The organism is Streptomyces sp. 8K308, from assembly GCF_004348315.1.
Taxonomy (GTDB): domain Bacteria; phylum Actinomycetota; class Actinomycetes; order Streptomycetales; family Streptomycetaceae; genus Streptomyces.
Genome location: NZ_SMKC01000016.1, coordinates 1 through 45,166, shown reverse-complemented (window position 1 = coordinate 45,166; position 45,166 = coordinate 1). Strand labels below are relative to the sequence as shown.

Genomic DNA, 45,166 nt, shown 5'->3' with positions numbered 1-45,166 from the left:
CACCCCGGACGCCGCCCCCTACGGCATCGCGGCCGGCCCCGACGGCGCGCTGTGGTTCACCGAGCTCAACGCCGACCGCGTCGGCCGCGTCACGGCGGACGGCGCGGTGACCGAGTTCCCGCTGCCCGTCACCGGCGCCTACCCCTCGATGATCACGGCGGGCTCGGACGGCGCGCTGTGGTTCACCCTGAACCAGGCCAACGCGATCGGCCGGATCACCGTCGCCGGCGAGGTCACGGCGCACCCGCTGCCGACCGAGGCCGCCGGCCCGGTGGGCATCACGGCGGGCCCCGACGGCGCGCTCTGGTTAGTCGAGATCGCCGCGGGACAGGTCGGCCGCGTCACGGTGGACGGCGCGGTGACGGAGTTCCCGTTGCCCGACCGCGCCTGCCGCCCGCAGGCCATCGCCCCGGGCGCCGACCGCCTCTGGATCACCGAGTGGGGCACCGGCCGACTGGCCGCCGTCACGCCTGACGGTGCCGTCGAGGAGCACGAGCTGCCCGCCCCGCCGGCTCCGGAGCCGCACGGCCTGACCGTGGCCCCGGACGGTACGGTCTACGCGGCGCTTGAGATCGGCGCCATCGCCCGGCTGCGGCAGGAGGACCGGTGAACGACGAGGCGACCCGGCGCAGTTACGACACGGTGGCCGAGGAGTACGCCGCCCGGCTGCACGACGAGCTCGCCGCCAAGCCCCTGGACCGGGCGCTGCTGGCCACGCTGCTTGAGCAGACGGCGGCCGGCGCGGCCGTCGCCGACCTGGGCTGCGGCCCGGGCCATGTGGCGGCCTGGCTCGCCGAGCACGGCGCGAAGGCGGTCGGGATCGACCTGTCAGCCGGCATGGTGGCGGTGGCCGGGGCCCGCTATCCGCAGGTCGAGTTCCGCCAGGGCGACCTGCGGGGACTGCCGGCGGCCGACGGAGAGTTCGGGGCCGTGGTCGCCCTCTACTCGATCATCCACCTGGCCTCGGAGGACCTCCCACGAGCCCTGGCCGAGATCCGGCGGGTGCTGCGCCCCTCCTCCGGACTGCTGCTCCTCTCCTTCCACGTCGGCGACGAGATCCGGCACCTGGACGAGTGGTGGGGCCACGAGGTGGACGTGGACTTCCACTTCCTCGACCCGGACCGGATCACCTCGCTGGTCGAGGCGGCCGGTCTCACCGTGGAGGCCCGTCTCGAACGTGCCCCGTACCCGCACGAGGCGGAGACCCGACGGGCCTACCTCTTCGCTCGTCGCCTGTGACCGGTCAGGCCCTGACCGTGATCGCGCGGCGGGGGAGCGGGCTCGAATAGACGACGCTGGTGGTGACGGAGCCGAGCCCGGCGATGCGGCCCATCGTCGCCTCCAGGTCGCGCATGGAACGGGCGACGACCTTGAGCACGAAGCAGTCCTCGCCGGTCACGTGGTGGGCCTCCAGGATCTCGGGCGTGACCGCGACCAGATCGTGGAAGGGCTTGTAGTTGGGCGTCGGATAGCGGAGGCGGACGAGGGCCAGGATGCCGTACCCGAGCCGCTCCGGGTCCACCACGGCCGAGTATCCCTGGATCACTCCGCTCTCCTCCAGGCGCCGCACCCGCTCGGTCACGGCGCTGGCGGACATGGACACGGTCCGGGCCAACTCGGCGTAGCTGGCCCGGCCGTCGCGCTGGAGGGCCTCCAGGATGCGCATATCGGTCTCGTCGAAAGAATCATCGGTCACAGACGATTCCTACCACGGAATCCCCGGGATGTGCCGCAGAATCCCGGGGATTGACTGTTCCGCCGTCTGGCTGCGGCTCGTAGCGTCCTTCCCATGACCACTCAGACCCCAGCGAGCCCCGCGCTGCGCACGCCGCCGGCGGCCCCCGCCGAAGCCGCGGCCTTCTTCGCCGCCCGCCTCGCCTTCCAGGCCGACGTCTCCGACGTCCACGCCTCGCTCGACTCGGGCGCACCCGGCTTCGTCCTCCTCGACTCGCGTGGCGACGCCGGCTGGCGGCAGGGCCACGTGCCGGGCGCGATCCACCTGCCCACCGCCGACATCCCGGCCAGGGCCGGGAGCCTGCTCGACCCGGCGGTCCCGGTCGTCACCTACTGCTGGGGCCCCGGCTGCGACGGCGCCACCCGCGCGGCGCTCGCGCTCGCCCAACTCGGCTACCGCGTCAAGGAGATGATCGGCGGCATCGAGTACTGGATCCGCGAGGGCTTCCCGGTCGAGACCGTGGCCGGCACTGAGCGGCGCGCCGCGGATCCGTTGACCGTCCCGGTCGGCTCCGTCAGCTGCGCCTGCTGACGCCCGCGTCGGCGTCCCGCCACCAGACGAAGACCTCGGTGCTCGGCTGGCGTTCGGAGAACCGCCCCGAGGGCGAGGCCTCGCTCAGGAGTCGGCGCAGGTCGGCCTCGAAGCCGTCTCGGCCCGTGCCGAACAGGTGCGGAGCCGAGAACGACATCGAGAAGACCGCGGCGACGACGTCGTCGACCGTGCGCTCCAGCGCCTGACCGCCGGGCACGACATGGCGATCGGGCCCCGAGAACCCCGCCCGCCGGAAGACCTCGGCCTCCCCGCCGGGCGTTCCGTTCGTCAGCACCCCGCGCCCGGCACGCCTGACCGGACCCAGGTACCGCCTGACCAGCGCGTCGATCGCCGGATAGGGCGCGACCGGGTGGGGGAGTCCGTCGGCCGAGCGGGTCTCCGTCTTGAGGTCCGAGACGTGCGCCAGCGCCCCGCCGGGCCCGAGCATGTCCCGGACGGTGGCCGCCACCGGGTCGCGGTCCATCCAGTGGAAGGACTGGGCGAAGGTCGCGACGGTGAAGGTGCCGAGCCCGGCGGGCAGTTCCTCGGCCCGGGCCCGCACCCACCGCGCCTTCCCGGCCACCCCCGCCTCAGCGGCGCCGCGCTCGGCCTCGGCGATCATCCCGCCGTCCGGATCCACTCCGACGACCTCGGCGAACAGGTGCGCCAGGCTCAGGGCGACGGTGCCTGGCCCGCACCCCACGTCGATGAGCCGCCCTCGCCCGTCAAGACCCAGGGCGTCCGCGAGCGCGTCGGCCAGGCCGGGCGCGTAAGGCAGCCTCCCCTGGCGGTAGTAGGCGGCCGAGCCCGCGAACAACGTCTCGTCCCACTCCCAGCCGGCCACCATGCCGCCACCGTCCTCACGTAGATCATCCGCCTGACCGGCGGCCGATGATCCCACGCCCGCTCGCCCGGCGCAGCCTCCCCGGTATCGCCGCCACCTCGGCCTCGTCCTGGACGGTGCGGGCCGTGAACGGCTGAGCCGGCTGGGTCGACTGAGCCGTGTTCGGGCGGGGCACGATGACCGCGTGCTGATTCCCAGAGCGGTCGCGGTGGTCGTCGACGGTCGGCGAGCGTTGGTCATCAAGCGTTTCCTCAGGCGGGAGTCGTCCGAGTCCTGCGCGATGTGCGCGAACCCGGGCCGGGCGGGAGCGGTGTGTCCTGGACACCACTACGCGGTCCTTCCGGGCGGGCACGTCGAGGAGGGGGAGAGCGCCGAGACGGCGGCCCTGCGCGAACTGCGTGAGGAGACCACGCTCGCGGCGAGGATCGATCGGCTGCTGTGGACGGGTCGGCACAACGGCCGGCCGGCCTCGTACTTCCTGATGACGGACGTCACCGGCGCGCCGGTCCTGTCCGGACCCGAGGCCGAGGCGCACGGCCCGAACGACAGCTACGAACTCAGGTGGGCCGCCGCCGACGAGTTCGAGCCCCTGAACCTTCATCCGGCCGACATCCGCGAACCTCTCGCCGCACTGCTGCGACGCCGCCGGTCGGGTTAGGGCGCTCCGGCGGGCCACGCCGCCGAGCTTCGGAACGGAAAGAGACCTGCTGGTACGGCGCGAGATCTCGCCGTTCACCCGCCGGTTGCTTCGAGACCCCTCCCGAACCCCCGGCTGTAGCCTCCCCCGGTTCACAGGAGCCCCCGACGGGCTCGGAGCGACATCAGGCAGGCGGTGACGGCCGTGGGCGGATTCAGCGGCAGGGGGCGACGAGCGTACGCCGGGGCGGTGCTGGTGGCCGGGCTCGCGGTCACGGTGGGATGTGATCCGGGGTACGAGGGGGAGCTACGGCGGAGTGCGTCGGTGATCGAGGCGCTGGAGGAGGTGCGGTACGCCGGCGATCCGCCCCCGTTCGTCACGGTGGTGGATCCGGAGCAGGCCGACGAACTGCTGGCCGTGGACGAGCGCCGCTTCTGGATGGTCGCCAACCTCAACACGCCGCTGCTGGCCGCTTCGTCCCGGTCGGAGCTCCGCTTCGGGATCGATCGCGCCGACGTCGAGACCGCGGTGACCGTCATGGCCGGTGACGAGGACGGCATGCGCGAGTACGGCGTCTGGACCGGCGACTTCGACGCGACGGCGATCACCGCCGAGCTCGCGGCCGATGGCTTCACCGAGCACCAGGCGGACGGCGGCGCGCTCTGGGCGAACGCGTCGGGCGACGAGTTCCTGCGGGTGTCGGACGAGGAACTCGTCTGGGGCGGGCAGGGCTTCGACCCGGCCATGCTGACGGAGGGCCGGCCGCTGAGCGAGGAGCCGCGCTACCGCGAGCTGAGCGCGTGCGTCGATGGCGCCTACCGGGTGGACTTCACCCACCGCGACTCGGACGAGGAGGGGGTGACGGCCTACGCCGTGGGACAGGTCGCGGAGTTCACCGACGACGCCTCGGATGTGGCGACCTCCGAGGTGCTGTGCCTGGGGACGCGCGACGCGGCGGAGGCCGAGCGGGCCACCGACGCGCTGGAGCAGACGGTGGCGGACAACGAGGACCGTTACGGCGGCAGCGAGGTCACCCTGCTGGAGGGCGAGCCGAGCGTGGTCCGGGTGACCGTTCCGCACCTCCACGAGGGACAGGAACCGGGCTGGCTGATCCGGGAGGACGCGGGCCTGATCACCCGAGGTCTCGGCTAGGGCGCCGTGCGCGGGTCGCAGCCGCCATCGGTCAGGGCAGGGACGCGGCGCCTTCGGCCGGCGGGTCGACCGGTCGTCCTTCGCGCCACAACTCGTCGGCGTGCGAGGCGAAGCGGTCGAACATCCCGTCGTCCTGGAGGCGGCGCAGGTGCAGCATGGGGGAGTCGTGACCGACCAGCCTGGCCAGGTGTGGCGTGACCAGCATCTGGTCGTCGAACCGGAAGACGGAGAGCGAGACGTGTGACTCCGCGTCGCTGAACCGTGCCTCGACCCGCTCGGTGCCGCCGAGCCGGGCCAGGTGTTCCAGGGTGATCCGGATCCGGGTGGAGACCGTCAGCGCCGTGGCCTCGACGGCCTCGCGCCGCCGCGTCACCTCGGAGTCCGGATCCCCGAGGAGGAACCGGACGGTGGCTCCGGCACGCGCCTTCTTCCGCAGTGCGGTGGCCAGGTTGGGGTGATCGAGCCAGAGGAAGTAGTTGGTGTACCCGGCGAAGGTCAACTGCTCCCGGGCATCCGTGATCAGGCTCCGCCAGACGGAGGAGGGGCAGACCGAGCGGTACGGGTACACCGCGACGACCTCACGGTCCGCCCCCGTCTTGACGACCGCCCTGGCGGCGGCGGGCCACAACACGTGCTCCTCAACTCCCAGCACCTCGGCTACGGTCACGCGGGTCCGAGGGCGCGGCACGCGCCCCTCGTACAACCACCTGTCCACGGTACGGTCCTCGACCCCACACGCCAGGGCCAGTTGATGTGCCGTTCGTCCGGACTCCGAGATCGCGCGCCGCAGCAGCTCGTTCATGGTCAGCCTCCCTGCCATTGGCGACACTGCAAGAGGCTATGTGGCAATGGCGATTATGGCGCCGTCTCGCCGGTGTCGCTGCCCGAAATGGTGAACCACTCTCGGTGATCGGTCGACTACGACGGTTGCGGGAGGTCTTCGGTGCGGGACGAGTCGGACGCCATGTACGTGCCCGAGGTGGGGGAGCCCGCCTGGGATGCCAGGACGGGGCGTGGTGGCATCGTGATGGGCCGGGTCGGCCCGTGCGTGCAGCTCCGGCCGGTCGGAGGCGGCCGGGAGTGGGACGTGCGGCCTGATGACCTGCGGTCGATCGGACTCGCCGAGTTGTTGCGCGCGCCGGTTCGGGAGGCGAACCGCCGCAGTCGCGGCGAGGCGCTGTAGCCCGCTCATGCCAGCGCGAGCGATCCCGCTTTACCGCTTATTGACGCGCCCTTGGCCCGTTGCCATACTCGCGGTTCAGCAAGCGCTTTCCCGGCCGGTGTGCCGTATCGCGCGCCGGTCTCGCCAGCCAATTCCGTGGCGCCGCTCGATCTCCCTGGGTTCTTCTCGCTCCCCGGTCGAGGACAGGCCGGGTCGTGAATCGATTCAGGTTTTTGACGAGGTGGCGCGCGGTGCCTCCATCCCCCACCTCAGGAGTGAACGATGGGACGCAGAGCCGCAACCCCCATCAGGAAGCGCAAGGTCACCCTTCTCCTCTCGGCCGTCGTGGCCCTCGTCACGGCCGGCGCCACGATGAGCGGTCCGGCGGTCGCCGACGAGATCGGCGCCGCGGCCTGCGGCGACGGCTCGTACCAGGCCCAGGCCGTGCGGAACGGGAACACCTGGACGGCGCCCGGCTATACCGGCACCGACATGCTCTCCGCGATGCGGGCCGCCGTGAACAGCCTGACGCCCGGCCGGACCTCCAAGCAGCGCGTGGTGGTGCGCGGTTCCGGTTCGGTGCCGGCCAACCAGTCGCTCGACCTGCCCAGTTACACCGTCCTCGACGTCTGCGGGACGATCAACTACACCGGCAGCATGGCCGCCAACCAGGCGCCCATCCGCACCCAGAACACCACCGACGTCGAGGTCCAGAACGTCTCCATCACCGGCGCGCCGTACTTCGGCATCTTCGTGCGCAACGGCACCAACATCACGCTGGGCCAGATCAACATGCAACTCTCCGGCGGCCTCGGCATCCGGATCGACAACCACGCCAACCGCAACGTCCGCACCCGCAACGTGCGGATCGACAACGTCTTCGTCTCCGGCGCCGGCAGCCACGCGGTGGAGACCTACGGGGTCGACGGGATCACCATCGGCACGGTCACGGCCCGCAACGTCGGCGAGTCGGGGCTGCTGCTCAACGACACGATCAACGCCAACATCACCCGGGTCGACGCCGAGAACGCCGGCACCGGCACCGGCTACGCGGCCTTCCGGATGGCCAACCGCAACGGTCGGATCGGCAGCAGCTACCCGGTGAACATCCGGGTCGGCGAGGTGATCGCCCGGGGCGGCGGTCGCGGCATCTTCTGCGTCTCGGAGAGCGGCGGCGCGGTCATCGACCGGGTGACGATCTCCAACACCGGGAACAACGCCATCCTGATCGAGAACTGCTACGGCGTGAACATCGCCGCCCAGGGCGGCACGATCAGCGGCGGCGGCGGGGTGCGGATCGCGGCCCGCAGCGAGTTCCCGAACACCAGCGACATCACGCTGCAGAACCTCACGCTCACCAACAACTCGCTGACCGAGAACCCCTGCGGCGTCCGGATCACCTACCGCAACCTCACGCTGAACAACAGCAGCCGCAACACCTGCAGTTGAGCAGGTGGCCCGGCTCCGTCCCGGCGGCGCGGCGGAGCGTCGCCGCCGGGACGGCAAGCGATTTCTGTCAGAACCGTTGACGTGGCCGCGGACCGGACCTACGTTCGTCCGCGGCACACGTCATACGCCGTATGCCATACATGAGACCTCATATACGAGATACGAGATACCAGTCGCGTGAACGCTCCGCTGTCCGGCGCCGCGCCGGTCCCGATACCGTCCCGCACCCAGTTCGTCCTCGAGCACCTGACCAGGGCGATCCTGACCGGTGTCCTCGAACCCGGCTCGCCGCTGGTCGAGAACGAACTCGCCGCGCGGTTCGGGGTCTCCAAGACGCCGGTCAGGGAGGCGCTGAAGACGCTGGCCGGGCGCGGGCTCGTGGTGATGAGCGAGTACCGGGGCGCCTCGGTGCGGACCGTGGACGCCGTCATGGCCCGCTCGGTCTACGACGTCCGGCTGCTGCTCGAGCCCGAGGCGCTCAGCCGCACCGTGGCCTCCGGCGCCGACCTGGCGGTGGCGCACGCCGCGCTCGACCGCGCGGACGCCTCGGCCGACACGGCGGAGCGTTCCCTGGCCAACCGGGACTTCCACCGGGCGCTCTACGTGCCCTGCGGCAACCCGCTGCTGGTCAGGATGCTGGACGACCTGCGCGACCAGGCGGCGCTCGTCTCCTCCTTCGCCTGGCAGACGCGGCCCACCTGGGACCGGGAGGCCGACGAGCACCGGGCGATCCTGGCCCGAGCCGAGGAGGGCGACGCGCCGGGCGCCGCCGAGCTGCTGCGCGAACACATCGTGGCCTTCGTCCGCCGCGCCTTCCCCGGGGAGGCGCCGGCGGCGGACGGCCGACCGCAGGAACCTGAGCACGACCGACAGGAAGAGGCGTGATGTACGACTTCGCGGCGCAGCGGGCCGCACTCGCGGATGTGGTGGCCATCACCGTCAGCCCCTTCGACGCCGAGGGCCGGTTCGACGGGGACGTCTACCGGACCCTCGTGCGCCGTCTGGTGGACGGCGGGGTGCGCACCCTCACCGCCAACGGCAACACCAGCGAGTTCTACTCCCTGACGCTCGAGGAGCGGCGCGTCGAGACGGAGCTGACGGTCGCCGAGGCCGGCTCCGCGGCGCAGGTCGTCGTCGGCGTCGGCCACGACGCGGTGACGGCCGCGGCGGCGGCCCGGCACGCGGCCGAGTCCGGCGCCTCGATGGTGATGGTGCACCAGCCGGTGCACCCGTACGTCTCGCAGGACGGCTGGGTCGAGTACCACCGGATCATCGCCGAGGCGGTGCCCGAGCTCGGCGTCGTCCCCTACATCCGCAACCCGGCGATCGAGGGCGCCTCGCTGGCGCGGCTCGGCGAGGCGTGCCCGAACGTCATCGGCGTGAAGTACGCGGTGCCCGACCCGGTGCGGTTCTCGACGGTCGCACGGGACGCCGGCCTCGACCGCTTCGTGTGGGTCGCCGGCCTCGCCGAGCTGTACGCGCCGTCGTACTTCGCGTGCGGCGCGACCGGCTTCACCTCCGGCCTGGTCGGGGTCGCGCCGGCGGTCTCCCTCGAGATGCTGCGCGCGCTGCGCGCCGGAGACTACCCGGCGGCGATGAAGGTGTGGGATCGCATCCGCGCCTTCGAGGAGCTGCGCGCGGCCCGCCAGTCGGCGAACAACGTGACGGTCGTCAAGGAGGCCCTGGCGGCGCTCGGCCTGTGCCGGCGCGACATTCGCCCGCCGAGCGCGGTCCTGCCGGAGGCGGAACGGGCGGCGGTCGCGGCGATAGTCGAGGGGTGGGAGGTCGCGTGACCACCGACGACGACGCGCCGCGCGGCCGGCGACCGGAGGAACTGCGCAGCCACCAGTGGTTCGGAACGGAAGGGCTTCGGACGTTCAGCCACCGGGCGCGGACCCGGCAGCTCGGGTACCTGCCGGAGGAGCACCTCGGCAAGCCGGTGATCGCGATCCTCAACACCTGGTCGGATATCAACCCCTGCCACCAGCACCTGCGGGAGCGCGCGCAGGCCGTGAAGCGCGGGGTGTGGCAGGCCGGCGGCTATCCGCTGGAGTTCCCGGTGGCGACGCTGTCGGAGACGTTCCAGAAGCCGACGCCGATGCTCTACCGCAACCTCCTGGCCATGGAGACCGAGGAGCTGCTGCGCTCCTACCCCGTGGACGGCGTCGTGCTGATGGGCGGCTGCGACAAGACGACGCCCGCGCTGATGATGGGCGCGGCGAGCGCTGACCTGCCGACCGTGTTCGTGCCGGCCGGGCCGATGCTGCGCGGCCACTGGCGTCGCGAGACGCTCGGCTCGGGCACGGACATGTGGAAGTACTGGGACGAGAAGCGCGCCGGCCGCATCGGTGACCGCGAGATGGCGGAGCTGGAGAACGGGCTCGCCCGCTCGCCCGGCACCTGCATGACCATGGGCACCGCCTCCACCATGACCTCGGCCGTCGAGGCGCTCGGCCTGACCATCCCGGGCGCGGCCGCCATCCCGGCCGTGGACTCCGGGCACGAGCGGATGGCGGCGGGGGCCGGGCTGCGGATCGTGGAGCTGGTGAACGAGGGCGCCACCCTCTCCCGCTTCCTGACCCGCGAGGCCTACGAGGACGCCATCACCACCGTGCTGTCGCTCGGCGGCTCGACCAACGCCGTGATCCACCTGATCGCGATGGCCGGCCGCTCCCAGGTGCCCATCGACCTCGACGACTTCGACCGCATCGCGCGCAAGGTGCCGGTGCTCGCCGACGTCCGTCCCGGCGGCCGGTTCCTGATGGAGGACTTCTACTACGCGGGCGGCCTGCCGGGGCTGCTGGCCAGGCTCGGCGAGGCCGGTCTGCTGCACCTTGACCGGCCCACGATCACGCACGCCACCATGCGCGAGCAGCTGGCGGGCGCGCTGGTCCACGACGACGAGGTGATCCGCCCGCTGGACAACCCGGCGGCCGAGCAGGGCGGCCTGGCCGTGCTGCGCGGCAACCTGGCCCCCGACGGCGCCGTGATCAAGCACATCTCGGCCGAGCCGCAGCTGCTCCGGCACACCGGCCCCGCCGTCGTCTTCGACGACTACCGCACGATGCAGCGCACCATCAACGACCCCGAGCTGAACATCACCAGGGACCACGTGCTGGTGCTGCGCGGCTCGGGCCCGCTCGGCGGCCCCGGCATGCCCGAGTACGGCATGCTGCCGATCCCCGACTACCTGCTGAAGGAGGGCGTCACCGACATGGTGCGGCTCTCCGACGCCCGGATGAGCGGCACCAGCTACGGCGCGTGCGTGCTGCACATCGCGCCCGAGTCGCACGTCGGCGGCCCGCTCGCGCTGGTGCGGAACGGCGACCTGATCACGCTGGACGTCGAGGCCCGGGTGCTGCGCCTCGAGGTGGACGACGAGGAGCTGGCCCGCCGCCGCGCCGAGTGGACCCCGCCGCCTCAGCGCTACGGCCGCGGCTACGGGGCCATCTACCAGGAGCACATCACCCAGGCCGACACCGGCTGCGACTTCACGTTCCTGTCCCGACCCGGGGAGGTGCCCGAGCCCTACGCCGGCTGAAGGCCGGGGAAGGCCACGACAGCTAGAAGGCTTCGAGAGGTATCGATGGCAATCGCGCACCAAGAACGGCCGGTAAGGCCCAAGCGCCGCCGCCGCACCGGAAGCACGTCTCGCTCTCTGCCCTACCTGCTGATCGCTCCCGCCGGGCTGCTGATGCTGGGCTTCATCGCCTACCCGATGCTCAGCGTCCTGTACTACAGCCTGCGGGACTACAACGTCACCAAGCCCTGGCGCAACGGATTCGCCGGCCTCGACAACTTCCGGGAGATCTTCACCGACGACCCGTTCTTCTGGGACACCCTGGCGTTCAGCGCCCGTTGGGTGTTCGTCGAGGTCGGCCTCCAGCTGGTCTTCGGCCTGGTGCTGGCCCTGCTGATCAACCAGACCTTCGTCGGGCGCGGCCTGGCCCGCGCCCTGGTCTTCTCGCCGTGGGCCGTCTCCGGCGTGCTGACCAGCACCATCTGGCTGCTGATCTACAACCCCTCAACGGGCATCAGCCGCTACCTGGCCGACGCCGGCATCGGCGAGTACGGGACCTCCGTGCTCGCCGACACCGGCACCGTGTTCTGGGGCGCCGTGGTCGCCGAACTCTGGCGCGGCGTACCGTTCTTCGCCATCCTGATCCTCGCCGACCTGCAGTCCGTCTCCAAGGACCTCTACGAGGCCGCGAGCGTCGACGGCGCCGGCCGGCTGCGCCGCTTCTGGCACATCACCCTGCCGCACCTGCGGGACGCCATCGTGCTGTCCACGCTGCTGCGCGCGGTCTGGGAGTTCAACAACGTCGACCTGCTCTACACCCTGACCAACGGCGGACCGGCCGGACAGACCACCACCCTCCCGCTCTACGTCGCCCAGACCGGCATCGACGGCAACGAGTTCGGCTACGCCGCCGCGCTGACCACGGTCGCCTTCGTGATCCTGCTGTTCTGCTCGATCCTCTACCTGCGCCTGAGCAAGTTCGGAGGTGACGACAAGTGACCACCGTCAGCCTCGGCCGCGACACGCCGACCGTGACCGAAGAGCCGCCGCCCGGACCGCCCGCCGGGCGTCCACCCGTGTCACGCCGCCGCCCCCACGACCAGCCGCCGCGCTGGCAGGTCTTCCTGCCGCTCGGCCTCTACCTGCTCTTCACCCTGATCCCGTTCTACTGGATGCTGCTGTTCGCGCTCCGCGAGCCCGGATCCGACTCGCTGGTGCCCTGGCCCGTCACCACCGAGCACTTCGAGAAGGTGTGGAACGAGCGCAGCTTCGACACCTACTTCGCCAACAGCGTCCAGGTGGGCGTCGCCACCATGCTGATGACGATGCTGGTGGCGCTCTCCGGCGGCTACGCGCTGGCCCGGTTCAGGTTCCGGCTGCGGATGCCGTTCATGCTGGCGCTGCTGTGCTCGCAGTTCATCCCCGGCGCGCTGATGCTGGTGCCGCTCTTCGAGGTGTTCCGCGAGCTCTCGCTGCTCAACTCGCTGTGGAGCGTGATCCTCGCCGAGACCGTCTTCCAACTCCCGCTGTCGATGATCCTCATCAGCGGCTTCATCAGGAACGTGCCGCCCTCCCTTGAGGAGGCCGCCTGGGTGGACGGCTGCTCCCGGCTGCGGGGCTTCCTCGCCATCGTGCTGCCGCTGCTGCGGCCGGGACTCGTGGCGGTCGGCTCCTTCGCCTTCGTCCACAGCTGGAACCACTTCCTGTTCGCCCTCATGTTCCTCAACTCGCAGGACCGCCAGACCATCCCGGTCGGCCTCAACACGCTGATCGGCTCCGACAGCGTGGACCTCGGCGCGCTCGCCGCCGGGGGCGTGGTGGCGGCCGTGCCCGTCGTCATCGTCTTCGCCTTCATCCAGCGCTGGCTGATCACCGGCTTCAGCGCCGGGGCGGTGAAGGGGTGACCGACTCCGAGACACCCAGAAAGAGAGTGCGCACCGCACGATGAACGACAGCATCCTGACCGACGGAGAACTGGCCGAACCGCTGCCCCTGGTGCTCGCCGGCGCCCGGGGCCACGGACGGTGGCACCTGCGCAACATCTCCCGACTCGCCGAGCGCGGCGTGGTGCGGCTCGCCGGGATCTGCGAGCTCGCGCCGCTCGAGCCGGCCGAGTTCGACCTGCCCGGGCTCGACCCGGCGAGGGTCGAGCAGTCCGCCGACCTGGGGGAGCTCCTCGCCGGCACAGGCGCCCGGGTCGCCGTGGTCTGCACCCCGATCCAGACGCACGAGGAACTCGGCCTGCTGGCCGCCAGGCACGGCGTCCACCTGCTGCTCGAGAAGCCGCCCACGCCCTCGATGGCGGCCTTCGAGCAGCTGGCGGCCGGCGTCGCCAAGGCCGGCACCGCCTGCCAGATCGGCTTCCAGTCCCTCGGCTCGCACGCCGTCGAGGCCATCCGCGGCCTGGTCGCGGACGGCGCCATCGGCGCGGTGCGCGGGTTCGGCGCCGCCGGCGCCTGGGTGCGCGACGAGGCGTACTGGCGCCGCGCGCCCTGGGGCGGGCACCGCACCCTGGACGGCCGGGACGTCGTCGACGGCGTGCTCACCAACGCGTTGGCGCACGCCACCGCCACCGCGCTGCGCATCGAGGGATCCGACCGGGTCGAGGACATCGCCGGCGTCGACCTCGAGCTGTACCGCGTCAACGACATCGCCGCCGACGACACCTCGGCCGCCCGCATCCGCACCACCGCGGGCGGCCTGATCGTGACCACCGTGACGCTGTGCGCCGAACGCCCGGGCGAGCCCTATGTCGTGGTGCACGGCGAGCGCGGTCGGATCACCTTCTGGTACAAGGCCGACGAGGTGCGGATCGAGCGCGACGGGCACGAGCCGGAGACCGTCCGGCACGGCCGCACCGACCTGTTGGAGAACCTCGTCGCCCATCTGCGGGACGGCGAACCGCTGTTGGTGCCGCTGGAGCGCACCGGCGCCTTCACCCGCCTGGTGGAGGCGGTGCGCACCGCGCCGGAACCGGTCGAGCTGCCGGCCGACGCCTGGCGCGGCGAGCCGGGCGAGAACGGCCCGCGCCGCCTCATCCCCGGCATCGACGAACTCACCGCGCGCGGCGCCGCCGAACTGGCCGGCTACGCCGAACTCGGCGCGCCGTGGGCCGGCAAGGGCTGGGGGAGCGCGTGACGGACCCCCACGGCGGCGGCACCTACCGCAACCCGGTGCTCGCGGCCGACTGGTCGGACCCCGACGTCATCCGGGTCGGCGAGGACTTCTACCTCACCGCCTCCAGCTTCGGCCGGGTGCCTGGGCTGCCGCTGCTCCACTCCCGCGACCTGGTCAACTGGCGGTTCGTCGGGCACGCGCTGCGCCGCCTGGAGCCGGCCGAGAGGTTCACGGTGCCGCGGCCCGACGGGGGCGTGTGGGCGCCGGCGATCCGGCACCACGCCGGCCGGTTCTGGATCTTCTGGGGCGACCCCGACCTCGGCATCCAGCAGGTCAACGCGCCCGCGATCCGCGGGCCCTGGACGGAGCCGCGGCTGGTGAAGGAGGGCAGGGGCCTGATCGACCCCTGCCCGCTGTGGGACGAGGACGGCGCCGCCTACCTGGTGCACGGCTGGGCCAGATCGCGCTCCGGCGTCAAGAACCGGCTGACCTGCCATCGGATGAGCCCGGACGGCGCGCGGGTGCTCGACGAGGGCCGGGTGGTCGTGGACGGCGACGCGCTGCCCGGCTGGTTCACGCTGGAGGGCCCCAAGTTCTACCGCCGCGACGGCTGGTACTGGATCCTCGCGCCGGCCGGCTCGGTGGAGACCGGCTGGCAGGGCGCCTTCCGCTCCCGCTCGGTCTTCGGCCCCTACGAGGAGCGGGTGGTGCTGGCCCAGGGCGAGTCCGACGTCAACGGCCCCCACCAGGGGGCCTGGGTGACCACGGCCGCCGGCGCCGACTGGTTCCTGCACTTCCAGCAGCGCGGCGCGTTCGGCCGGGTGGTGCACCTCCAGCCGATGCGCTGGGACGCGGACGGCTGGCCGGTGATCGGCGCCTACGGCCAGCCGGTGTCCGGCGGGCCGCTGCCGGTCGGCGGCTTCCCCACCCAACGGCCCGCCACTGACGACGACTTCCCCGAGGGGAGCTTCGGCCCGCAGTGGTCGTGGCTGGCCAACCCGGCCCCCGGCTGGGCGCGTTCCCACCGGGGCGCGGGGCTGCGGCTCGCCTGCCCGCCCACCGCCGACGCGCACGACCTGCGGCTGCTGCCGAACGTGCTGGCGCAGCGGCTGCCGGTCGGCCCGCGCCGGGTCACCGTCGAGTTGACGCTCGACACCGGGGCCCCGGGCGCCAGGGCCGGCCTCGCGGTGCTCGGCGACGCGTACTCCTGGATCGGCCTGGAACGCGGCGGCGACGGCGAGGTCCGGCTCGTCCACCGCTTCGCCGAACGGGTCGCGGAGCGCGAGCGGGACGCCGCGACGCCCAGGCCGGCGCCCGAGGGACGCGCCCTGCTGCGGGTGGACGTGTTGGCCGACGGCCGCTGCCGGTTCGCCGCGCGCCCCGGCGACGCGGCGGCGCCGGCCCCGTCGGGCTTCGACTTCGCCGCCGTGGGCTGGGGGTGGACGGGCGCCCAACTCGGCCTGTTCGCCGCCGCCCTCGACGGCGCCGAGGACGCGGCAACGGCCACCTTCACGCGGTTCCGCGTGACCTGAGACCACGACACACATCCCCACCTCACCCACACCGAACGAGAGAGCACAGCGCAGCGCACATCAGAGGGGCACAGCACAGCGACCACCTTCCCCGACCCACGGAGCCGCACGATGAGCACACACCTGACCCGCGGCGTAGCCGCAGCTCTCACCGCGCTCGTGTTGGCCGCCACGGCCACCGCCTGTGGTGACTCAGGACAGTCGGCCGGCGCGGAGGGCGACGGCACCGGCGAGATCGTGTTCTGGGACAACAACGGCGGCGTTCGCACCGACGTGTGGAACGAGATCATCGACGCCTTCGAGGAGGCCAACCCCGACATCCAGGTCGAGTACGTGGGTGTGCCGATCGGCGAGGTCCAGTCCAAGTACGACGCGGCGATCCAGGGCGGCGAGGGGCTGCCGGACGTCGGCGGCGTCTCCACGTCCTACCTCGCCAACCTCGTCGCCCAGGAGGCCCTGGAGCCGGTCGGGGACCGGGTCGCCGAGAGCGGCCTGACGGAGAGCCTGATGCCGGCGATGGTGGAGAGCGTTCGGGCCACCACCGGCGAGGGTGAGGAGATGTACTCGGTGCCCACCTCCGCCAACCAGGGTGTCCTGTGGTACCGCACCGACCTGTTCGAGGCGGCCGGACTCGAACCCCCCACCACCTGGGACGCGTTCTACACCGCCGCCGAGGAGCTGACGGACCGGGGCTCGGGCGAGTTCGGCTTCACCATCCGCGGCGGCGAGGGATCGGTCGCCCAGGCGCTCGACATGATGTACGCGCAGTCCGGCATCGACTCCTTCTGGGACGGCGCGGAGACCACCGTCAACGACCCGGCGAACGTCGAGGAGTTGGAGCGCTACGTTGGCCTGTACAACACGGTCACCCCGGAGGCCGACCTGAGCAACGACTTCACCAACATGGTCGCCACCTTCACCGGCGGCACGGTCGGCATGCTCCAGCACAACCTCGGCTCCTACCCCGACCACGTGGCCGCCTTCGGCGCCGACCGGGTGGCTGGCGTGCCGATGCCGGCGGACACCGCGGACGGCTCGCACACCTTCGTCTCCAACCCGGTCGACGGCCTGGGGCTCTTCCGGGCCAGCGAGAACAAGGAGGCCGCCTGGCGGTTCATCGAGTTCGCCGCCTCGCAAGAGATGAACAGCCTCTGGAACGAGTCGGCCGGCCAGATCCCCGCCAACACCGAGGCGCTGGCCGACCCATGGCTCGCCGAGGCCCCGCCCACCGCGGCCGCCGTCGAGGCCCTGAGCGACGAGGCCACTACCATCGTCCAGCTGCCCTACTACCTGCCGGACTGGAACAACATCACCAAGGCAGACACCGAGCCCAACTTCCAGCGGCTGCTGCTGGGCGAGATCACCGCCCAGGAGTTCGCCGACGACCTCGCCCAGCGGCTCAACGAGGCCCAGGCCGAGTGGGAGGAGTACCGGGGATGACCACCGTCACCACCATCGTCAGACGCGTCGCCGTGCTGGGCTGCGCGCTCGGCTGCGCCGTCTTCGGCCTCGGCCCGCTGCCGGCCGCCGCCTCCGGCGCGCCGGCGTCGGACGCGGCCCGCGCCGCGCTGCGGGACGGCGACGGCTGGGGCTCGGCCGAGGGTCCCGTCACCGGGGGCGCGGCCGCCGACGCCGAGCACGACTACACCGTCACCACCAGGGCGGAGCTGGCCGCCGCCCTCGCCGACGACCCGGGGGTGCCGCGGATCATCCGGGTCCGCGGCACCATCGACGCCAACACCGATGCCGAGGGCGCCCCGCTCGACTGCGCGGACTACGCCACGGACGGCTACAGCCTGGACGCCTACCTGGCCGCCTACCACCCCGACACCTGGGGCGACGCCGATCCCTCCGGACCGCTCGAGGAGGCCCGCGCCGCCTCCGAGGCCCGCCAGCGGGCCCGCGTCGTGCTGTCCGTCCCCTCGGACACCACCATCATCGGCGAGGGGCGCGGCGCCCGGCTGCTCGGCGCCACCCTCGACGTCCGGCGCCGGGAGAACGTCATCGTGCGCAACCTCACCCTCGAGGACACCTTCGACTGCTTCCTGCGGTGGGACCCGACCGACGGCGACCTCGGCGCGTGGAACTCGGAGTACGACAGCCTGGTGCTGTACGGCTCGCGGCGCGTCTGGGTGAACCACAACACCTTCACCGACGGCCGCCGCCCGGACGCCGACCAGCCGAGCTACTTCGGCCGCCCCTTCCAGCAGCACGACGGCCAGCTGGACGTGGTGCGCGGCTCCGACCTGGTGACGGTCAGCTGGAACGTGTTCACCGAGCACGACAAGACGCTGCTGATCGGCAACGGCGACGGCGCGGGCGCCGACGACCGGGGCAGGCTGCGGGTCACCCTGCACCACAACCTGTTCCACAACGTCAACTCCCGCACGCCGCGCGTCAGGTTCGGCCAGGTCGACGCCTACAACAACCACTTCAGGCACGACCCGGGCGCCGCGTACAGCTACTACTGGGGGATCGGCCTCGAGTCGGCGCTGGTCGCCGAGTACAACGCCGTCACGCTGCCCGGGGAGATCACCCCGGCCGAGGTCATCCGGCGCTGGAACCCCGGCACCGCGATGACCGAGCATGGCAACCGGGTCAACGGCCGTCCCGTCGACCTGTTGGCCGCCCATAACGCCGCCAACCCGGACGCCCCGATCGGCGCGGGCGCCGGCTGGACACCGACGCTGCGCACCCGGGTCGACCACCCGCTGGCGGTCCCGGCGCTCGTGGGCGTCCGGGCGGGGGCCGGGCGGCTACCCAACACCATGTGAGGGGAAGCGAGATGACGATCGAAACCGCCGAGGAGATCGCCGGGGCGACGGCCGTCCGGGGCACGGTCGCCGCCGGATACGAGCCGGTGCGCGAGGAGTTCGCGGCGCTGCTGGCCGCGGAGCCCGGGCTCGCCGCCCAGGTGGCCGCGCGGGTCGACGGCCGGCAGGTGGTCGACCTGTGGGGCGGCCCCGGCCTGGCGGGGGACTCGCTGCTCGGCGTCTTCTCCTCCACCAAGGGGATCGCCTTCCTCGCGGTCGCGCTGCTCGTCCAAGACGGCGCGCTCGACCTGGACCGCGAGGTCCGGGCCTACTGGCCGGAGTTCGCGGCCGCGGGCAAGGCAGGCGTCACCGTGCGGGAACTGCTCGGCCACCGGGCCGGCCTGATCGGCGTCGACGACGGCTTCTCGCCGGCCGAGCTGGCCGACGACGCGGCCATCGCCGAGCGTCTCGCCGCGCAGCGGCCCTACTGGCGGCCGGGCGCCGCCTTCGGCTACCACTCGCTGACCGTCGGCGCGCTCGCCGGCGAACTGGTGCGGCGGGTCTCGGGCGCCGGCCTGCGGGACCACTACCGGAGCCGGTTGGTCGAGCCGCACGGCGTCGACTTCCACCTCGGTGTGCCGGACGGCGAACTGGCGCGCGTGGTGGACGTTTTGCCGCCGCGGCCGCCGGCCGAGCCGGCGGAGCCCATCGAGCCGGAGAGCATCGCGGGCATCGCCTACAACCTCCAGCACCCCACGCAGATCGAGCTCGCGGCGCTGCCCAACCACCCCGAGTTCAGGGCCGGCGGCCCCGCCTCGGTGGGCGGCTTCGGCTCGGCCCGTGGCCTGGCCGCGCTCTACGCCGCCGCGCTCGAGCTGTTGACGCCGGAGACGGCGGCCGAGTGCGCGCAGCCGTACTCGGTCGGCCGCGACCTGGTGCTCGACATGGAGCGCGCGTACGGGCTCGGCTTCATGGTGGCGGTGCCGTACCTCGGCGCGCGCGCCTTCGGCCACGACGGCGCCGGCGGCTCGATGGCCTTCGCCGATCCCGCGGCGGGCCTGGCCTTCGGCTACACCCGCCGCCGCGTCCCCACCCCCGGCGGCGCCGGCCAGGACGCGGCCCGCCTGGCCACATCGGTCCGCACCTGCGCACGCCGCCTCCGCTGAGCCCAGCGGTGCGTCGCCACGCCACGCCGCGACCGACCGGCCGCGCCGGCCCTGACCGCGCCTCCGGCGCGGTCAGGCGCCTCAGTGGGGCCAGATGGGGGGCTCGGTCACGAAGTGGCCGCCCAGGCGCGCCTGTTCGGGGCGGGTGAGGTCGAGTTCGCCGTGCTCGGCGAGCAGCTTCTCGGCGAACCGCTCGGAGTCGTCGCGCGGTTCGTAGCCGATGGCCCTGGCCGTCGAGAGGTCCCACACCGAGCGGGTGTTGGCCGAAGAACCGTAGACCACGGTGTGGCCCACGCCGGGGGCGCTCAGCGCCGCGTCGAAGAGGCGCGCGCCGTCGGCCGGACTGAGCCAGACCGAGAGCATCCGGACCGAGGTCGGCTCGGGGAAGCAGGAGCCGATGCGGACCGAGACCGTCTCGAGGCCGTGCCTGTCCCAGTAGAGCTGGGCCAGGTCCTCGCCGAAGCACTTGGAGAGCCCGTAGAAGGTGTCGGGCCGGCGCGGGGTGTCGACCGGCACCGGCGGTTCGCCGGGCGCCGGCCAGGGGGTGAAGCCGACGGCGTGGTTGCTCGAGGCGAACACCACCCGCCGCACGCCCTCCTCGCGGGCCGCCTCGTAAAGGTTGTACGTGCCCTCGATGTTGGCCCGGAGGATCTTGTCGAAGGTCGACTCGAGGGAGATGCCGGCGAGATGGAGCACCGCGTCGACGCCGCGCACCGCCTCCCGCAGGGCCTCCCGGTCGCCGAGGTCGGCGACGATCGCGTCGGGGGCACCGGGCACCGGCACCAGGTCGAGGCTCCGCAGCCGGTAACCGAACCGCGGCAGCAGCTCACGCATCAGCGTGCCGACGCCCCCCGCGGCGCCGGTGAGGAGAACGGTGCGTTCAGCGTGCTCGGCCGCGACCATCGTCAGCTCCGTCCCGATTGTTATCGTTCATATATGGGGACAACCTAGGGGGTGGCTCCGCCCTCGTCAACGACATCTTGACCTGCTCATTGCCGCTCATCTAGCCTGTTCGTTCAGCTATGTGGACACCCGTCACAAACGTGCACCGGCGGGAAGGCTCGCGCAGAGACTCGCAGGGAGAATCGCATGACGGATGCCGGGCTGGCGGCCCGCCTCGACGGGCTGCTCTTCTTCCCCGTGACCCCCTTCGACGCGGCGGGAGCGCTCAACCTCGACGCCTACCGCGCGCACCTGCGCGCCGGTCTCGACGCCGGCCCCGGCGCCGTGTTCGCCGCCTGCGGCACGGGGGAGTTCCACGCGCTCACCCCCGATGAGTACCAGCGCTGCGTCGCCACCGCCGTCGAAGTCGCCGCGGGCGCCGTCCCGGTGATCGCCGGGGTGGGTTACGGCACCGCCATCGCCGCCGACTTCGCCCGCCGCGCGGAGGCCGCCGGCGCCGACGGCCTGCTGGTCCTGCCGCCCTACCTGGTGAAGGCCGGCCAGCGCGGCCTGTCGCGCCACTACACCGAGCTCGCCGCCGCCACCCGCCTCCCGCTCGTCGTCTACCAGCGGGACAACGCCGTCCTCACCCCGGAGACCGTCGCCCGGCTCGCCGGCGATCCGCGGATCATCGGCCTCAAGGACGGCATCGGCGACCTCGACCTGCTCCAGCGCGTCATCTCAGCCGTCCGCACCGCCCACCCCGAACGTCCCGATTTCCGCTACTTCAACGGCCTGCCGACCGCCGAACTCACCGGCCCCGCCTACCGTGGGCTCGGCGTCACCCTCTACTCGTCGGCCGTCTTCTGCTTCGTCCCCGAGATCGCCCTCGCCTTCCACGCCGCGCTCGGCCGGGATGACCACACCACCGTCCGCCGCCTGCTCGACGGCTTCTACCGCCCGCTGGTCGAGCTGCGCGACCGGGGCAGCGGCTACGCCGTCTCGCTCGTGAAGGCCGGCGTCCGGCTGCGCGGACTCGACGTCGGCGAGGTGCGCGCCCCGCTCGCCGAGCCGGAGCCGGCGCACGTCGCCGAGCTCGCCGCCCTGATAGACACCGGACTGAAGCTGATCGACGACGAGGTGACCCCCTGATGCGCGCCGGAGCCTTCCTCTACCCCTGGGACGTCGCGGCCGACCCGCGGGCCGCCGACCGGATCGCCGAAATCGGCGTCGCCCAGGTCACGCTCGCCTCGGCCTACCACTCCACCCGCGCCCTGACCCCGCGCCACCCCGGCCACCGGATCGTGACGGCCCGGCACTCCGCCGTCTACTACCCCCCGGACGAGGCCCGGTGGGCCGGCCGGCGGCTGCGCCCGCACCGCCAGGACTGGGTGCCCTTCGAGGACGCCTTCGGCGAGGCGGCCGAGCGGCTCGCGGCGGCCGGCGTCGAAACGCACAGCTGGGTGATCCTGGCCCACAACGGCCGGCTCGGCGCCGAACACCCCGGGTCCACCGTGGTCAGCGCGCACGGCGACCGCTACCCGTGGGCGCTCTGCGTCGCTCGGCCCGAGGTCCGCGAGTACGCCGCCACCCTGGCCGCCGAGGCCGCCGTGCGCCCCGGCGCCGCCGGCACCGAGCTGGAGTCCTGCGGCTGGTACGGGCTCGACCACCTGCACGCCCACGACAAGATCGGCGGCGCCGCGCTCGGCCCGGTCGGCGGCCAGCTGATGTCGCTCTGCTTCTGCGGGGTCTGCCGCGACGGCTACGCCGAGCACGGCGCCGACCCCATGGAGCTGCGGCAGGCCGTGGCGCGCGCCCTGGTGCCTTTCTGGACCGGTCGGGACCGCCCCGAGCCGCCGGCCAGGGACGCCGAGTGGGCGGCCGTCGTCGAGCTGATCGGCGAGGAGCTGGCGGCCGCGGCCGCCAGCTGGCGCACCACGGTCGCCCGCGCCTTCCAGCGCGAGACCGTCGCCGCCGTGCGGGCCGCGGCGCCCGCCGGCTTCCGGGTGTTGCTGCACGCCGAGCCCGACTGGTACCGGCTGGGGGCCAACGTGGGCGTCGACCCGGCCGACGTGCTCGCGCACGCCGACGGCGTCGTGGTGCCGGCCACCGGCGACGACGCGGCGCGGTCGGCGACGCTCGGGCCCTTCGTCCCGCACCTTGGTCCCGACGCTACGCTGGCCGCGAACTTCCAGGTGGTCGCCGGCATGGGCGGACGGCCCCAGGCGCTGGCCGGCGACGCGGCGCACGCCGCCGCGCTCGGCGCCACCGAGCTGCGGCTTTACCACGCGGGCCTGGCCAGCGACGACGACCTGGCGGCGGTCAGGGAGGCGCTGACCAAGCTCTGACGACCGCGGGGCGCCCGCTGGGCGGCGATTCGGTAACGGTGCGGCATCGTGTTACACGTGGAAAACCCACGAACCTCACTGAGCGGGCACAATCCCTCAGTCCCCACCCGTCAGTCGTTTAGGATTCAACGATGTCGCCACCGCCGCTCTCCCGCCTGGACTCGTACTTCCAGATCACCGAGCGGGGCTCCACCATCGGCCGGGAGATACGCGGCGGCTTCGCCACGTTCTTCACCATGGCCTACATCCTGGTGCTGAACCCGATCATCCTGGGCGGCGCGACCGACATCAACGGCGACCAGCTCTCCTTCCCCCAGCTGGTCACGGTCACCGCGCTGGTCGCCGCCGTGATGACCGTTCTGATGGGCATCACCGCCAACCTCCCCCTCGCGCTCGCCGCCGGCCTCGGCATCAACGCCATGGTCGCCTTCCAGATCGCGCCCCGGATGACCTGGTCGGAGGCCATGGGCCTGGTGGTGCTCGAGGGCATCATCCTGTGCCTGCTCTCCGCGACCGGCTTCCGCGAGTCCGTGATGAACGCCATCCCCATGGCGCTCAAGCAGGCCATCGGCGTCGGCATCGGCCTGTTCATCGCGCTGATCGGCTTCGTCGACGCCGGCTTCGTCACCGGCCACGAAGGGGCCCCGCCGCTCTCCCTCGGCGCCGGCGGCGAGCTCGCGGGCTGGCCGGCCCTCGTCTTCTGCTTCGGCGTGCTGCTGACCCTCGCGCTGCTGGCCCGCAGGACCAAGGGCGCCATCCTGATCAGCATCCTGGCCACCACCGTGCTGGCCATGATCATCAACGCCGTCGCCGACATCGACGAGGCCGCCTGGGGCCTGTCGGTGCCCAGTTTTCCCGACGACATCGTCGCCAGCCCCGACTTCGGCCTGCTCGGCCAGTTCAGCCTGTTCGGCGCGTTCGGCGAGATCAGCCTCATCACCGTGGTGCTGCTGGTCTTCACGCTCTTCCTGACCGACTTCTTCGACACCATGGGCACCGCCGTCGCCGTCAGTGGCGAGGCCGGGCTGCTCGACGAGCGCGGCCGGGTGCCGCGGCTCGGCCGCATGCTGTTCGTGGACGGCCTGGCCGCCGCGGCCGGCGGCGCCGCGTCCGCGTCCTCCAACACCTCCTACATCGAGTCGGCCGCCGGCGTCGGCGAGGGCGCGCGCACCGGCTTCGCCAACCTGGTGACCGGCGGCCTGTTCGCGCTGGCGCTGTTCTTCTCGCCGCTGGCCGCCGTCGTCCCCTCGCAGGCCGCGGCCCCCGCGCTGGTGGCGGTCGGCTTCCTGATGATGCTGCAGGTCGGCGCCATCAACTGGGCCGACCACACGCTGGCCATCCCGGCCTTCGTCACCATCGTCGTGATGCCGTTCACCTACTCCATCACCAACGGCATCGGCGCCGGCTTCATCGCCTACGTGCTGATGAAGGTGGTCACCGGCCGCGTCCGCGAGGTCAACTGGCTGGTGTGGATCACGGCCGCGCTCTTCGCCGTCTACTTCGCGATCGACCCGGTCAGGCAGCTCTTCGGCGTCAGCTGACCCCGTGCGGCCGGCCGGCTATGCGTCCCCGCTCACAGATGCCGGGTCGCCATCGCCAGCCGGTCGCGCGCGTCGGACAGGGCCTCCTTGACCAGCTGTTCGTGTGCCGGGGTCAGCCTGGCCACGGGCACCGAGCAGCTGACCGCGTCCCTGGCCGGGGTCCGGTAGGGGATGGCGACGCCGAAGCAGCTCAGGCCAAGCGTGTTCTCCTCGCGGTCCACCGCGTAGCCGCGCTCCCGCACCTCGTGCAGCTCCTCGATCAGCCGCTCCCGGTCGGTGATGGTGTGCTCGGTCAGCCGCTCGAGCGTCTCGGGCAGCAGCTTGCGCACCTGTTCGTCGGTGTGCGTGGCCAGCAGCGCCTTGCCGAGCGAGGTGGAGTGCGCCGGCAGCCGGCGGCCGACCCGGGTGAAGGGGCGGAGGTAGTGCTCGGAGGCGCGGGTGGCGAGGTAGACGACGCTGGTGCCGTCCAGCCTGGCCAGGTGGATGGTTTCGGTGGTGTCGTCGGAGAGCCGGTCGAGCGTCGGGCGGGCCGCCGCCACCACCTCGTCGCCGTCGATGTACGAGGTGCCGACGAGCAGCGCGCGCACCCCGATCCCGTAGCGGGTGCCGGTGGCGTCCGTCTCGATCCAGCCGAGGTCGACCAGGGTGCGCAGCAGCATGTACAGGCTGGACTTGGGGTACCCGACCGCCGCCTGCACGTCCGCCAGGGAGTGCATGCCCGGGCGTCCGGCGAAGAACTCGAGCAGTTCCACCGTGCGCACGGCCGACTTGACCTGGGGCGCCCCCGCCGTCTCACTCGCTGACACCGACCTTGACCCCCTTGTTCGAGCCGCTATAGAGTCCCCAAGGATATTCACATACAGGGACGATGTTCAGAATCTCGAACACTAGCATGTGCCCGGCAGGAGGAGCGATTCCGGTGGCAGTACCAGTGTGGAGCGTGGACCCGCGAACCGGAAAGCAGCGTGAGCAGGTGGCGACCGAGGCGACCGCGGCGGAGGTCGACGCCGCCGTCCGGGCCGCCCACGCCACCAGAGCCGCGCTCGCCGACCGCGACACCCGGATCGCGCTGCTGCGCGCCGCAGCCGACCAACTGGAGGCCGACGGCGAGGCGATCATCGCCGCCGCCGACGCCGAGACCGCCCTGGGCACGGCCCGCCTCGCCGGCGAACTCGCCCGCACCACCGGCCAGTTGCGCGCCTTCGCGGACGAGGTCGCGGACGGCGGCTACCTGGACGTGATCATCGACCACGCCGACGGCTCGCTCACCCCGCCCCGCCCCGACCTGCGCCGCTACAAGATCCCGCTGGGCGTCGCCGCCGTCTACTCGGCCTCCAACTTCCCGCTCGCCTTCTCCGTCCCCGGCGGCGACACCGCGAGCGCGCTGGCCGCCGGCTGCCCGGTCGTCGTCAAGGCGCACCCCGACCACCCCGCGACCTCCGAGCTCGCCGGCGCCGCGCTGCGCCGCGCGGCGGCCCAGGTCGGCCTGCCGGAGGACGTGCTCACCGTCGTGCACGGCTTCGAGGCCGGGGTCGAGCTGATCAAGCACCCGCTGGTCAGCGCCGCCGGCTTCACCGGCTCCATCCGCGGCGGCCGGGCGCTGTTCGACGCCGCCGCCGCCCGCCCCACGCCCATCCCGTTCTACGGCGAGCTCGGCAGCCTCAACCCGGTGGTCGTCACCGAGGCGGCGGCCGGCGAGCGCGCCGGCGACATCGGCGGTGGCCTCGCTGGCTCCATGACCATGGGCGTCGGCCAGTTCTGCACCAAGCCGGGCCTCGTCTTCGCGCCCGCCGGCGGCGCCGGTGACGAGCTGCTCGCCGCCCTCACCAAGAAGGTCGGCGAGGCCGCCCCCGGCGTGCTGCTCGACGGCCGCATGCGGGAGGCGTTCCTGGGGGGCGTCCGCGAGCGCGCCGCGCTCGACGGGGTCGAGGCCCCGGTCGCCGCGGGCCCGGGCGAGGCCAACACCGTGGCCGCCGGCTTCCTCACGGTGGACGCCGCCAGGCTCGCCGCCGACGGACCGCACGACCTGCTGCTCGAGGAGTGCTTCGGCCCGGTGACGGTCATCGTCCGCTACGCCGACGCCGACCAGGTCACCGCCGTGCTCTCCCGCCTTCCAGGCAACCTCACCGCCACCCTCCACATCGGCGAGGCGGAGGGCGCGGGCGAGGGCGGTCAGGGCGGCCGGCTGCTCACCGAGCTCACCCCGATCGCCGGCCGGATCCTGGTCAACGGCTGGCCCACCGGCGTGGCCGTCACCCCGGCCCAGCACCACGGCGGCCCCTACCCGGCCACCACCTCCACCTCCACCTCGGTCGGCGCCACCGCCATCGAGCGCTGGCTGCGCCCGGTCACCTACCAGAGCGCCCCGCCCGCCCTGCTGCCGCCCGAGCTGCGCGACGACAACCCGCTCGGGCTGCCGCGCCGGGTTGACGGCCGCCGCGAGCACTGACCCCGGCCGGCCCGACACGCGGGCGGCTCGACCACCGTCATACAAACAGCGGAGTTCACCATTGCGGTGAATAGGCCGTATGTATGACGGTGGTCTTGTGTTCACCTTCAGGGCTTTTCGATGCCACCGGCCGCCCCTAGCCTCGCGTCACCGACCCCCCAAGACGCATCAGACGCGTGAGAAACGCATCAGGACGTGAGGACTCGCGATGTCAGCACAACGCCCGGTCTTTCCCGAGGTCGACCCGGACGAGGTGAGCTCCAACCCCTCCGGCAACCGCACCTTCGGAGAGGTCGTCGAGAAGCGGATGTCCCGCCGCGCGGCCCTGAAGGGCGGAACGGCCGCCGCCGCCGGCTTCCTGGTCGCCACCCAACTCGGCGGCTCGACCGCGGTCGCCGCCGAGCCCGCGCAGGCCCCCGCCTCCCGGGGCGGCCGTCGCCCGCTGCTCGGCTTCGACCCCGTACCGACCCACAGCGACGACACGCTCACCGTCCCGGAGGGCTACCAGACCCAGGTCCTGATCCCCTGGGGCACCCCCATCCGCCCCAGCGGCCCGCGCTGGCGCAAGGACGCCTCCAACTCCGCCGCCGACCAGGCCAAGCAGGTCGGCATGAACCACGACGGCATGCACTTCTTCCCGCTCGGCGGCGGACGCGAGGGCAGCCGGCGCGGCATGCTCGTGGTCAACCACGAGTACGTCGACCAGCAGCTCCTGTTCACCGACGGCGACGACGAGATGACCTCGGAGAAGGTCGACAAGGCGCTGGCCGCGCACGGCGTCAGCGTCGTCGAGATCGAGCGGCGCGACGGTATCTGGCGGGTCGCCGAGTCGCGCCGCGCCCGCCGCGTCACCGGCGACACCTCCGTTGACTTCTCCGGCCCCGTCCGCGCCTCGCACCCCAGCCTGCGCGCCGCCGACTCCCCGGCCGGCACGCTCAACAACTGCTCCAACGGCCACACCCCCTGGGGCACGTACCTCACGTGCGAGGAGAACTGGAACAACTACTTCGGCACCGAGGACGCCGACTGGCGGCCGACCACCAGCCAGGCGCGCTACGGCGTCTCCAGGACCGGCGGCGGCTACCGCTGGCACGAGGCCGACTCCCGCTTCGACCTGGCCGCCAACCCCAACGAGATCAACCGCTTCGGCTGGGTCGTCGAGATCGACCCGATGAAGCCGGACGCCAAGCCGGTCAAGCGCACCGCGCTCGGCCGTATCAAGCACGAGGGCTGCACGGTCACCGAGTCCCGCGGCCGCGTCGTCGCCTACACCGGTGACGACCAGGACGGCGACTACATCTACAAGTTCGTCGGCGACGGCAGCTGGCGCGTGCAGCGCGCCCTCGGCCGCAGCCCGCTCGACCACGGCACCCTCTACGTCGCCCGCTTCGAGGACGACGGCACCGGCGAGTGGCTGCCCCTGGTCCACGGCCGCGGCCCGCTGACCCGCGCCAACGGCTGGGCCGACCAGGCCGACGTGCTGTTGCGCACCCGCGAGGCCGCCGACGCGGTCGGCGCCACCAAGATGGACCGTCCCGAGTGGATCGCGGTCAACCCCCGCAACCAGGACGTCTACTGCACGCTGACCAACGGCAGCGGCTGGAACAGCGCGGTCAGCCCGCGCAAGCCCAACCCATACGGCCACATCGTCCGGTGGACCGAGAGGCGGGGCGACAACACCGCCACCACCTTCGAGTGGGACATCTTCGTACTCGCCGGCGACCCCGCCTACGACTCGTCCGTCGAACTCGACGAGACCAACATCTTCGGCTCCCCCGACGGCCTCGCGTTCGACGACGACGGCCGTCTCTGGATCCTCACCGACGTCTCCAACTCCTCGCAGAACCTGGCCTCCAGGGGATACGACAACATCGGCAACAACCAGCTGCTGGTCGCCGACCCCGACACCGGGGAGATCCGCCGCTTCCTCGTCGGCCCGCGCGGCGCCGAGATCACCGGCGTGGCCTTCACGCCCGACCAGAAGACCCTCTTCGTCAACGTCCAGCACCCCGGCGAGGCCACCGCCGCCTATGGCGAGCCGACCCCGGAGAACCCCCGCGTGGTCAGCAACTGGCCGGACTTCGACCCCGAGGGCCGTCCCCGGTCCGCCACCGTCGTCATCACCCGCACCGACGGCGGCGTGGTCGGCGCGTAGCCCCCACCGGGCCGCCGCGGCAGGCCGACCGGTCCGTGCCCCACGCCGTGGGGCGCGGACCGGCGCCGGCGTCTCCTGAGCCGCCGTGCTACATCGTGGCCCCGGCCGGCTGCCGGAGGGTGACGTTGATCCGGTTCCAGGCGTTGATGGCCGCGATGGCCATGACCAGCCCGGCCAGCTGCTCCTCGTCGTAGTGCCTGGCCGCCTCGTCCCACACCTCGGTGGGCACGCCCGCCGCGTTGTCGGCGATGCGGGTCGCCGCCTCGGCGAGGGCCAGGGCGGCCCGCTCGGCGTCGGTGAAGTACGGCGCCTCCCGCCAGGCCGCGACGGCGAAGAGGCGCTCATCGGTCTCGCCGCCCTTCTTGGCGTCCCTGGCGTGCATGTCCACGCAGAAGCCGCAGCCGTTGATCTGGCTGACCCGCAGCTTCACCAACTCCTTGACGGCGTACGGCAACGGGCTGGCGGAGACGTACGCCTCGAGCGCCATCATCGCCCGCATCCCCTGTGCCGCCGGCTTCCTGATGCTCATCCGTGCCTGCATGCTCCCGCTCTCCTCTGGTTCTCTCTTGCTCGTTTTCTGGATTTCCTGGGTGTTAGATGTCCAGATTTCACCCGCGCGGCGAGACGGGCTCGCCGCGGTGGTGGGCCCTACCCCCGGCGGCTCGCGAACCAGTCGCGGGTCCGCTGGGGGGTTCGCGGATGGCGCCGCTCGACCGTCGCCCTGATGTCGGCCAGCGTCTGGCCGGCCAGCTCCCTGCGCCAGGCCAGCTCGGCCCGCCGCATGGCCTGCGAGACGGCGCACGACAACCGGTAGTCGACGTCCTCCCGCCCGTCGGGCCCCCTGCGCAGCACCTGCTCGCACCGGAACGCCTCGCCCGGCCCCTCGATCGCCGTCACCACGTCCAACAGCGTGATCCGCTCCAGCTCCCGCGCCAGCCGGAAGCCGCCGCGCGGCCCGGGCGTCGACGTGACGATCCCGGCCCTGGCCAACGCCTGGAGCTGCTTGTTCAGATATGCGGGCGGAAGCTCGTAGAACGCCGCGAGCCGCTTCGCCGTCATCGCCTCGCCCGGCTCCGCCCAGGCCAGGTTCAGGCAGCTGTGCAGCGCCCACTCGACGCCCTCGCTCATCCGCATATCCTGGACTCTAAGCATCCAGAATTGGTTTCGCAACCCCGGCCCGTGTGCGATCAGCAGGCAGGGGGAGAAGGGCGAGACCGATGACGATCACCGTGGGACAGGGTGAGTACCGGTTCGTTCCCCAGGAGTCCTGGGCGCGGCTGCCGGACGACGTCGTGCTCGGCGAGGTCGCGGGCATCACCGTCGACGACCGCGACCGGGTCTACCTCTTCAACCGCGGACCGCGCCCCGTCGTGGTACTCGAACGCGACGGCTCACTCGTCACCACCTGGGGCGCGGGACTCTTCGACAGGCCGCACGGCGCCAGCCCGGGGCCCGACGGCACGATCCTCCTCACCGACAGCGGCGACCACACGGTGCGACAGTTCACCCTCGCCGGCGAGCCGTTGCTCGAGATCGGCCTGCCGGGCGCGCCCGCGCCCTTCCTGAGCGGCACCCCCTTCAACCGCTGGCCTGGGCGAGCGCGTAGGCGTGCGGCACGCCGTACGCGCGGGTGCCGTGGTCGCTGGCGCGGTGACGGTCACGCGGGGGGTCCCTTCGGGCTGGACGACGGTGGTCACCGTCCGTCGTGTCCCGGCGGAGCGCCCGACGGTCGGCGCCGCAGGGCCGGTTCACCCGATGGGCGGATGTCGGCGAAACGCGGGCGGGTGCCCACGCGCGTCCCTAGACTGTGGAGCTCACCTTGGGGGAGGACCGATGCACCCACGTCCGCCGCGCACCCGCAGGTCGTGCGCCTGGCTGCTGGATTTCGCCGCCGTCGTCGGGGTCGCCACCCTGCTCGGCTGGCTGACGTTCAACCGGATCAGCGCCCAGCTGACCGACGTGACCAGTCTGGCGGGCACGACCGCCTGGGAGGTCATCACCTCCGACGGCGACCTGGTGGGGGCGGGCCAGGACGCCGGGGAGTCGGTGTGGCGCTCGGCGGTGAACGCCGTCTGGCAGGCGTTCGCCGCGCTGGTGGCCTTCACCTTCCTCTACCACTTCGCCTCGCTCGCGCTCATGGGTCGCACGCTCGGGCAGGCGTTGACCAACCTGCGTGTCCAGCGGCGGCACGAGGGGGCGGGCCGACCGGGGCGTGGTCGCTGGGCGGCCCGCGCCGCGGTGCTCACGATGGTCGACGTCGGCTGGTACGCGCTCGCCTGCTGCCTGCTGGTCGGTGGCGCGTTCGGGCTCTCGGTGCTGTGCTGGGTCGTCGCCGTGGCGGTCTTCGCCCTCAACGTGCTGCTGGCGCTGGTGGGTTCGCGGCGGTCGCTGGCGGACCGGCTGACCGGGACGACGGTCGCCAACGCCTGGCAGGTCGGCGCGGCCCTCGGCCGTCTTGGCGGGGCGCTGCGGCGCCGGGGCGCCGCGGACGGCGAGGTGCCGGCTGAGCCGCTCAGCCCCGCCTGACCTCCCGCCGGCTCCGGCGGCGGATCCTGACGGCTCGCAGGTCGGTGACCGCGACGCGCAGGATCCGGTGCGGGAAGCCGTGCGCCTCCAGGGCGGCGATGGCGCGGGCCGTGGCATCGGCCTCGCCGTCGCGCTCGTCCTCGGCCGGCACCTGGCAGCGGAACGAGAACGCGGTCATCGTCCGGTCGCAGGTGAAGGCGCCGTGCTCGGTGTAGGCGGGCCCCAGCAGGCCGGGCTCGGTGGCGAGCCGGGCGCGGTCGGCGTCGCTCAGGCCCTCGAAGGCGCCGCGGACGGTGACGCGGAACACGGTCACTCCTCTCGGGTGTCTCGGGTGGCGTAGGTGAGGATCGGCTCGCCGAGGATCTCCTCGGCGGCGTCGAGCAGCGCGAGCACGGCCTCGGCGATCGCGTCCGGGTGCTGCCCGGCGCTGATCAGCCGGCCGATCTCGGAGTAGACGAGGGCGTGCAACGAGCCCAGCTGGGTGGCGACCACGCGGGGGAGCGGGGCGTCGGGCGCGGCGCCGGTCTCCTCCGCCAGCACCACGGCGAGCGCGGCGGTCATCCGCTGCCCCAGCTGTTCGAGACGGGCGGTCAGGGTCGGGGCGGCCCGCATCATCGCGTAGACGCGGGCGAAGCCCTCGGTGAGGCCCAGGCTCGGGTCGCGCCGGTGCACCTCGTCGCGGAGCCGGCCGAGCACGGCCCGCGCGGCCGACTCGCCTGGTGCGCGCTCCATGACGAAGTCGGCGAGGCGCTGGGCGAACTCCTGGTCGCGCGGCAGGACGAGGTCCTCCTTGGCCTCGATGTAGTTGTACAGCGTGTTCACGGACACCTCGGCGGCCTCCGCGACCTCGGCGATCGTGACCTCGTCGAAGCCACGGGCCACGAACAGCTCGGTGGCCGCCTGGTGGATGCGCTGGCGGGTCTGGCGCTTCTTCCGCTCCCGCAGACCGTCGGTGCTTGGCGTCATGGGCGCAGTCTAGCCCGAAAAGTCGAAGCGCATGGCAAAACCTAAGTCGATTGCATCTTTGCAGCGCGCTATGTTTTCATCGGCCGCATGTCATCCCCCGTCATCACGACCCGGGGGCTCGCCCGGACCTTCCGGCTCAGGACCGGCCCCGTGCACGCGGTGCGCGGTGTCGACCTGACCGTCGAACGCGGCGAGATCCTCGGCTTTCTCGGCCCCAACGGCGCCGGCAAGACCACGACCCTGCGCATGCTCACCACCCTGCTGCCGCCGACCGGCGGCCAGGCCGAGGTCGCCGGCCACGACCTGCGGCGCGACCCGGCCGCCGTCCGCCGGCGGATCGGCTACGTGGCGCAGTCCGGCGGTCTCGACCCCGCCTGCCCCGGCCGCGAGGAACTGGTCACCCAGGGCAGGCTGCACCGGCTCGGCCGGGCCGAGGCCGCGGCCCGGGCGGAGGAGCTGGCCGACGACCTCGGGCTCGGCGAGCTGCTCGAACGGCCCACCGCCGCGCTCTCCGGCGGCCAGCGCCGCCGCCTGGAGATCGCGCTCGGCCTGGTCAACCGCCCCGAGGTGCTGTTCCTCGACGAGCCGACCACGGGCCTCGACCCGGCCAGCCGCGCGGACCTCTGGCGGCTCGTCCGGCGGATCCGCGACCGGCACGGCACCACGGTCTTCCTCACCACCCACTACCTGGACGAGGCCGACGCGCTCGCCGACCGCATCGTCGTCGTGGACGGCGGCACCGTCGCCGCCGAGGGCACCGCGGCCGAGCTCAAGCGCCACCACGCCGGCGACCCGGCCGCCAGCCTCCAGGACGCCTTCCTCGCCATCACCGGCCGCACCGCGACCGACGAACCCCTCGCCGTCTAGGAAACGCTCGTCAGGAACCCACCGTGACCCTGCTTACCGACACCGGAATCGTCTTCGGCCGCGCCCTGCGGGCCACCCTCCGCTCGCGGACCAACGTGGTCTTCGCCATGCTCCAGCCGCTGCTCTTCCTCGCCCTCTTCGGCCCGCTGCTGACCGAGCTCGACCTGGGCACCGGCGGCACGTCCTGGCAGGCGCTCGTCCCCGGCGTGCTCGTCCAACTCACCCTCCTCGGCGGCTCCTTCGTCGGACTCGGGCTGCTGATGGACCGCAACCTGGGGGTGTACGACCGGCTGCGGGTCACCCCGGTGAGCCCGCTGGCCCTGCTGCTCGGCCGCACCCTGCGCGACGTCGTCCAACTCCTGACCCAGGCCGTCGCCCTGGTGCTGCTCGGCCTCGCCCTCGGGCTGCGCGCGCCGTTCGCCGGGGTGCTGATCGGCCTGTTCCTGGTGGGCGTGCTGGCGGCGGCACTTTCCGCCCTCTCCTACGGGCTCGCCACGCGGACGCGCACCGCCCCGGAGTTCGCCGCCGTGGCCAACACGGCGGCGATACCGCTGATGCTGCTCTCCGGACTGCTGCTGCCGATGACCCTGGCCCCGGCCTGGCTGGACGGCGCGTCCCGGGTCGTGCCGATCCGCTACACCGTGGACGCCGTGCGGGAGGCGTTCCTCGGCCACTACGCCAACGGCACACTGGCCGCCGGCGCCGCCGTCACCGTCGCCCTGGCCGGGCTCTGCCTGTTCGCGGGCGCCCGGGCCTTCCGACGACAGCCGGCCTGAGCCGGCGCGCGGTCAGCCGGTCTGCTGCGCGGCGCCGCGCCAGACCGTGAGGTCGATGGTCACGTACTCGGTCGTGTAGTCCTTGACCGTGATGAGGCCGATGTCCCCCGCGGTGGTGGTCAGGCAGATCTCCGAGCCGGGCGGGGCCTCCTCCTCGATGACGAGCGTGTCGGTGTACCGGGTCACCGAGCGGCAGGTGTCGAGCGAGCCGGTCTCGTCACGCCGGAGCAGGGCGAGTGTGTTGTCGTCGGTGGTCAGCAGACGAGGCTCGAGGATGAAGTCCGATCCGGAGTATCCGAGGTCACCCTCGTAGCCGGGGCCGGCCTCCGCGCGTACCGGCCGCGGCGGGTCCTGCCACAGCGAGATGACGTAGTAGTCGGAGATCGAGAGGTCCTCGTAGACGACCGGCTCCGGATCGGCCGGCGGCTCGGCGGTGGGTGCCTCCGACTCCTCCTCGGTCGGCTCCCCGCTCTCCTCCTCTTCCGGGGCCGGCTCCGAGTCTGTCGGCGTCTGCGACGTCGCGTCACCCGCCGCGTCGTTGTTGCCCGCCTTCTCGTCGCCGCCTCCGCCCAGCAACGTGGCGCCGACGACCACGCCGGCGACCACAGCGCAGACGGCAACGGCCGCCAGCAGGGCGTTCCGTCCGCGACGGGGCCGCTGTGGCGCCGGACCGGCCGGCGGGACGTGCGTCGGCGTGCCAGGCGCGGTGGCGTGGAACCCCGCAGGAGGCGGGGGCGTGGGAAACGGCGTGGCCGGCGGAGCGGCGGGGAACGACGCCGGGGGCGTCGCCGGCGGAGCCGGCTGGGCGGCCAGCGAGGTGACCGTCGCCGCGTGGTGGTCGATCTCGGCGCTCACGGCGGGCGGCAGCCAACCCTCCGCCGGGAGCGGGGTGCCGCCCGTCAACGGCCGGCACATCTCCACGACCTCGGCCGGAGCCGGCCGGTCGGCCGGGGCCTTGGCCAGGCACCGGGTCACGAGCTCACGCAACTCCGCCGGCACGCCCGACAGGTCGGGCTCCTCGTGCACGATGCGGTACAGCACGGCCGGCGACGAACCGTCCCCGAACGGCGGGGAGCCGGCGGTGACGAAGACCCCGATCAGGCCGAGGGCGAAGACGTCGGCCGCCGGCGTGACCGGTTGGGCCATCGCCTGCTCGGGTGCCATGAACGCCGGGGTGCCGGCGGCGACGCCGGTGCGGGTCAGCGAGGTGGCGTCGGCCGCCCGCGCGATGCCGAAGTCGATCACCCGCGGGCCGTCGGCGGCGAGCAGGACGTTGGACGGCTTGAGGTCGCGATGGATGACGCCCGCACCGTGGATGACCTGCAACGCCTCGGCGACGCCGGCCAGCACGCGCGCCGCCGCCCGGAGCGGCAGCGGGCCGTGTTCCCGGACGGCGCTGTGCAGGGAGGGGCCAGGGACGTAGGCGGTGGCCAGCCACGGCTGGGGCCCGTCCGCGTCGCTGTCGATGACGGGCGCGGTGTACAGGCCCTGTACCCGCTCGGCCGCCTGTACCTCCTGCCGGAACCGTCGCCGGAACTCGGGGTCGCTGGCGACTTCCGGCCGGATCACCTTGAGGGCGATCGGCCGACCGCCGGGCGTGTGTGACAGGTACACCTTTCCCATCCCGCCCTCGCCGAGGCGGGCGGTGAGCCGGTATCCGGCGATGGTGGTGGGGTCTTCGGCATTCAGAGGCGCAGGCACGGCGTTCAATCTAGCGAGGGACGGGAACCGGTCAATCTTGCGAATGAATCAGTTCCGCTACAGCACCGGCACGTTGGGTGGGCCAGGGCCGCGCGGCTCAGGCCGACTCGCGGCGGACCAGCTCCGTGGGGAGGATCACCGCCGAGGAGTCCTGGCCCTCGATCTGGGCGAGCAGCAGCCGGACCATCTCGGCGCTGATCCGGTCCCAGGGCTGACGGACGGTGGTCAGCGCTGGCGAGGCGGAGACGGCTGCCGCCGAGTCGTCGAAGCCGCCGACCGCGACATCGTCCGGGACCCGCCGGCCGGCGTCCGACAGGGCGGAGAGCGCGCCTTGGGCCATCAGGTCGGAGGCGACGAACAGGGCGTCCAGGTCCGGGCGGCGGGCGAGGAGTTCGGCGGCGGCGCGGGCGCCGCTGTCCCGGCTGTAGTCGCCGGCGGCGACCAGCTCAGGATCGAACGGCACCCCGGCCCCGGCCAGGACCTCGCGGTAGCCCGCGAGCCGCTCCACGCCGCCCGGCGTGTCCAACGGACCCGTGACGATGCCGATCCGGCGCCGGCCGATGCCCAGCAGGTGCCGGACCATGGTGCGGGCACCGTCCCGGTCGTCCGCCGCCACGTGCGCCAGCCGGATGCCGGTGACCTGCGGGGTGCCGCAGACCACCACGGGCACGCCGGCCCTCACCAGCTGCTCGGCCACCGGGCTGCCGGCACGGCTGGAGATCAGCAGCACCCCGTCCACGTGGCCCGAGCCCACGTAGCGGACGATCCGGCGCTGCTCGTCGACCGTGCCGGCCAGCATCAGCAGCAGCGGGATGTCGTGGGCGGCCAGCGCCTCGGTGCAACCCCGCAGCAGCACGTTGAAGTTGGGGTCCTCGAAGAACTTCTCCTGCGGCTCGGTGAGCAGGAAGGCGGCGGAGCCGGTGCGGCCGGTGATCAACGAGCGGGCGTGCCGGTTGACGACGTAACCGGTCTTGCGGATGGCCGCGTTGACCGCCTCGGCCGCGGCCGGGCTGACGTGGTGGCCGCCGTTGAGCACCCGAGAGACCGTGCCCCGGGAGACGCCGGCCACCCGCGCCACGTCGTGGATCGTCGGCCGCCGGCGTCGCTCTCCCGGTTTCACGCTCACCTGGAACCTCCGAGGAAACCCCCGCCGTCAGGCGGGGGAGGAATCGGATTCCTGCGGAGCAGGACAACGTGCTGCGATTCGCCACCGGGGCGGGTCGCGGTGCTCTGACCCGCGGGTTTGGTCTTCAACTGTGGCCATACTAGTTTGTGAGCATGACCGTGGCGTGTGCGAGGCGGGCGTTCAAGTACCGCTTCTATCCGACCGATGCGCAGGCGGCCGAGCTGTCGCGCACGTTCGGGTGTGTGCGCAAGGTCTACAACCTGGCACTTGCCGCCCGCACGGAGGCGTGGGCGCGGCAGGAGCGGGTGAACTACAACGCCACCTCCGCGATGCTGACGGCGTGGAAGAAGACCGAGGAGTTGGCTTTCCTGAACGACGTGTCGTCGGTGCCGCTCCAGCAGACGCTGCGGCACCTGCAGACGGCATTCACGAACTTCTTCGGCAAGCGCGCCAGATACCCGCGGTTCAAGTCGCGGAAGAAGTCGCGGAAGTCCGCCGAGTACACCACCTCCGCGTTTCGCTTCCGGGACGGTGAGTTGCGGCTGGCGAAGATGGACCAGCCGCTGGCCATCGTGTGGTCGAGGCCGCTTCCGGAAGGCGCCGTGCCGTCCACGGTGACGGTCTCCCAGGACAGCGCGGATCGCTGGTTCGTCTCGATGCTGTGCGAAGACCCCAGTGTCCAACCATTGCCCGCCGCCGATGCGGCGGTCGGCATCGATGTGGGCCTTGACCATCTGCTGACGCTTTCCACCGGTGAGAAGATCGCCAATCCCCGGCACGAACGTAAGGACCGTGCCCGGCTCGCTCTGGCGCAGCGCCGCCTGGCGAAGAAGGCCAAGGGCGACGGGGCGAACCGGGCCAAGGCCCGGCGGAAGGTCGCCCGGCTCCACGCCCGCGTCACCGACCGCCGCCGTGATGGCCTGCACAAGCTGACCACTCGACTCGTGCGTGAGAACCAAACGCTCGTGATCGAGGACCTGACCGTGCGCAACATGGTCAAGAACCGGAGCCTCGCCCGCGCCACTCGGACGCGGCGTGGTCGGAGTTCCGGAACATGCTGGAGTACAAAGCGGTCTGGTATGGGCGGAACGTGGTCGTGGTCGACCGCTTCTTCCCCTCCTCCAAGCTGTGCTCCGCCTGCGGCAAGCTTGCCGAGAGCATGCCGCCGCACGTCCGCGCCTGGACGTGTGAGGGCTGCGGCACGGCCCATGACCGGGACGTGAACGCGGCGCGCAACCTCAAGGCCGCCGGGCTGGCGGTGACGGTCTGTGGAGCCGGTGTAAGACCTCAACGGAGAACTCCGGGCGGGCAGTCGGCGGCGAAGCAGAAAACCCCACGGCGCGAGCCGTAGGAACTCCCGCCTCCAGGCGGGGGAGGAAGTCAAGGTCACGACTTTACGGCGCCCGAGAGCAGGTCAAGACTCCAGAACCGCTGGATGACCAGGAACAGCGCGATCAGCGGGATGATCGCCAGCATCGCCCCGGTGATCACCAGCGTGTAGAGGGCCGGGGAGTTGGAGCCCTGGTTGAGCAGCGTGAACAGGCCGAGGGTGATCGGGAACTTCTCGTCGTCGCTCAACATCACGTACGGCAGCAGGAAGTTGTTCCAGATCGCCACGAACTGGAAGAGGAAGATCGTCACCAGGCCTGGCAGCATCATCGGCAGCGCGATCGTGCGGAAGATCCGCCACTCGCCCGAGCCGTCCACCCTGGCGGCCTCGAGCAGCTCGGCGGGCACGGCCGCCGCCGCGTAGACCCGGGCCAGGTAGATGCCGTAGGGGGAGAGGATCAGCGGCAGCAGCACCGACGGATAGCTGTCGGTGAGCTCCACCTCGGCCAGCATCAGGTACTGCGGGACGGCCAGGATCACCGGCGGCATCAGCACCCCGGCGAGCAGCACGGAGAAGACGGCCTCCCGGCCGCGGAAGCGGTAGACGGCGAGGCCGTAGCCGGCCAGCGCGGAGACCGCGCAGGACAGCAGGGCGCCGACGCCGGCGTACAGGCCTGAGTTGGCCATCCACCGCCAGTAGACGCCGTCCCGGTAGTCGTTGAGGTCCGCGATGTTGTCGAGCAGACCGGTGCCCGGCGTGAAGGTGAAGGTGGAGAACAGCTCGTCGCCGGCCTTGGTCGCGGCGATCAACACCCAGGCGACGGGCAGCAGGCAGTAGACGGCGCCCAGCAGCAGCGCGGCGGTGGGCAGCAGTGCGATCCGGCGGGTCATCGGCCGGCCTCCTCCTGGCGGTTACGGGAGTTGGCCACGCGCAGGAAGCTGAAGGACAGCACCAGCGTGACCACGGCGATGATCACGGCGGTGGCGGCGGCTGAGTGGATGTCGCCGCCCCTGAAGGCGTCCTGGTAGACCTTCATCATCGGACTCCAGGTGGTGGGGATGGCGTTGGTGAGCGGCCTGAGGGTGGTCGGCTCGTTGAACACCTGGAGGGTGGCGATGACCGAGAAGAAGAAGGTGAGCACCAGCGCGGGCGCCACCATCGGGATCTTGATGCGCCACGCGATCTGCGCCTGCGAGCAGCCGTCGAGGCGGGCCGCCTCGTAGATCTCGGTGGGGATGGCGCGCAGCGACGTGTAGATCACGATCATGTTGAAGCCGGTGCCGCCCCAGACCGCGATGTTGGCCATCGCGACATAGAGCGGGCCGCCACCGAGCAGGTCGGGGGCCGGCAGGCCGAACCGGTCGAGCAGGTCGTGCAACGGGCTGACCGACGGCAGGTAGAGGAAGCCCCACAGCATGCCGGCGATCACACCGGGCACCGCGTAGGGCAGGAAGATCACCAGCCGGCCGAAACGCCGGCCGCGCACCCGCTCGGCGTCAAGCAGCAGCGCGAACAGCAGGGCGAGACCCAGCATCACCGGGATCACGATCAGGCCGTAGCCGAGCACCCGCAGGGCGCTGGCCAGCAGCTCGGAGTCGCCCAGCGCGTCCGCGTAGTTGGAGAGCCCGGTCCACACCTCGGAGCGGGCGCCGCTGCCGAGGCCGAGACCCTGGACCTCGATCCGGTGCAGGCTGAGCCAGATCGCGTAGCCGATGGGCAGCGCGAAGAACAGCAGGAAGAGCACGACCGCGGGGGCGAGGAAGGCGTACGGGGCGCGCCGCCGCGCCCCGTACGCCTGGCGGCGGGTCCTGCTCACCGAGCCACCTGGAAGCCGTGGGACTCCATGTCCTCGACGGTGGCCTGCTGCATGGTGGTCAGCGCGGCGGCGAAGTCGCCCCGGCTCTCGGCGGCCTGTCCGAAGGCGTCGTTGAAGGTGGAGTAGGCGACGTTGACGTTGGGGCCCCAGGCGGCGGGCGCGGTGCCGGCGGCTATCTCGGCGGCCAGCGAGTAGAAGTCGGGCTGGTTGGCGAAGTAGGCCGGCGGCTCGGCGAGCGCGTCGCCGGTCTGGGCCGCGGTGGCGGCCGGGTAGACGCCGCCCTCGCGGACCAGCGCGGCCAGGGCCTCGGGGTCGGTGTTGAGCCAGGTGGCGAACTCGGCGGCGGCCGCCCGGTCCTCGGCGTCGTTGGTCACGGCCGTGCTCGAACCGCCCCAGCTGCCCGTCGCGTTCTCGCCCGCGTTCCACTGGGGGAGCGGGGCCATCGCCCACTGGCCCTCGGTGTCGGGAGCCGCGGTGGTGAGGGTGCCGGGTGCCCAGACGGCGCTGACCCAGGCGATCTGGGTGCCGTCGTTGAGCGCCTGGTTCCAGGCGGGGGTGTACATCGGCTCGTTGCTGATGACGTCCTCGGCGACCAGGCCGCCCCAGAAGTCGGCGACCCGCCGGGTGGCCTCGTCGTCGATGGCGACCCGCCAGGTCTCGCCCTCGGTGGTCCACCACTGGGCGCCGGCCTGCTGGGCGAGGCCGGCGAAGAGTCCGGCGTCGTTGGCGGAGAAGGTGGTCAGGTACCGGTTCGGGTCGGCCTCGCGCAGCGCGCGGGCGGTGTCGGCGAACTCGTCCCAGGTAGTGGGGACTTCGAGGCCGAACTCCTCGAAGAGGTCCTGGCGGTAGTAGAACATCATCGGCCCGGAGTCCTGGGGCACGGCGTAGACCGCCTCGCCGCCGAGGGTGACCTGCTGCCAGACGCCGGGCGCGAACGCGTCGGCCACCTCGTCGCCGAGCTCGCCGGAGATGTCGGCGAGCACGTCGTTGCTGACCAGGGTCGGGATCGCCTGGTACTCGGCCTGCACCAGGTCGGGCGCCTCGCCGGCCTGGGCGGCGGTGATCGTCCTGGTGACCAGGTCGTCGCCGCCGGCCTGCTCCCTGACGGTGACCTGGATGTCGGGGTTGGCCTCGTTCCAGATGTCGACGACGGCCTGCATGCCGGGCGCCCAGGCCCAGTAGGTGAGGTCGACCGGCCCGGACCCCGACGCGTCGCCGTCGTCCGAGCCGCCGCAGCCGGCCAGGGCCGCTGCGGAGAGCGTGGTCGCGAGGCAGGTCACAAGGGTGCGGTGGAGCTTCATCGCGTCCTCCGTGTGGTGAGGGCTCAGACTGTGAGCGTTCACAGTAGAGAAACCATTCGGACACTTGTCAATGGTTGTTGCTGTGCGCTTATGTTGGGGATATGCAGTCCGGCAGAGACTGTGTACGTTCCCAGACTGTGGCCCACAGGCGGCCCAAGGAGAGTGCCATGGACCGACTCGCGTTCGGCGGCGACTACAACCCGGAGCAGTGGCCGGAGGAGGTCTGGGCCGAGGACGTCGCGCTCATGCGGGAGGCCGGCGTGACCCTCGTCAGCCTCGGGATCTTCTCCTGGGCCAAGCTCGAACCCACCCCCGGCACCTACGACTTCGGCTGGCTCGACCGGATCATCGGCCTGCTGCACGACGCCGGCATCGCCGTCGACCTGGCCACCCCCACCGTGGTGCCGCCCGCCTGGTTCTACCGCGCCCACCCCGAGGCACTGCCCGTCAGCCGCGAGGGCGTGCGCTGGGCCTTCGGCTCACGCGGCGCCATCTGCCACAGCTCGCCCGCCTACCAGCAGGCCGCCGCCCGCGTCACCACCGCGCTCGGCGAGCGCTACGGCCGCCACCCCGCCGTGCGGATGTGGCACGTGCACAACGAGTACGGGGTGCCGGTCCTCGAGTGCTACTGCGACACCTCGGCAGCCGACTTCCGCCGCTGGCTGCGCGAGCGCTACGCCGACCTCGACGCCGTCAACGCCGCCTGGGGCACCGCGTTCTGGGGCCAGAGCTACGGCGACTGGGAGGAGATCCAGCCGCCCAGGCTCACCCCCACCGTCGCCAACCCGGCCATGCGCCTCGACTTCGCCCGCTTCGCCAGCGACAGCGCCCTGGCCAACTTCGTCCGTGAGCGCGACATCCTGCACGAGCTCTCGCCAGGCGTCCCCGTCACCACCAACTTCATGGTCTCGCCCACCCAGTGCGACACCATCGACTACTGGAAGTGGGGCCGCGAGGTCGACCTCGTCACCAACGACCACTACCTGGTGGCCGAGGAGGACCGCAACCACATCAACCTCGCCATGGCCGCCGACCTCACCCGCTCCGTCGCCGGCGGCCGCCCCTGGCTCCTCCTCGAACACTCCACCAGCGCCGTCAACTGGCAGACCCGCGGCATCGCCAAGCGCGCGGGCGAGATGGCCCGCAACAGCCTGGGCCACGTGGCCCGCGGCTCGGAGGGCGCCATGTTCTTCCAGTGGCGCGCCTCCCGCTTCGGCGCCGAGAAGTTCCACTCCGCGATGGTCCCGCATGCCGGCACCGACAGCCGCATCTGGCGCGAGGTCGTCCAACTCGGCGCCGACATCGGTGCGTTGGCGCCCCTGAGGGGCAGCCGTACGGTCGCCGACGTCGCCATGGTCTGGGACTGGGAGTCCTGGTGGGCGCAGCGCCTCGAGTGGCGGCCGAGCGAGGACCTGGACACCAGGGAGCGCGCCGAGGCATACTACGCGGCGCTCTACGACCGCCACCTCACTGTCGACTTCGTCCATCCCGAAGGCGAGTTGACCGGCCACCCGCTGGCCGTCGTGCCCGCCCTCTACCTCGCCACCGCCACCGCGGGCGCCAACCTCCGCAGCTACGTCGAGGACGGCGGCACCCTGCTCGTCTCCTACTTCTCCGGCATCGTCGACGAGCACGACGCCGTCCACCCGGGCCCGCACCCCGGCGCGCTGCGCGACGTACTGGGCCTAACCGTCGAGGAGTTCCAGCCGCTGCGGGCCGGCGAGTGGGTGAGCCTGACCTCGGCCGACGGCATGCAACGCCCCGGCCTGGCCGGCGACGTCTGGGCCGAGACCCTGGTCACCAGGGGCGCCGAGCCCGTCTGGCACTACGCCGACGGGCCGGCCGCCGGCGGCCCGGCCGTCACCCGGCACGCACTGGGCGCGGGCACCGCCTGGTACGTCTCCTCGCGCATCGGCCGGGACGGGCTCGACGCCGTGCTGGCCGCCGCCACCGTCGACGCCGGCATCGCCCCGCGTGACGAACTCCAGCGCGACGTCGAGCTGGTGCGGCGCCGCGGCGACGGCGGCGACTACGTCTTCGCCATCAACCACACCGCCACCGAGGCCAAGGTCGACCTGGCGGCGCACGGCACCGAACTGCTCACCGGGGAACGCGTGGCGGGCCGCCTCGTCGTCCCCGCCGGGACCGTGCGGGTGGTGCACGTCAGTGGCGAGAGAAGTACCGACTGTGACGGACGGGGGGAAATCGGCTAGATTCTTCACCGTCTTCGGACCTACCGCCGGGCTGGCGGGAAGTCACGTCTGTGGAGCTGGTGTAAGACCTCGGCTCGTGGTACGCCCACGGGGGCTGTCGGCGGTGAAGCAGAAAGTCCGACCCGCGAGGGTCGGGATCCCCTCGAGAAGGAGGGGATGAGGTCAAGGAAGGGACCCATGATGCAGATGCGCAGAAGAGCCCTCCTCCGCGCGGGCGCGGCGACACTCGCCGCGCCCGTCGCGTTATCCGCCTTCACCGCCGGCGTGGCCCAGGCCGCCCCGGTGCGGATCCAGGGCGTCGACCTGTCCTCCGTCCCCAAGGGCGAGGCCCGCGGCGGCGTCTGGCGGTACGCCAACGGCACCGCCGGCGACCCCGTCCGCATCCTCCAGGAGGGCGGCGCCAACTACGTCCGGCTGAAGGTCTGGGTGAACTCGCCCGACGGCTACCACGGCAAACCGCAGATCCTCGCCATGGCCAGGCGCGCCCAGGCCCTCGGCATGCGCACCCTGATCGACTTCCACTACTCCGACTCCTGGGCCGACCCCGGCCAGCAGACCAAGCCGGCCGCCTGGCGCAACCTCGGCTTCAACGACCTGGAGCGCGCGGTCTACGACCACACCTACGACATCCTCGACGGGCTGCGCGCGCAGGGCACCCCGGCGGCGATGGCGCAGATCGGCAACGAGATCAACGGCGGCATGCTGTGGCCCGACGGTCGCTACACCAACTGGCCGCAGCTCGGCCGTCTGCTCAACTCCGGCGTGCGGGCGGCCCGCGCCGCGTCCCCCGGCGTCCAGGTCGCGCTCCACCTGGCCGAGGGCGGCAACAACTCCGGCACCGTCTGGTGGTTCGACAACGCGCTGGCCCAGGGCGTCTCGTTCGACGTCATCGCGCTGTCCTTCTACGGCTACTGGCACGGCACGCTCGACGACCTGCGGTTCAACCTCAACGACGTCTCGGCGCGCTACGGGAAGGACGTGCTGGTCGCCGAGACCGCCTACCCCTTCCGCATCGACAGCAAGGACAGCCACCCGCAGATCATCACCGCGCGGGAACCGGTCGCCGGCATCCCGGCCATCCCCGAGGGCCAGTTGCAGTGGATGCAGTCGATCACCACGGTGATCTCCCGGGTCCCGAACAACCGGGGCCTCGGCGTCTTCTACTGGGAACCGGCCTGGACGGCCGTACCGGGCAACGGCTGGGACCCGTACGACCCCAACTCAGGCAACGCCTGGGAGAACCAGGCCCTCTTCGACTACGACAACCGCGCACTGCCGGCGGCGATCTGGCGCTGACCGGCCGCTACGCACTCGGCGCGCGGCCCGCAGGGCCCGGGCCACCGGCGCGCTCCACGCGCCCGGTGCCCCGGCCTTGCGGTCGTGCCGCGCCACCCACCCGCCCTCCGGGGCGGGTCGTCGCGCGGCAGGTGCCGCGTGGCCCGGCGGCGAAGCCGCCACGGGGCCGAGCGCGGGAGCACCACCCCCTCGCGCGCAGCGCGAGAAGGGGCGGGGGGCGGGGGCGAACCCGGCATGGGGCGCCGCCACCTACCGGGCGGCGAAGCCCCCCGCAG

The 45,166-nt window shown here is 72.4% G+C and carries 40 protein-coding genes and 2 pseudogenes; 28 read left to right on the top strand and 14 right to left on the bottom strand.

Annotated features, from left to right (window positions below):
* Nucleotides 1–610: pseudogene (locus E1265_RS04640) on the top strand (virginiamycin B lyase); the annotation flags it as partial.
* Nucleotides 607–1,239 (top strand): class I SAM-dependent methyltransferase, encoded by a 633-nt coding sequence (locus E1265_RS04635; RefSeq protein WP_132928915.1) that lies wholly within the window; start codon nucleotides 607–609, stop codon nucleotides 1,237–1,239. The pseudogene E1265_RS04640 and the gene E1265_RS04635, both read left to right, overlap by 4 nt.
* Before the next feature lie 4 nt (nucleotides 1,240–1,243).
* On the opposite strand, the gene E1265_RS04630 is transcribed toward E1265_RS04635, so the two are convergent.
* Nucleotides 1,244–1,696 (bottom strand): Lrp/AsnC family transcriptional regulator, encoded by a 453-nt coding sequence (locus E1265_RS04630; RefSeq protein ID WP_132928914.1) that lies wholly within the window; start codon nucleotides 1,694–1,696, stop codon nucleotides 1,244–1,246.
* 93 nt (nucleotides 1,697–1,789) lie between these two features.
* On the opposite strand from E1265_RS04630, the gene E1265_RS04625 reads away from it, so the two are divergent.
* Nucleotides 1,790–2,266: a rhodanese-like domain-containing protein gene (locus E1265_RS04625; RefSeq protein ID WP_132928913.1), complete on the top strand. Its 477-nt coding sequence runs from the start codon at nucleotides 1,790–1,792 to the stop codon at nucleotides 2,264–2,266.
* Here the strand turns inward: E1265_RS04625 and E1265_RS04620 are convergent.
* Entirely contained in the window at nucleotides 2,250–3,113 is an 864-nt protein-coding gene (locus E1265_RS04620; RefSeq protein WP_132928923.1) for a class I SAM-dependent methyltransferase, read from the bottom strand. The genes E1265_RS04625 and E1265_RS04620 overlap by 17 nt on opposite strands.
* A gap of 181 nt (nucleotides 3,114–3,294) precedes the next feature.
* Here E1265_RS04620 and E1265_RS04615 point away from each other — a divergent pair, with 181 nt between their 5' ends.
* Both E1265_RS04615 and E1265_RS36820 read left to right on the top strand, forming a co-directional pair.
* A complete protein-coding gene (locus E1265_RS04615; RefSeq protein ID WP_132928912.1) occupies nucleotides 3,295–3,768 on the top strand; it encodes an NUDIX domain-containing protein in 474 nt (157 codons plus the stop codon).
* A gap of 303 nt (nucleotides 3,769–4,071) precedes the next feature.
* Nucleotides 4,072–4,899 (top strand): hypothetical protein, encoded by an 828-nt coding sequence (locus E1265_RS36820; RefSeq protein WP_165953644.1) that lies wholly within the window; start codon nucleotides 4,072–4,074, stop codon nucleotides 4,897–4,899.
* 31 nt (nucleotides 4,900–4,930) lie between these two features.
* On the opposite strand, the gene E1265_RS04605 is transcribed toward E1265_RS36820, so the two are convergent.
* Nucleotides 4,931–5,701, bottom strand: a complete 771-nt coding sequence (locus tag E1265_RS04605; protein ID WP_132928911.1) for a helix-turn-helix transcriptional regulator — start codon at nucleotides 5,699–5,701, stop codon at nucleotides 4,931–4,933.
* A gap of 162 nt (nucleotides 5,702–5,863) precedes the next feature.
* Here E1265_RS04605 and E1265_RS04600 point away from each other — a divergent pair, with 162 nt between their 5' ends.
* From E1265_RS04600 to E1265_RS04545, 12 genes are all read left to right on the top strand, one after another.
* A complete protein-coding gene (locus E1265_RS04600) occupies nucleotides 5,864–6,082 on the top strand; it encodes a hypothetical protein (RefSeq protein WP_132928922.1) in 219 nt (72 codons plus the stop codon).
* A 261-nt stretch (nucleotides 6,083–6,343) separates the two neighbouring features.
* Complete coding sequence (locus tag E1265_RS04595) at nucleotides 6,344–7,510, top strand: right-handed parallel beta-helix repeat-containing protein (protein WP_132928910.1); 1,167 nt, start codon at nucleotides 6,344–6,346, stop codon at nucleotides 7,508–7,510.
* Between the two features lie 177 nt (nucleotides 7,511–7,687).
* A complete protein-coding gene (locus E1265_RS04590) occupies nucleotides 7,688–8,395 on the top strand; it encodes a GntR family transcriptional regulator (protein ID WP_132928909.1) in 708 nt (235 codons plus the stop codon).
* Nucleotides 8,395–9,303: a dihydrodipicolinate synthase family protein gene (locus E1265_RS04585; protein WP_132928908.1), complete on the top strand. Its 909-nt coding sequence runs from the start codon at nucleotides 8,395–8,397 to the stop codon at nucleotides 9,301–9,303. Before E1265_RS04590 ends, E1265_RS04585 begins: the two co-directional genes overlap by 1 nt.
* Nucleotides 9,300–11,051 carry an L-arabinonate dehydratase gene (gene araD, locus E1265_RS04580; protein ID WP_132928907.1) on the top strand — a complete coding sequence of 584 codons (1,752 nt, stop codon included), beginning with the start codon at nucleotides 9,300–9,302 and terminating at the stop codon, nucleotides 11,049–11,051. The genes E1265_RS04585 and araD overlap by 4 nt, the downstream gene beginning before the upstream one ends.
* A 45-nt stretch (nucleotides 11,052–11,096) precedes the next feature.
* Nucleotides 11,097–12,029 (top strand): sugar ABC transporter permease, encoded by a 933-nt coding sequence (locus E1265_RS04575; protein WP_132928906.1) that lies wholly within the window; start codon nucleotides 11,097–11,099, stop codon nucleotides 12,027–12,029.
* Nucleotides 12,030–12,061: 32 nt separating this feature from the next.
* Entirely contained in the window at nucleotides 12,062–12,934 is an 873-nt protein-coding gene (locus tag E1265_RS04570) for a carbohydrate ABC transporter permease (RefSeq protein WP_132928921.1), read from the top strand.
* Nucleotides 12,935–12,974: 40 nt separating this feature from the next.
* Nucleotides 12,975–14,168, top strand: coding sequence for a Gfo/Idh/MocA family oxidoreductase (locus E1265_RS04565; RefSeq protein WP_132928905.1), 1,194 nt, complete (start codon nucleotides 12,975–12,977; stop codon nucleotides 14,166–14,168).
* On the top strand, nucleotides 14,165–15,679 hold the full coding sequence (locus E1265_RS04560) for a glycoside hydrolase 43 family protein (protein ID WP_132928904.1): 1,515 nt from the start codon (nucleotides 14,165–14,167) through the stop codon (nucleotides 15,677–15,679). The genes E1265_RS04565 and E1265_RS04560 overlap by 4 nt, the downstream gene beginning before the upstream one ends.
* Before the next feature lie 111 nt (nucleotides 15,680–15,790).
* Nucleotides 15,791–17,119: a sugar ABC transporter substrate-binding protein gene (locus tag E1265_RS04555; RefSeq protein WP_132928903.1), complete on the top strand. Its 1,329-nt coding sequence runs from the start codon at nucleotides 15,791–15,793 to the stop codon at nucleotides 17,117–17,119.
* Nucleotides 17,116–18,453 carry a polysaccharide lyase family 1 protein gene (locus E1265_RS04550; RefSeq protein WP_132928902.1) on the top strand — a complete coding sequence of 446 codons (1,338 nt, stop codon included), beginning with the start codon at nucleotides 17,116–17,118 and terminating at the stop codon, nucleotides 18,451–18,453. The genes E1265_RS04555 and E1265_RS04550 overlap by 4 nt, the downstream gene beginning before the upstream one ends.
* 11 nt (nucleotides 18,454–18,464) lie before the next feature.
* Nucleotides 18,465–19,598, top strand: a complete 1,134-nt coding sequence (locus tag E1265_RS04545; protein ID WP_132928901.1) for a serine hydrolase domain-containing protein — start codon at nucleotides 18,465–18,467, stop codon at nucleotides 19,596–19,598.
* 81 nt (nucleotides 19,599–19,679) lie between these two features.
* On the opposite strand, the gene E1265_RS04540 is transcribed toward E1265_RS04545, so the two are convergent.
* On the bottom strand, nucleotides 19,680–20,501 hold the full coding sequence (locus E1265_RS04540) for an NAD(P)-dependent oxidoreductase (protein WP_132928900.1): 822 nt from the start codon (nucleotides 20,499–20,501) through the stop codon (nucleotides 19,680–19,682).
* A 186-nt stretch (nucleotides 20,502–20,687) separates the two neighbouring features.
* Between E1265_RS04540 and E1265_RS04535 the strand changes: the two genes are divergently transcribed.
* The 3 genes from E1265_RS04535 to E1265_RS04525 all read left to right on the top strand — a co-directional run bounded on the left by E1265_RS04535 (nucleotide 20,688) and on the right by E1265_RS04525 (nucleotide 24,369).
* Complete coding sequence (locus E1265_RS04535) at nucleotides 20,688–21,632, top strand: 5-dehydro-4-deoxyglucarate dehydratase (RefSeq protein ID WP_132928899.1); 945 nt, start codon at nucleotides 20,688–20,690, stop codon at nucleotides 21,630–21,632.
* Entirely contained in the window at nucleotides 21,632–22,828 is a 1,197-nt protein-coding gene (locus tag E1265_RS04530) for a hypothetical protein (protein ID WP_132928898.1), read from the top strand. The genes E1265_RS04535 and E1265_RS04530 overlap by 1 nt, the downstream gene beginning before the upstream one ends.
* A 131-nt stretch (nucleotides 22,829–22,959) precedes the next feature.
* Nucleotides 22,960–24,369 (top strand): NCS2 family permease, encoded by a 1,410-nt coding sequence (locus E1265_RS04525; RefSeq protein ID WP_132928897.1) that lies wholly within the window; start codon nucleotides 22,960–22,962, stop codon nucleotides 24,367–24,369.
* A 32-nt stretch (nucleotides 24,370–24,401) separates the two neighbouring features.
* On the opposite strand, the gene E1265_RS04520 is transcribed toward E1265_RS04525, so the two are convergent.
* Nucleotides 24,402–25,175, bottom strand: a complete 774-nt coding sequence (locus E1265_RS04520; protein ID WP_132928896.1) for an IclR family transcriptional regulator — start codon at nucleotides 25,173–25,175, stop codon at nucleotides 24,402–24,404.
* An 86-nt stretch (nucleotides 25,176–25,261) separates the two neighbouring features.
* On the opposite strand from E1265_RS04520, the gene E1265_RS04515 reads away from it, so the two are divergent.
* On the top strand, nucleotides 25,262–26,818 hold the full coding sequence (locus E1265_RS04515) for an aldehyde dehydrogenase (NADP(+)) (RefSeq protein WP_132928920.1): 1,557 nt from the start codon (nucleotides 25,262–25,264) through the stop codon (nucleotides 26,816–26,818).
* A gap of 208 nt (nucleotides 26,819–27,026) precedes the next feature.
* The gene (locus E1265_RS04510) at nucleotides 27,027–28,973 is read left to right on the top strand and encodes a PhoX family phosphatase (protein WP_132928895.1); all 1,947 of its coding nucleotides are present in this window, start codon (nucleotides 27,027–27,029) and stop codon (nucleotides 28,971–28,973) included.
* Between the two features lie 88 nt (nucleotides 28,974–29,061).
* Here E1265_RS04510 and E1265_RS04505 read toward each other — a convergent pair whose 3' ends face one another.
* Both E1265_RS04505 and E1265_RS04500 read right to left on the bottom strand, forming a co-directional pair.
* Nucleotides 29,062–29,514, bottom strand: a complete 453-nt coding sequence (locus tag E1265_RS04505) for a carboxymuconolactone decarboxylase family protein (protein WP_132928894.1) — start codon at nucleotides 29,512–29,514, stop codon at nucleotides 29,062–29,064.
* A 107-nt stretch (nucleotides 29,515–29,621) separates the two neighbouring features.
* On the bottom strand, nucleotides 29,622–30,107 hold the full coding sequence (locus E1265_RS04500) for an Rrf2 family transcriptional regulator (protein ID WP_243740529.1): 486 nt from the start codon (nucleotides 30,105–30,107) through the stop codon (nucleotides 29,622–29,624).
* 699 nt (nucleotides 30,108–30,806) lie between these two features.
* On the opposite strand from E1265_RS04500, the gene E1265_RS04495 reads away from it, so the two are divergent.
* Complete coding sequence (locus E1265_RS04495; protein ID WP_132928892.1) at nucleotides 30,807–31,499, top strand: RDD family protein; 693 nt, start codon at nucleotides 30,807–30,809, stop codon at nucleotides 31,497–31,499.
* Here E1265_RS04495 and E1265_RS04490 read toward each other — a convergent pair.
* Both E1265_RS04490 and E1265_RS04485 read right to left on the bottom strand, forming a co-directional pair.
* Nucleotides 31,486–31,806 carry a DUF6204 family protein gene (locus E1265_RS04490; protein WP_132928891.1) on the bottom strand — a complete coding sequence of 107 codons (321 nt, stop codon included), beginning with the start codon at nucleotides 31,804–31,806 and terminating at the stop codon, nucleotides 31,486–31,488. The genes E1265_RS04495 and E1265_RS04490 overlap by 14 nt on opposite strands.
* A gap of 2 nt (nucleotides 31,807–31,808) precedes the next feature.
* Entirely contained in the window at nucleotides 31,809–32,465 is a 657-nt protein-coding gene (locus E1265_RS04485) for a TetR/AcrR family transcriptional regulator (RefSeq protein WP_132928890.1), read from the bottom strand.
* 87 nt (nucleotides 32,466–32,552) lie between these two features.
* Between E1265_RS04485 and E1265_RS04480 the strand changes: the two genes are divergently transcribed.
* Both E1265_RS04480 and E1265_RS04475 read left to right on the top strand, forming a co-directional pair.
* The gene (locus E1265_RS04480; RefSeq protein WP_132928889.1) at nucleotides 32,553–33,332 is read left to right on the top strand and encodes an ATP-binding cassette domain-containing protein; all 780 of its coding nucleotides are present in this window, start codon (nucleotides 32,553–32,555) and stop codon (nucleotides 33,330–33,332) included.
* Between the two features lie 23 nt (nucleotides 33,333–33,355).
* The gene (locus E1265_RS04475) at nucleotides 33,356–34,108 is read left to right on the top strand and encodes an ABC transporter permease (RefSeq protein ID WP_132928888.1); all 753 of its coding nucleotides are present in this window, start codon (nucleotides 33,356–33,358) and stop codon (nucleotides 34,106–34,108) included.
* 12 nt (nucleotides 34,109–34,120) lie between these two features.
* On the opposite strand, the gene E1265_RS04470 is transcribed toward E1265_RS04475, so the two are convergent.
* Nucleotides 34,121–35,809, bottom strand: a complete 1,689-nt coding sequence (locus E1265_RS04470; protein ID WP_243740528.1) for a serine/threonine-protein kinase — start codon at nucleotides 35,807–35,809, stop codon at nucleotides 34,121–34,123.
* Nucleotides 35,810–35,906: 97 nt separating this feature from the next.
* Entirely contained in the window at nucleotides 35,907–36,935 is a 1,029-nt protein-coding gene (locus tag E1265_RS04465) for a LacI family DNA-binding transcriptional regulator (protein ID WP_243740527.1), read from the bottom strand.
* A 152-nt stretch (nucleotides 36,936–37,087) separates the two neighbouring features.
* Between E1265_RS04465 and E1265_RS04460 the strand changes: the two are divergent.
* Nucleotides 37,088–38,286, top strand: a pseudogene (locus tag E1265_RS04460) (RNA-guided endonuclease TnpB family protein).
* A 35-nt stretch (nucleotides 38,287–38,321) separates the two neighbouring features.
* Here the strand turns inward: E1265_RS04460 and E1265_RS04455 are convergent.
* Genes E1265_RS04455 through E1265_RS04445 form a run of 3 tightly spaced genes read right to left on the bottom strand, consistent with a single transcriptional unit; the run spans nucleotide 38,322 to nucleotide 41,382 of the window.
* Complete coding sequence (locus E1265_RS04455) at nucleotides 38,322–39,155, bottom strand: carbohydrate ABC transporter permease (protein WP_132928887.1); 834 nt, start codon at nucleotides 39,153–39,155, stop codon at nucleotides 38,322–38,324.
* The gene (locus E1265_RS04450) at nucleotides 39,152–40,081 is read right to left on the bottom strand and encodes a sugar ABC transporter permease (RefSeq protein ID WP_132928886.1); all 930 of its coding nucleotides are present in this window, start codon (nucleotides 40,079–40,081) and stop codon (nucleotides 39,152–39,154) included. Before E1265_RS04450 ends, E1265_RS04455 begins: the two co-directional genes overlap by 4 nt.
* Nucleotides 40,078–41,382 carry an extracellular solute-binding protein gene (locus E1265_RS04445; RefSeq protein WP_132928885.1) on the bottom strand — a complete coding sequence of 435 codons (1,305 nt, stop codon included), beginning with the start codon at nucleotides 41,380–41,382 and terminating at the stop codon, nucleotides 40,078–40,080. The genes E1265_RS04450 and E1265_RS04445 overlap by 4 nt, the downstream gene beginning before the upstream one ends.
* Before the next feature lie 167 nt (nucleotides 41,383–41,549).
* Between E1265_RS04445 and E1265_RS04440 the strand changes: the two genes are divergently transcribed.
* Complete coding sequence (locus E1265_RS04440; protein WP_132928884.1) at nucleotides 41,550–43,595, top strand: beta-galactosidase; 2,046 nt, start codon at nucleotides 41,550–41,552, stop codon at nucleotides 43,593–43,595.
* Nucleotides 43,596–43,772: 177 nt separating this feature from the next.
* Nucleotides 43,773–44,891, top strand: coding sequence for an arabinogalactan endo-1,4-beta-galactosidase (locus E1265_RS04435; RefSeq protein ID WP_243740526.1), 1,119 nt, complete (start codon nucleotides 43,773–43,775; stop codon nucleotides 44,889–44,891).
* Nucleotides 44,892–45,166 lie beyond the last annotated feature (275 nt).

Bases quoted from the DNA above. Each gene is read 5' to 3' on its own strand.
- E1265_RS04565 (WP_132928905.1), top strand. From the start codon at position 12,975: ATGAACGACAGCATCCTGACCGACGGAGAACTGGCCGAACCGCTGCCC.
- E1265_RS04625 (WP_132928913.1), top strand. From the start codon at position 1,790: ATGACCACTCAGACCCCAGCGAGCCCCGCGCTGCGCACGCCGCCGGCG.
- E1265_RS04575 (WP_132928906.1), top strand. From the start codon at position 11,097: ATGGCAATCGCGCACCAAGAACGGCCGGTAAGGCCCAAGCGCCGCCGC.
- E1265_RS04480 (WP_132928889.1), top strand. From the start codon at position 32,553: ATGTCATCCCCCGTCATCACGACCCGGGGGCTCGCCCGGACCTTCCGG.
- E1265_RS04515 (WP_132928920.1), top strand. From the start codon at position 25,262: ATGTGCCCGGCAGGAGGAGCGATTCCGGTGGCAGTACCAGTGTGGAGC.
- E1265_RS04525 (WP_132928897.1), top strand. From the start codon at position 22,960: ATGTCGCCACCGCCGCTCTCCCGCCTGGACTCGTACTTCCAGATCACC.
- E1265_RS04435 (WP_243740526.1), top strand. From the start codon at position 43,773: ATGATGCAGATGCGCAGAAGAGCCCTCCTCCGCGCGGGCGCGGCGACA.
- E1265_RS04455 (WP_132928887.1), bottom strand. From the start codon at position 39,155: ATGACCCGCCGGATCGCACTGCTGCCCACCGCCGCGCTGCTGCTGGGC.
- E1265_RS04530 (WP_132928898.1), top strand. From the start codon at position 21,632: ATGCGCGCCGGAGCCTTCCTCTACCCCTGGGACGTCGCGGCCGACCCG.
- E1265_RS04440 (WP_132928884.1), top strand. From the start codon at position 41,550: ATGGACCGACTCGCGTTCGGCGGCGACTACAACCCGGAGCAGTGGCCG.
- E1265_RS04585 (WP_132928908.1), top strand. From the start codon at position 8,395: ATGTACGACTTCGCGGCGCAGCGGGCCGCACTCGCGGATGTGGTGGCC.
- E1265_RS04540 (WP_132928900.1), bottom strand. From the start codon at position 20,501: ATGGTCGCGGCCGAGCACGCTGAACGCACCGTTCTCCTCACCGGCGCC.
- E1265_RS04605 (WP_132928911.1), bottom strand. From the start codon at position 5,701: ATGAACGAGCTGCTGCGGCGCGCGATCTCGGAGTCCGGACGAACGGCA.
- E1265_RS04595 (WP_132928910.1), top strand. From the start codon at position 6,344: ATGGGACGCAGAGCCGCAACCCCCATCAGGAAGCGCAAGGTCACCCTT.
- E1265_RS04620 (WP_132928923.1), bottom strand. From the start codon at position 3,113: ATGGTGGCCGGCTGGGAGTGGGACGAGACGTTGTTCGCGGGCTCGGCC.
- E1265_RS04505 (WP_132928894.1), bottom strand. From the start codon at position 29,514: ATGCAGGCACGGATGAGCATCAGGAAGCCGGCGGCACAGGGGATGCGG.
- E1265_RS04510 (WP_132928895.1), top strand. From the start codon at position 27,027: ATGTCAGCACAACGCCCGGTCTTTCCCGAGGTCGACCCGGACGAGGTG.
- E1265_RS04545 (WP_132928901.1), top strand. From the start codon at position 18,465: ATGACGATCGAAACCGCCGAGGAGATCGCCGGGGCGACGGCCGTCCGG.
- E1265_RS04555 (WP_132928903.1), top strand. From the start codon at position 15,791: ATGAGCACACACCTGACCCGCGGCGTAGCCGCAGCTCTCACCGCGCTC.
- E1265_RS04495 (WP_132928892.1), top strand. From the start codon at position 30,807: ATGCACCCACGTCCGCCGCGCACCCGCAGGTCGTGCGCCTGGCTGCTG.
- E1265_RS04445 (WP_132928885.1), bottom strand. From the start codon at position 41,382: ATGAAGCTCCACCGCACCCTTGTGACCTGCCTCGCGACCACGCTCTCC.
- E1265_RS04535 (WP_132928899.1), top strand. From the start codon at position 20,688: ATGACGGATGCCGGGCTGGCGGCCCGCCTCGACGGGCTGCTCTTCTTC.
- E1265_RS04550 (WP_132928902.1), top strand. From the start codon at position 17,116: ATGACCACCGTCACCACCATCGTCAGACGCGTCGCCGTGCTGGGCTGC.
- E1265_RS04600 (WP_132928922.1), top strand. From the start codon at position 5,864: ATGTACGTGCCCGAGGTGGGGGAGCCCGCCTGGGATGCCAGGACGGGG.
- E1265_RS04485 (WP_132928890.1), bottom strand. From the start codon at position 32,465: ATGACGCCAAGCACCGACGGTCTGCGGGAGCGGAAGAAGCGCCAGACC.
- E1265_RS04500 (WP_243740529.1), bottom strand. From the start codon at position 30,107: ATGCGGATGAGCGAGGGCGTCGAGTGGGCGCTGCACAGCTGCCTGAAC.